Annotated in this window: 53 protein-coding genes and 1 pseudogene (1 of these 54 cut by a window edge); 27 read left to right on the forward strand and 27 right to left on the reverse strand. The window is 66.6% G+C overall.

The features are described from left to right. Window positions 1–99: 99 nt before the first annotated feature. From AC1Q7Q_RS36115 to AC1Q7Q_RS36135, 5 genes are all read right to left on the reverse strand, one after another. Window positions 100–1098: a 2Fe-2S iron-sulfur cluster-binding protein gene (locus AC1Q7Q_RS36115; protein ID WP_492376783.1), complete on the reverse strand. Its 999-nt coding sequence runs from the start codon at window positions 1096–1098 to the stop codon at window positions 100–102. A gap of 259 nt (window positions 1099–1357) precedes the next feature. Then, the gene (locus tag AC1Q7Q_RS36120; protein WP_035867076.1) at window positions 1358–1837 is read right to left on the reverse strand and encodes a GlcG/HbpS family heme-binding protein; all 480 of its coding nucleotides are present in this window, start codon (window positions 1835–1837) and stop codon (window positions 1358–1360) included. 63 nt (window positions 1838–1900) lie between these two features. Continuing rightward, the gene (locus tag AC1Q7Q_RS36125) at window positions 1901–3361 is read right to left on the reverse strand and encodes an aldehyde dehydrogenase family protein (RefSeq protein WP_492376782.1); all 1461 of its coding nucleotides are present in this window, start codon (window positions 3359–3361) and stop codon (window positions 1901–1903) included. Between the two features lie 83 nt (window positions 3362–3444). Further along, window positions 3445–4176 carry an iron-containing redox enzyme family protein gene (locus AC1Q7Q_RS36130; RefSeq protein WP_416052223.1) on the reverse strand — a complete coding sequence of 244 codons (732 nt, stop codon included), beginning with the start codon at window positions 4174–4176 and terminating at the stop codon, window positions 3445–3447. Window positions 4177–4370: 194 nt separating this feature from the next. Beyond that, window positions 4371–5909 (reverse strand): hypothetical protein, encoded by a 1539-nt coding sequence (locus tag AC1Q7Q_RS36135; protein WP_492374650.1) that lies wholly within the window; start codon window positions 5907–5909, stop codon window positions 4371–4373. Window positions 5910–6238: 329 nt separating this feature from the next. Between AC1Q7Q_RS36135 and AC1Q7Q_RS36140 the strand changes: the two genes are divergently transcribed. The 7 genes from AC1Q7Q_RS36140 to AC1Q7Q_RS36170 all read left to right on the forward strand — a co-directional run bounded on the left by AC1Q7Q_RS36140 (window position 6239) and on the right by AC1Q7Q_RS36170 (window position 11800). Next, complete coding sequence (locus tag AC1Q7Q_RS36140; RefSeq protein WP_416052225.1) at window positions 6239–6991, forward strand: sulfite exporter TauE/SafE family protein; 753 nt, start codon at window positions 6239–6241, stop codon at window positions 6989–6991. A gap of 66 nt (window positions 6992–7057) precedes the next feature. Continuing rightward, window positions 7058–7990: an ornithine cyclodeaminase family protein gene (locus AC1Q7Q_RS36145; RefSeq protein WP_492374651.1), complete on the forward strand. Its 933-nt coding sequence runs from the start codon at window positions 7058–7060 to the stop codon at window positions 7988–7990. 180 nt (window positions 7991–8170) lie between these two features. Then, window positions 8171–8902 (forward strand): iron-containing redox enzyme family protein, encoded by a 732-nt coding sequence (locus AC1Q7Q_RS36150; protein ID WP_416052223.1) that lies wholly within the window; start codon window positions 8171–8173, stop codon window positions 8900–8902. A gap of 88 nt (window positions 8903–8990) precedes the next feature. After that, on the forward strand, window positions 8991–9359 hold the full coding sequence (locus tag AC1Q7Q_RS36155) for a 2Fe-2S iron-sulfur cluster-binding protein (RefSeq protein WP_492374649.1): 369 nt from the start codon (window positions 8991–8993) through the stop codon (window positions 9357–9359). 29 nt (window positions 9360–9388) lie between these two features. After that, window positions 9389–9742 (forward strand): ferredoxin, encoded by a 354-nt coding sequence (locus AC1Q7Q_RS36160; RefSeq protein ID WP_492374648.1) that lies wholly within the window; start codon window positions 9389–9391, stop codon window positions 9740–9742. A 60-nt stretch (window positions 9743–9802) separates the two neighbouring features. Next, window positions 9803–10150 (forward strand): 2Fe-2S iron-sulfur cluster-binding protein, encoded by a 348-nt coding sequence (locus AC1Q7Q_RS36165; RefSeq protein WP_492374647.1) that lies wholly within the window; start codon window positions 9803–9805, stop codon window positions 10148–10150. Between the two features lie 156 nt (window positions 10151–10306). Further along, a complete protein-coding gene (locus AC1Q7Q_RS36170; RefSeq protein ID WP_492374646.1) occupies window positions 10307–11800 on the forward strand; it encodes a gamma-glutamyltransferase family protein in 1494 nt (497 codons plus the stop codon). Between the two features lie 23 nt (window positions 11801–11823). On the opposite strand, the gene AC1Q7Q_RS36175 is transcribed toward AC1Q7Q_RS36170, so the two are convergent. Together AC1Q7Q_RS36175 and AC1Q7Q_RS36180 are read right to left on the reverse strand one after the other, a co-directional pair. Continuing rightward, window positions 11824–12510 (reverse strand): GntR family transcriptional regulator, encoded by a 687-nt coding sequence (locus tag AC1Q7Q_RS36175; RefSeq protein ID WP_492374645.1) that lies wholly within the window; start codon window positions 12508–12510, stop codon window positions 11824–11826. Window positions 12511–12591: 81 nt separating this feature from the next. Beyond that, the gene (locus AC1Q7Q_RS36180) at window positions 12592–12801 is read right to left on the reverse strand and encodes a hypothetical protein (protein ID WP_492374644.1); all 210 of its coding nucleotides are present in this window, start codon (window positions 12799–12801) and stop codon (window positions 12592–12594) included. A gap of 51 nt (window positions 12802–12852) precedes the next feature. On the opposite strand from AC1Q7Q_RS36180, the gene pdxA reads away from it, so the two are divergent. From pdxA to AC1Q7Q_RS36205, 5 genes are all read left to right on the forward strand, one after another. Beyond that, entirely contained in the window at window positions 12853–15282 is a 2430-nt protein-coding gene (pdxA, locus tag AC1Q7Q_RS36185; protein ID WP_492374643.1) for a 4-hydroxythreonine-4-phosphate dehydrogenase PdxA, read from the forward strand. 29 nt (window positions 15283–15311) lie between these two features. Next, window positions 15312–16292, forward strand: coding sequence for a Bug family tripartite tricarboxylate transporter substrate binding protein (locus AC1Q7Q_RS36190; RefSeq protein WP_492374642.1), 981 nt, complete (start codon window positions 15312–15314; stop codon window positions 16290–16292). A gap of 72 nt (window positions 16293–16364) precedes the next feature. Next, on the forward strand, window positions 16365–17132 hold the full coding sequence (locus AC1Q7Q_RS36195) for an HpcH/HpaI aldolase family protein (RefSeq protein WP_174428449.1): 768 nt from the start codon (window positions 16365–16367) through the stop codon (window positions 17130–17132). A gap of 67 nt (window positions 17133–17199) precedes the next feature. Beyond that, the gene (locus AC1Q7Q_RS36200) at window positions 17200–18231 is read left to right on the forward strand and encodes an aldo/keto reductase (protein WP_492374641.1); all 1032 of its coding nucleotides are present in this window, start codon (window positions 17200–17202) and stop codon (window positions 18229–18231) included. A gap of 95 nt (window positions 18232–18326) precedes the next feature. Further along, window positions 18327–19316: a Bug family tripartite tricarboxylate transporter substrate binding protein gene (locus AC1Q7Q_RS36205; protein ID WP_492374640.1), complete on the forward strand. Its 990-nt coding sequence runs from the start codon at window positions 18327–18329 to the stop codon at window positions 19314–19316. A gap of 51 nt (window positions 19317–19367) precedes the next feature. Here the strand turns inward: AC1Q7Q_RS36205 and AC1Q7Q_RS36210 are convergent, their stop codons facing one another. The 3 genes from AC1Q7Q_RS36210 to AC1Q7Q_RS36220 all read right to left on the reverse strand — a co-directional run bounded on the left by AC1Q7Q_RS36210 (window position 19368) and on the right by AC1Q7Q_RS36220 (window position 22996). Further along, a complete protein-coding gene (locus AC1Q7Q_RS36210; RefSeq protein WP_492374639.1) occupies window positions 19368–20549 on the reverse strand; it encodes an OpgC domain-containing protein in 1182 nt (393 codons plus the stop codon). Between the two features lie 429 nt (window positions 20550–20978). Continuing rightward, on the reverse strand, window positions 20979–21725 hold the full coding sequence (locus AC1Q7Q_RS36215) for a hypothetical protein (RefSeq protein ID WP_492374638.1): 747 nt from the start codon (window positions 21723–21725) through the stop codon (window positions 20979–20981). Between the two features lie 347 nt (window positions 21726–22072). Beyond that, window positions 22073–22996: a LysR substrate-binding domain-containing protein gene (locus tag AC1Q7Q_RS36220; protein WP_492374637.1), complete on the reverse strand. Its 924-nt coding sequence runs from the start codon at window positions 22994–22996 to the stop codon at window positions 22073–22075. A gap of 107 nt (window positions 22997–23103) precedes the next feature. On the opposite strand from AC1Q7Q_RS36220, the gene AC1Q7Q_RS36225 reads away from it, so the two are divergent. From AC1Q7Q_RS36225 to AC1Q7Q_RS36255, 7 genes are all read left to right on the forward strand, one after another. Further along, window positions 23104–23352: a hypothetical protein gene (locus AC1Q7Q_RS36225; RefSeq protein WP_492374636.1), complete on the forward strand. Its 249-nt coding sequence runs from the start codon at window positions 23104–23106 to the stop codon at window positions 23350–23352. Between the two features lie 66 nt (window positions 23353–23418). Beyond that, window positions 23419–24237, forward strand: a complete 819-nt coding sequence (locus AC1Q7Q_RS36230) for a crotonase/enoyl-CoA hydratase family protein (RefSeq protein ID WP_492374635.1) — start codon at window positions 23419–23421, stop codon at window positions 24235–24237. A gap of 172 nt (window positions 24238–24409) precedes the next feature. Then, complete coding sequence (locus AC1Q7Q_RS36235; protein ID WP_492374634.1) at window positions 24410–25708, forward strand: MFS transporter; 1299 nt, start codon at window positions 24410–24412, stop codon at window positions 25706–25708. A 163-nt stretch (window positions 25709–25871) separates the two neighbouring features. Then, complete coding sequence (locus AC1Q7Q_RS36240; RefSeq protein WP_492374633.1) at window positions 25872–26363, forward strand: hypothetical protein; 492 nt, start codon at window positions 25872–25874, stop codon at window positions 26361–26363. 277 nt (window positions 26364–26640) lie between these two features. Further along, window positions 26641–28194 carry a class I adenylate-forming enzyme family protein gene (locus AC1Q7Q_RS36245; RefSeq protein WP_492374632.1) on the forward strand — a complete coding sequence of 518 codons (1554 nt, stop codon included), beginning with the start codon at window positions 26641–26643 and terminating at the stop codon, window positions 28192–28194. Window positions 28195–28329: 135 nt separating this feature from the next. After that, the gene (locus AC1Q7Q_RS36250) at window positions 28330–29496 is read left to right on the forward strand and encodes a thiolase family protein (protein ID WP_150988223.1); all 1167 of its coding nucleotides are present in this window, start codon (window positions 28330–28332) and stop codon (window positions 29494–29496) included. A 4-nt stretch (window positions 29497–29500) separates the two neighbouring features. Continuing rightward, window positions 29501–29899, forward strand: coding sequence for a Zn-ribbon domain-containing OB-fold protein (locus AC1Q7Q_RS36255; RefSeq protein WP_492374631.1), 399 nt, complete (start codon window positions 29501–29503; stop codon window positions 29897–29899). A gap of 66 nt (window positions 29900–29965) precedes the next feature. On the opposite strand, the gene AC1Q7Q_RS36260 is transcribed toward AC1Q7Q_RS36255, so the two are convergent. The 7 genes from AC1Q7Q_RS36260 to AC1Q7Q_RS36290 form a co-directional block, all read right to left on the reverse strand. Beyond that, window positions 29966–30943: a Bug family tripartite tricarboxylate transporter substrate binding protein gene (locus tag AC1Q7Q_RS36260; RefSeq protein WP_492374630.1), complete on the reverse strand. Its 978-nt coding sequence runs from the start codon at window positions 30941–30943 to the stop codon at window positions 29966–29968. 140 nt (window positions 30944–31083) lie between these two features. After that, entirely contained in the window at window positions 31084–32256 is a 1173-nt protein-coding gene (gene tcuB / locus AC1Q7Q_RS36265) for a tricarballylate utilization 4Fe-4S protein TcuB (RefSeq protein ID WP_492374629.1), read from the reverse strand. Continuing rightward, complete coding sequence (gene tcuA, locus AC1Q7Q_RS36270; protein WP_492374628.1) at window positions 32243–33670, reverse strand: FAD-dependent tricarballylate dehydrogenase TcuA; 1428 nt, start codon at window positions 33668–33670, stop codon at window positions 32243–32245. The genes tcuB and tcuA overlap by 14 nt, the downstream gene beginning before the upstream one ends. A 182-nt stretch (window positions 33671–33852) precedes the next feature. Then, window positions 33853–34803 (reverse strand): LysR family transcriptional regulator, encoded by a 951-nt coding sequence (locus AC1Q7Q_RS36275; RefSeq protein ID WP_492374627.1) that lies wholly within the window; start codon window positions 34801–34803, stop codon window positions 33853–33855. Between the two features lie 93 nt (window positions 34804–34896). Next, a complete protein-coding gene (locus tag AC1Q7Q_RS36280; RefSeq protein ID WP_492374626.1) occupies window positions 34897–35610 on the reverse strand; it encodes a 4-carboxy-4-hydroxy-2-oxoadipate aldolase/oxaloacetate decarboxylase in 714 nt (237 codons plus the stop codon). Further along, window positions 35607–36356, reverse strand: a complete 750-nt coding sequence (locus AC1Q7Q_RS36285; RefSeq protein WP_150988240.1) for a PIG-L deacetylase family protein — start codon at window positions 36354–36356, stop codon at window positions 35607–35609. Before AC1Q7Q_RS36285 ends, AC1Q7Q_RS36280 begins: the two co-directional genes overlap by 4 nt. 84 nt (window positions 36357–36440) lie before the next feature. Beyond that, window positions 36441–37403: a tripartite tricarboxylate transporter substrate binding protein gene (locus tag AC1Q7Q_RS36290; protein WP_492374625.1), complete on the reverse strand. Its 963-nt coding sequence runs from the start codon at window positions 37401–37403 to the stop codon at window positions 36441–36443. Window positions 37404–37526: 123 nt separating this feature from the next. Here AC1Q7Q_RS36290 and AC1Q7Q_RS36295 point away from each other — a divergent pair, with 123 nt between their 5' ends. From AC1Q7Q_RS36295 to AC1Q7Q_RS36305, 3 genes are all read left to right on the forward strand, one after another. Beyond that, on the forward strand, window positions 37527–38426 hold the full coding sequence (locus tag AC1Q7Q_RS36295) for a LysR family transcriptional regulator (RefSeq protein ID WP_492374624.1): 900 nt from the start codon (window positions 37527–37529) through the stop codon (window positions 38424–38426). A gap of 211 nt (window positions 38427–38637) precedes the next feature. Beyond that, window positions 38638–40470 carry a methyl-accepting chemotaxis protein gene (locus AC1Q7Q_RS36300; protein WP_492374623.1) on the forward strand — a complete coding sequence of 611 codons (1833 nt, stop codon included), beginning with the start codon at window positions 38638–38640 and terminating at the stop codon, window positions 40468–40470. 253 nt (window positions 40471–40723) lie between these two features. Next, window positions 40724–41971: a cation:proton antiporter gene (locus AC1Q7Q_RS36305; protein WP_183031132.1), complete on the forward strand. Its 1248-nt coding sequence runs from the start codon at window positions 40724–40726 to the stop codon at window positions 41969–41971. A gap of 54 nt (window positions 41972–42025) precedes the next feature. Here AC1Q7Q_RS36305 and AC1Q7Q_RS36310 read toward each other — a convergent pair whose 3' ends face one another. Both AC1Q7Q_RS36310 and AC1Q7Q_RS36315 read right to left on the reverse strand, forming a co-directional pair. After that, a complete protein-coding gene (locus tag AC1Q7Q_RS36310; RefSeq protein WP_492374622.1) occupies window positions 42026–43030 on the reverse strand; it encodes a sulfate ABC transporter substrate-binding protein in 1005 nt (334 codons plus the stop codon). 174 nt (window positions 43031–43204) lie between these two features. Next, window positions 43205–43741, reverse strand: a complete 537-nt coding sequence (locus AC1Q7Q_RS36315) for a carboxymuconolactone decarboxylase family protein (protein WP_492374621.1) — start codon at window positions 43739–43741, stop codon at window positions 43205–43207. A 195-nt stretch (window positions 43742–43936) separates the two neighbouring features. On the opposite strand from AC1Q7Q_RS36315, the pseudogene AC1Q7Q_RS36320 reads away from it, so the two are divergent. Next, window positions 43937–44443, forward strand: a pseudogene (locus tag AC1Q7Q_RS36320) (cupin domain-containing protein); the annotation flags it as partial. Window positions 44444–44899: 456 nt separating this feature from the next. Here the strand turns inward: AC1Q7Q_RS36320 and AC1Q7Q_RS36325 are convergent. From AC1Q7Q_RS36325 to AC1Q7Q_RS36355, 7 genes are all read right to left on the reverse strand, one after another. Further along, a complete protein-coding gene (locus tag AC1Q7Q_RS36325) occupies window positions 44900–45838 on the reverse strand; it encodes a 2-dehydropantoate 2-reductase (RefSeq protein ID WP_492374620.1) in 939 nt (312 codons plus the stop codon). 76 nt (window positions 45839–45914) lie between these two features. Then, complete coding sequence (locus tag AC1Q7Q_RS36330; protein WP_492374619.1) at window positions 45915–46463, reverse strand: winged helix-turn-helix transcriptional regulator; 549 nt, start codon at window positions 46461–46463, stop codon at window positions 45915–45917. A gap of 85 nt (window positions 46464–46548) precedes the next feature. Beyond that, a complete protein-coding gene (locus AC1Q7Q_RS36335; RefSeq protein ID WP_492374618.1) occupies window positions 46549–47736 on the reverse strand; it encodes a thiolase family protein in 1188 nt (395 codons plus the stop codon). Continuing rightward, window positions 47736–47963, reverse strand: coding sequence for a hypothetical protein (locus AC1Q7Q_RS36340; RefSeq protein ID WP_492374617.1), 228 nt, complete (start codon window positions 47961–47963; stop codon window positions 47736–47738). The genes AC1Q7Q_RS36335 and AC1Q7Q_RS36340 overlap by 1 nt, the downstream gene beginning before the upstream one ends. A 26-nt stretch (window positions 47964–47989) precedes the next feature. Next, window positions 47990–49534 (reverse strand): DHA2 family efflux MFS transporter permease subunit, encoded by a 1545-nt coding sequence (locus AC1Q7Q_RS36345; RefSeq protein ID WP_492374652.1) that lies wholly within the window; start codon window positions 49532–49534, stop codon window positions 47990–47992. Between the two features lie 86 nt (window positions 49535–49620). Next, complete coding sequence (locus AC1Q7Q_RS36350; protein ID WP_492374616.1) at window positions 49621–50733, reverse strand: HlyD family secretion protein; 1113 nt, start codon at window positions 50731–50733, stop codon at window positions 49621–49623. A 59-nt stretch (window positions 50734–50792) separates the two neighbouring features. Beyond that, entirely contained in the window at window positions 50793–51326 is a 534-nt protein-coding gene (locus tag AC1Q7Q_RS36355) for a winged helix-turn-helix transcriptional regulator (protein ID WP_492374615.1), read from the reverse strand. 150 nt (window positions 51327–51476) lie between these two features. Here AC1Q7Q_RS36355 and AC1Q7Q_RS36360 point away from each other — a divergent pair, with 150 nt between their 5' ends. Next, window positions 51477–52982 carry an efflux transporter outer membrane subunit gene (locus AC1Q7Q_RS36360; RefSeq protein WP_492374614.1) on the forward strand — a complete coding sequence of 502 codons (1506 nt, stop codon included), beginning with the start codon at window positions 51477–51479 and terminating at the stop codon, window positions 52980–52982. Window positions 52983–52987: 5 nt separating this feature from the next. Here AC1Q7Q_RS36360 and AC1Q7Q_RS36365 read toward each other — a convergent pair whose 3' ends face one another. Beyond that, window positions 52988–53284, reverse strand: coding sequence for a hypothetical protein (locus AC1Q7Q_RS36365; RefSeq protein ID WP_492374613.1), 297 nt, complete (start codon window positions 53282–53284; stop codon window positions 52988–52990). Between the two features lie 57 nt (window positions 53285–53341). Here AC1Q7Q_RS36365 and AC1Q7Q_RS36370 point away from each other — a divergent pair, with 57 nt between their 5' ends. From AC1Q7Q_RS36370 to AC1Q7Q_RS36380, 3 genes are all read left to right on the forward strand, one after another. After that, window positions 53342–54076 carry a GntR family transcriptional regulator gene (locus AC1Q7Q_RS36370; protein WP_492374612.1) on the forward strand — a complete coding sequence of 245 codons (735 nt, stop codon included), beginning with the start codon at window positions 53342–53344 and terminating at the stop codon, window positions 54074–54076. A 97-nt stretch (window positions 54077–54173) separates the two neighbouring features. After that, window positions 54174–54956 (forward strand): transporter substrate-binding domain-containing protein, encoded by a 783-nt coding sequence (locus tag AC1Q7Q_RS36375; protein ID WP_150988280.1) that lies wholly within the window; start codon window positions 54174–54176, stop codon window positions 54954–54956. Between the two features lie 137 nt (window positions 54957–55093). Continuing rightward, window positions 55094–55105: the 5' end (the start) of an amino acid ABC transporter permease gene (locus AC1Q7Q_RS36380; RefSeq protein ID WP_416052185.1), read on the forward strand. The gene runs 654 nt beyond the window's last position; only the first 12 of its 666 coding nucleotides appear in the window; the start codon lies at window positions 55094–55096; its stop codon lies off the right edge, out of view.

Raw genomic sequence — 55105 nt, forward strand, 5'->3', positions numbered from 1 at the left:
CACCATCTCCCGGGCCACCTGCTCCGACAGGCACGCCACCGACGCGCCCCGGCGCGGCTCGATGCGAACCAGCGCCTTGGCCAGCCCGCGCGCGCTGGTTCAGCTGCGCTGGAATGTAAAGCTGTCGGCGTAGATATGCGCGCCGCTGGCGCCGAGCCCGAGAAAGGTCTCGCGGGCGTCGCGGATCATGTCGGGCGAGCCGCACAGGTAGATGGCATGCTCGGACAGGTCCGGCAGGTCGGCGGCAACGGCGTGCTGCACGTGGCCGCGCCGGCCGCTCCATGCGCCGTCGGCACGCGAGAGCACCGGCACGTACTGGAAATCGTAGAGCCGCGCGCCCCACGCCTGGATCTGTTCGTGCAGGTACAGGTCCGCCTGGGTGCGCATGCCCCAGTACAGCGAGACCGGCGGGCAATCGGGATCGTCCATCAGCGATTCGAGGATGCTCTTGATCGGCGCCAGCCCGGTGCCCGTGGCCACCATCACCAGCGGGCGATAGTCGTCCTTGCGGAAATAGAAGCCGCCCAGCGGCAACTCCACGTCGAGCTGGTCATCGGAGCGCAGTCCCGCCAGCAAGCGCTCGGTGAAGTAGCCGCCAGGAATACGGCGCACGTGCAGGTCCACCGTGCGGTCCTTGGGAACCGACGCCATCGAGAAACTGCGCGCGATGCCGTCACCGGTAAAGATCTTGAGGTACTGGCCGGGACGGTAGTCAAGCGCCTGCGCCTGCGGCAGCTCCAGCGTCAGGTGCACCACGTCGGCGCTGAGCGGCGCGATCTTGCGGATCACCGCGGTGTGGCGCGCGGGCTCGGCGCATGGCTCGCCTGGCCGCGCGGTGCTGATCACCAGGTCGCTGGTGGGCCGCGCCTGGCACGCCAGCGCAAAGCCTTCGGCCTCTTCTTCCGGGGTCAGGCCCATGGGGTACTCGTCATAGGTCACCGCGCCTTCGACCAGCCTGACGCGGCACGTTGCGCAGCCGCCGAAGCGGCAGTCGTGTGCCATCTGCACATTGGCGCGCAGGGCGCCGTCCAGTACCGTTTCGCCGGCGCTGGTTTCGAACGATTGCTGGGATTCGAAGAGATGGATGCGGTAGGACATGGTGGACTCGGAATGCGTGGGGGGATGGGCTTCTAGATCTAAAACCTAAAACCCAAAGCCTAAAGTCAAAGGCCGTTTCACCACCCCTGCGGGGCGGCGACCTACTTTCTTGTCTTGCCAAGAAAGTAGGCAAAGAAGGCGCGCCGGATGGGGCGACACCCCCTCGTCGGCAGGCACCCCATACGGCCTGGTACACCTACGCCGCTCGCTTCGCATCGCTGCTCTTGCGCGGTTTTCGGGGCTGTTGCTAGGTCTGGATTTACTTCTTGATATCGGCCTCTGCCAGCACCTTCAGGTCGTCGCCGGCCAGCAGTTCCTGCAGGGCCTGCAGCGCTGCCACGCCTGCGGCGGTGTCCTGCTCGCCGTTGCCGCCGCTCAGGCCGATGCCGCCGATGACTTCGCCGTTGACCACGATCGGGAAGCCGCCTACGAACACGGCGAACTTGCCTTCGAAGCTCCACTGGATGCCGAAGGCTTCATTACCCGGCAGCGCGGGGCCGTTCGGCGCCTGGTTGAACAGGTGGGTCGAGCGCTTGTGGCCGGCGGCGGTGAAAGCCTTGTTCCAGGCGATCTGCGGGCCGGTGATGCGCGCGCCGTCCATGCGCTCCAGCACCAGCGGGTAGCCGCCGTCGTCGACCACGCAGATCGATTCCAGCACGCCGATTTCCTCGGACTTGCGGATGGCAGCCGCCACCATGTGACGGGCTTCCTTCAGTTCCAGCTTGATGGCTTTTCTCATGTCCTGCTCCTGCTCGATACGTGAATGCTGCGTGAATGCCCGTTGGTTTGCGGGCGCGCTGGTTCAGCAGCCGCGGTAGACGGTCTTGATCTGCGTGTAGAACTCCAGCCCTGCCCGGCCCGACTCGCGGAAGGTGGAAGTGCTGGATTGCTTGAGGCCGCCGAACGGCGCGTTGATCAGGTTGCCCGTGGTGGTGCGGTTGATCTTGACCGTGCCCGACTGGATGTCATGCGCGAAATCATGCGCATAGCGTGGGTTGCTGGTCACGATGGCGGCCGACAAGCCGTACTCGGTGTCATTGGCCTTGGCGATGGCGTCGGCGTAGCTGCTGACCTCGATGATGGCGATCACCGGCCCGAAGATTTCCTCGCGGGCAATGCGCATCTGCTGGGTAACGCCGGTGAAGACGGCCGGCGAGACATAGAAGCCCTTGTCGTATGCCTCGCCGCCCAGGCGGTCGCCACCGCACAGGTGCGTGGCTTCGGCCTTGCCCGCTTCCACATAGCCGAGCACCGTTTCGAGCTGCTTGCGGGTGGCGAGCGGGCCCACGTCCATGCCGGGCGTCATGCCGCTGCCGATCTTCAGGGTCTTGACCTTGGCCAGCAATTTCTCCGTGTAGGCGGCCTTGACCGAAGCCATCACCAGCACGCGGCTGGTGCCGGTGCAGGCCTGGCCGCTGAGCGACAAGCCACCCTTGATGGTGAGGTCCACCGCGCGATCCAGGTCGGCGTCTTCCATCACGATCAGCGGGTTCTTGCCGCCGAGCTCCATCTGCGTGCGCGTGCTCAGCGACACCGAGCGATGGATATGCTGGCCAGCCGCCGTGGAGCCGGTAAAGGAGATCGCACGCACCGCTGGGGCTTCGGTAATGGCCGCACCCACGTCGCCGGCACGGCCGGTGATGAAATTGAGCACGCCCTTGGGGATGCCGGCTTCGACAAACGCCTGCGCCAGCCGGTAGCCGCTCAGCGGCGCGTCCGACGAAGGCTTGAACACCACGGTGTTGCCCGCGATCAGCGCCGGGGCAATCTTGCGCGCCGGGATCGACACCGGAAAATTCCACGGCGAGATCACGGTCACCACGCCCAGTGGCTCGCGCTGGCTGTAGACGATCATGTCGGGATCGTCCTGGGGATAGGTCTCGCCGGAGAAAGACTGTCCTTCCACAGCATAGAAGCGGATGGTCTGCGCCGAGCGCAGCACTTCATCCTTGCTCAGGTTGAGTGCCTTGCCTTCTTCGCGGGTCAGTTCCTCGGCGATCTGTTCGGCGTTGGCTTCCAGGTAATCGGCGGCGCCGTTGAGGATCTTGGCGCGTTTCGAGATGGGGGTTTTCTTCCAGGCGTCGAACGCGGCTGCGGCAGCGGCCACGGCGGCCTGCGCGTCATCCGCGGTCGAGGCCTGGAAACGGCCGACGATATCGCCGGTATCGGCCGGGTTGACGTTGTCGAAGGTGCACCCGCTGGCGCTCTTCGACCATTCGCCGTTGATGTAGTTGTTGAATTCGTCTGTCTTTGCCACTGCCATGATGTCCAAGCCTTTCATCCGGTCAGGCCCCGGGCGGGGCCGTCAATACCAATGCAATGCCGCGATTCCGCCCAGGGGCAGGCTCAGGCAGCCATGTCCAGTTCAGGCAGGGGGATTTCCTGCGCGACATAGTCGTGATAGAGGGCGGTGGTGTAGAGCAGGCGCATCTGGGCACCGATCTCGCAGATCTTGAGGCAGCGCTGCTGCAGCTCCGGGGTGTTGGCGTGTTCCAGCACGATCTGGTAGCCGCGTTCGCCGTGGATTTCATCCGAGACGATATGCAGGTCGAAGAATTCGACTTCTTCGTCGGTGAAGTTGTACTTGTCGCGCAGGGTGGGGGTCTGCTTGCGGTAGATCGACGGCACTTGGGACTCCAGGCCAACGACCAGTCCGGCGACGGCCACGACGGGGTCTTCGCGCATGGCCACGGCGTAGCACCAGCTTTGCAGGCCACGGGTGGTGGGTGACATGTTGTCGGGGTCGACCACGCGCTCGCGGGTGGTGCCGCAGGCTTCGGCAAAGCGGATCAGGAGGTCGGTGTGGCGGTCGCCGCCGATTTCTTCCTCATACATATTGGCCAGCAGGAAGTCCTTGGCTTCGGTGAAGCGGTCGGGGGTGCGGGCGTAGATGTAGGCGAGGTAGTCGGCGAAGGGGCCGACGTAGTGATAGTGGTTCTCGGCCCAGCGGGCGAGGTGGTCGCGGGAGAGCTTGCCGCTGGCCCAGGCCACGCTGAAGGGGGCTTTGTTGGCGCTCTTGCCCTTGATGGCATTTTCAAGGGCGGCGCGGAAATCATCACGGTTCATCAGTTCGGCCATCGGGGGCTCCTGGGGGAACGAGTTCAAGGTTGTGGGGACTGCGTAGCGTGGTCCGGGTGGCTTTAGCCGTGCCATCCGATACCTTTATGTAGATTGTATACTATCTACTGTTTTTGTGAAGAGAGTATTCGCGCTTCAGGAATAAAAAAGCGAGGCACGGATGGCCTCGCTTCTTGCCGCTCAGTGCGACAGGTTCAGCGCCAGAGGAACATGGCGCAAACGGTGGATACGCACAGCCCGATCAGCACCGGCAACAGCAAGGCGCGCACCGCATCGAGCACCGGCACCCGGGCAAATCCGGCCACCGCAATCAGGGAGGACCATGCGATCAGCGTGCCGCCGCCCGTCCACACCGCGCCCATCTGCCCGATTGCCGCCAGCGTGGCGGAATCGAATCCCACCACCGGGCCCAGCGCGCCGGCCAGCGTGCCGGTCAGCGGCAAGCCGGCAAAACCCGAGCCGTCGATGCCAGTGATCATGCCCACCAGCAGCACGCCGAACGCCACCAGCACATGGTTATCCGGAATCATGTGCTGGTAAGCCTGGATCAGCTCGAACAGCAGGCTGGGGGCTTTGTCGGCGCTGACGCCCAGGATCTGCGCCGCGGTCTCGCCGGCGCCGACAAAGAAAAAGCCGGCGATTGGCAGCACCGAGCCCATGGCCTTGAAGGCGAAGACAAAGCCATCGGTGATGTGCTCGGGGCACACATCGAGCATCTTGCGCGGGCCTTCCGCCGCCAGCGTGGCCAGCATCATCAGCAGCGCCGCAACGCCGCCAACCAGCGCGGCCGCATCGCCGCCCTTCAACTCCGGCAGGCCCGAACCCATCTTCGGCAGCACCATCACGGCCACCACCGCCAGGAAGGCCAGCGGCGTCACCACCGCGAAGCACTTCGACCACTTGACGCGGCGCAACGCCACCATGGCCAGGCTGCGCTCGATATTGGCATCGGTGACGAGTGGCTCGTCGTGCTCGGTGCCGCGCGCGATCTCGGCCTTGTCGAAGGTGCCTGCGTGCTCGGCCTTTTCCACGGCGCCGCCCGCGCGCGCTTGCCAATGGGTCAGCAAGGCGCCGCTGGCAGGCACGATGTGCTTGCGCATCGACAGATAGGCCAGGGTCAGCGCGATGGCGCCGGTAATGATCGACAGCACCAGCGCGCGATCAGCGACCACCACCGCGCTGACCGCGGCGCCGGCTGCCTTGGCGCTGATCCCCGGCGCCACGCCAATCACATAGTCGGACGACAACGCCATGCCCTGCCCCGCAATCGCGATGGCCATGGCGCCCGCCAGCGGCGGCAGGCCGGCCGCGATCGCTGCCGGCAGCAGGATGGCCGAGACCAGCGGCACCGCCGGCGTGGGCCAGAAGAACAGCGAAATCACGTAGGTAATGCCGGCCAGGATGAAGAACGCGGAATGGCCGTTTTTCATCACCACCCGGAACGGCTCCACCATGCGGATATCCGAGCGCAGCGTCTTCAGCGAGTTGAGCAGCGCCGTCATGAAAGCGATGACCAGGAAGATGTTGAACAACTCCTTGGCCGCCACCAGGCTTGCCGAAAAAATGCCTCCCAGCGCCGAGACCGGGCTACCGGTCAGCGCGAACACCACCAGAAACGTACCCAGAATCGACGGCACGACCACATTGGCTCGCAGGATCATGGTCAGGACGATCACCGCCACGCCTGCCAGGTAGATCCAGTGTGCTGCGCCAATCACCGCTTCGTGTTGCATGTATTCCCCTTGGATCTTTATCTGTAGAGACCATCGTTTTTGTCTTGCGGGGCTATGGCTGCCCCATTAACGTATACTATATTCTTGATCTGCATCAAAACAAGCGAAATCTACCGGGACTAGGGAATCCACCCAATCTGGTGCAAACCCTTATTTTTCGCGCTAAAACGGGGATGTCAGGCACCTTTTGCGAGCCAGCGGCGTCCATTCTGCCTATTCAAGATGTCTTCCACTTGAATTTTATGTAGACTGTATACCAAATCATCGCACCATCAAGATGCCATCGCCGATGGCGCAGCGTGCGATCCCTGACTTCAATCCAAGCCGCCATGACACTTTCCACCCTTCTTCCCGCCGGCACCACCGCCTGGCAATTCGGCCTGATGGGTGCGCTGATCCTGTGCGGCGCCTGCCTGCAAGGCGTGGGCGGGATCGGCTTCTCGATGGTGTCGGCGCCGGTGGCCGTGCTGTTTTTCCCGCAACTGGCCCCGGGCCCCTTGCTAGCCATGGGCGGGCTGGTCTCGTTGCTGGGTGCGATACGCGAGTTCCGTGCCATTGCCTGGCGCACGGCGGGCAATGCGCTGGCTGGCCGTGCGGCGGGCACGGTGGTGGCGGTGGCGGCGATGACGCAACTGCCGGCCGAAGTGCTGGCGCTGGTGTTCGCGCTGTCGATCCTGGCTGCAGTGGCGCTGAGCCTGCTGGGCTGGCGGGTGCAGGCATCCGGCCTGAACATGGCGGTGGCGGGTGCCGCCTCCGGCTTCATGGGCACGGTCACCTCGGCGGGCGCGCCGCCCTTTGCCATCGTCATGCAGCACCTGCCGCCGCCGCAATTGCGCGCCACCATCGGCTGCATCCTGTGCGCCGGTGCGGCGTTTTCGCTAGCCATGCTGGCTGCCGCCGGCCGTTTCGGGCTGGTGGACCTGTGGCTCAGCCTGAGCCTGTCGCCCATGCTGCTGATCGGCTTTGCGGTGTCCAATCACCTCAAGAACCGCTTTTCGGCCAAGGCCGTGCGCAAGCTGCTGCTGGCGCTGTGCACGGCCGGCGCCATTGGCGTGCTGGTCAAGCTCGCCCTGCCCGCCTGACGCCTCTTCCCGCCTCACCTTAGACCCTACGCTCCCCTCCATTCCCGCTACGCCAGGAAACAGACCATGCTGCATATCACCGATGAGATGATCGACCGCCACGTCAGCCCCGCTGACGCCCAGCAAGTGATGCTGGACGCTTTCCGCAGCTTCGGCCAAGGCAAGGCCGCCATGCAGGAGCGTATCCGTACCGAGGCCGGCGGCGTCAAGCTGTCCACGCTGGGCGCGGTGATTCCCGAGCAGCAGGTGGCCGGCGCCAAGGTCTACACCACCATCAAGGGACAGTTTTCCTTTGTCATCCTGATCTTCTCCACCGAGGACGGCCGGCCGCTGGCATCGTTCGATGCGGGCGCGATCACCCGGCTGCGCACCGCTGCCTGCTCGGTGCTGGCCGCCCGGCACCTGGCGCGGCCGGGAGCCGAAGTGCTGGCGCTGTTCGGCGCCGGCACGCAAGGCGTGCAGCATGCCCGGCAGCTCGCCGCCGCCCTGCCGCTCAAGCGCATCCTGCTGTCCGACCCGTATGCCGATGCCGCCATGCCCGAGCGCCTGGCGCGGCACTGCGGCATCCCGGTCGACCTTGCCGAGCCGGACCAGGCCGTGGCCCAGGCCGATATCGTGGTCACCGCCTCGCGCTCTACCACGCCGTTGTTCTCCGGCCATTCCCTCAAGCCCGGCGCCTTCGTCGCGGCCATCGGGTCCAGCCTGCCGCACACCCGCGAGCTGGACGACGTGGCGCTCTCCCGCGCGGCCCGGCTGGTGGTGGAGTGGCGCCCCCAATCCATGCGCGAGGCCGGGGACATCGTGCTGGCGGATCCCGCCGTGCTGCCGGCCGACAAGGTCGTCGAGCTAGCCGATGTGGTGACCGGCAGCGTGAAGCCGCGCGGCAATGACACGGACATCCTGATCTACAAGTCCGTGGGCGTGGGACTGGAAGACGTGGCGCTGGCGGGCTTCGCCTACCGGCAGATCGAGGCCGCGGGTGAAGCCAGAGCCTCTTGATTCACGTTACGCGGGCCTGCCGGCATGCGGCCTGCATATTGTCATCATCGACCACTACCCCCTTTCTTCTAATTGTAGATAGTATACAATTATCAAAACGATGACCGGTCAAGCAGATCGCTTCCGGACGATGCTACGCAGTCCCCCACAACCCTGAACTCGTTCCCCCAGGAGCCCCCGATGGCCGAACTGATGAACCGTGATGATTTCCGCGCCGCCCTTGAAAATGCCATCAAGGGCAAGAGCGCCAACAAAGCCCCCTTCAGCGTGGCCTGGGCCAGCGGCAAGCTCTCCCGCGACCACCTCGCCCGCTGGGCCGAGAACCACTATCACTACGTCGGCCCCTTCGCCGACTACCTCGCCTACATCTACGCCCGCACCCCCGACCGCTTCACCGAAGCCAAGGACTTCCTGCTGGCCAATATGTATGAGGAAGAAATCGGTGGCGACCGCCACACCGACCTCCTGATCCGCTTTGCCGAAGCCTGCGGCACCACCCGCGAGCGCGTGGTCGACCCCGACAACATGTCACCCACCACCCGTGGCCTGCAAAGCTGGTGCTACGCCGTGGCCATGCGCGAAGACCCCGTCGTGGCCGTCGCCGGACTGGTCGTTGGCCTGGAATCCCAAGTGCCGTCGATCTACCGCAAGCAGACCCCCACCCTGCGCGACAAGTACAACTTCACCGACGAAGAAGTCGAATTCTTCGACCTGCATATCGTCTCGGATGAAATCCACGGCGAACGTGGCTACCAGATCGTGCTGGAACACGCCAACACCCCGGAGCTGCAGCAGCGCTGCCTCAAGATCTGCGAGATCGGTGCCCAGATGCGCCTGCTCTACACCACCGCCCTCTATCACGACTATGTCGCGCAGGAAATCCCCCTGCCTGAACTGGATATGGCTGCCTGAAGCAGCCGCCAGATCGTGCGATGACGCGCGGCCGGTGCGCATCCGCCCGGCCGCCCCTGACAGACCAGACCGCTTGCGGAAACGTTGTATGCCTAAAGTCGTATTTCACAAGAACGGCCAGACCTTCGAGGATGAGGTCAAGCCCAGCACCAACCTGGTGGTGCGCGCCGGGATCAAGCAGTTTCCGTATCCGAACCTGCGCTACGAGTGCGGCATGGGCAAGTGCTCCAAATGCGCGTGCCGCGTGATCGCCGGCGCCGAGCACCTGCCGCCGCCGAACTGGAAGGAAAAGAAGCAGCTCGGAGAACGGCTGGAGCAAGGCTATCGCCTGACCTGCCAGATCTGGCTGGAGCATGACATCGAGCTGATCCAGGACGAACTGCCAGTGCAAAGCGCAGCCACCGCCAGCGGCGGGGCCAATGTCCTGCAAGCCAGCGTCCCGGGCAACGCGCAGTAATCCATCAGCACCCACCAGGCAGCGCAGTCATGTACGTAATACTCAGCAGCAAGCCGGGGCAGTTTCGCACCGAACTGGTAGAGGGGCTGGTGGCCGTCGAGGCTTACGACTATCTCTTCTACGGCCGCAGGACGGCGCACTTCGTCATCGCCGAAATAGCGCACCCGGTAAAGGTGAAGGTTGTGGAGGAGTTCGGCGAAGACGTCGATGCCGCGAGCCGCCCGGCCCCCACCATCAACTACGTGCCCTCCAAGTTTCTCGAGCAGTTCGAGACGCTGCAGGGCGCACGCGACGAGCTCACGCGCCTGGCCACCTTCGGCAGCATGGACATCACGCTGGTCAAGCGTGATGTCCATGCGCGTGACTGGCGAGCGACCGACTGAATCCACCGAGTATGACCGGCACAGCGCCGGGCAGCCCCCTCATGCCATCGGACCGTTTCCATGATTGAAATCACCTTTGTCAGCAACGACGGCAAGGTCGTCAGCGCCCCCGAGAACAGCAACCTGCTGCGCGTTTCCCTGCGCGAGAAAGGCGGCATCCCCTTCAAGTGCGGCGGCGGCCTGTGCGGCACCTGCAAGTGCAAGATCGAGCGCGGGCTCGAGTTCACCGACGCCATCAAGCCAAAAGAGCGCAAGCACCTGTCGGAGGCGCAATTTGGCGAGGGCTACCGCATGGCCTGCCAGACCTTCGTCACCGGCGACATCGCCGTGTCCTGGGAAGCCCAGGCGAGCCCGGCCAAGGCTGCCGTTCCGGTCACCGGGACGGTGGCCGGAGCTGCGGCCGAATAGGTCCGCGGCGCCAGGCCTGCTACGGCGCTGCTACGGCGCGGACCGGCAGGCCTGGCGGCATCGACGGCGTGCGCGGTGGCCTTGAGGCGCTGCGTTGCCGCTCACGCACGCCATTGTGTCAAACCCGATTGATCTGATCCTCCTGGAGCGCCACGCATGACAACCACAGCTTGCGCCAGCCGTGCCAACACCACCGAGGGCGTGCGCGCGCCGCACTGCATGGTCGCCACCGGCCACCCGCTCGCTGCCGAGGCCGCGCTGCAGGTGCTGCGTGAAGGTGGCAGCGCCATTGACGCGGCGCTCGCGGCCGATGCCATCCTGGGCGTGGTGGAGCCGATGGCAACGGGCATCGGCGGCGACATGCTGGCGATGATCGTCGAGCCCGACGGCCACGCGGTCAGCTACAACGGCACCGGGCGCACGCCGGCCGCGTTCCCCATGCATGCGCTGGCGGCCCTGCCCGGCCAGCGCATCCCCGAGCGCCACGCCCTATCGCTGACCACGCCCGGCGCGGTGCGTGGCTGGGAGGACCTGCACCGCCGCTACGGCCGGCTGGAATGGAAACGGCTGTTCGCGCCCGCCATTGCGCTAGCGCGCGACGGCTTTGCGCTCGCGCCGGTAGCCGCGCGGGAATGGGCGCTGTTCGACCGCGTGCTGCACCATGACCCGGTCTGCGCCGCGCTCTATCGCGCCGGCCGCCCACCTGCGTCCGGCGAGACCTTCAGCAATCCGGAGCTGGCCGCCACGCTGGCCGCCATCGCCGCCGAGGGTGCCGATGCGTACTACCTCGGCCAGCCCGCCCAGGCCGCCGAAATGGCGAGCCGCATCGCCGGCGGCGCGCTGGCTGCCGCCGACTTCGCCGCCCACCGGGGCGATTTCTGCACGCCCGTATCCACGGATTTCCGCGGACTGACGGTGCTGGAATGCCCGCCCAATACGCACGGCGTGGCCATCCTGCACGCGCTGGACGAACTCGGCGAACTCGATCCTGCCATGCTGGCCGAGGACGATCCCGCAGCCGTGCTGCGCACGGTGCGGGCCATGGGCCGCGCCATGCAGTACGCCAAGGAAACCGTGGCAGACCCGGCCGGCAACACCGTATGCACCGTGGTGGTGGACCGCGACGGCCTGGCGGTCACGCTGATGACCAGCATCTTCAAGCGCTTCGGCTCGGGCATCGCCGTGCCCGGCTGCGGCTTCGTGCTGCAGAACCGCGGCTTCGGCTTTGCCGGGCCGGGCCATATCAACAGCCCTGCTCCGGCCAAGCGCCCGTATCACACAGTAGTGCCCGGCGCGGCCCTGCGCGGCGGGCGCTTCCACGCGGGCTTCGGCGTGGTGGGCGGGCTGATGCAGCCGCAAGGCCAGTTGCAGTTGCTGGTAAGGCTGGCGGCCTGGCAGCAACCCCTGCAAGCCGCGCTGGATGCCCCTCGCTGGCGGCTGGAATCCGACACCGCCCTGGCCATCGAAGCCGGCATGCCGCCGGCCATCGTGCAAGCCCTGCGCGATGCAGGCTACAGCGATCCCGCCGGCCTTGGCGAACTGGGCGGGCGCAGCGACTTCGGCGGCGCCCAGATCGTCATGCGCAGTGCATGCGGCGACCTGCTCGGCGCATCGGACAAACGCAAGGATGGCATTGCGCTGGGGGAGTAAGCCCTGCCGGCGTTGCCCAAGCCCTACAGCGGAAACCTCTGCATGTAATACGCCTGCCACTCATGCAGGTGCTCCTGCATGGCGCGGCTGGCGGCGTCGCCATCGCGCGCGGCCAGTGCGTCGAGGATCTTGCGGTGCTCGGCCAGCGCCTGTGGAATCAGCTCGGCACGCATGCGCAGCTGGTTGAGGCCGTGGTGCAGCAGGCGGTAGCGCAGGATGTCCTCGCGCAGGCGCTTGCTGCCGCAAGCGTCTGCGATAGCCAGGTGGAAGTTGTCGTCGAAATCGGCCCAGCGCACCAGTGCCTCGGCATCGTCCACGCTGGTGGCGGCGCCGGCATCCATGGCGTCGGCCGCGTCGGACAGCGCCTTGAGCGTGACGCGGTCCAGCTGCGCGGCGGCGATGCGAGCCGCCTCGCTCTCCAGCAGCTTGCGCATATCGAACACCTCGCGGATATCTTCGCGCGAGAAGCGCGCCACCACCGGGCGCCGGTTCGCCTCCTGGGTGATGAGCCCATCCTTGACCAGTTCGCGAATCGCCGTGTGTACCGGCGTGCGGCTGACGCCGAGCTCCTGCGCGAGCCGGATTTCGTTGACCACCTCCCCCGGCTTTAGCTGCCCGCTGATGATGGCCGACAACATGGCCTGGTAGACCCGTTGCGAAAGCGGCTGGTCGTCCTGGTCCGGCGGGAGCGCGGGCAATTCCTGTGACATCTCTGCGATCGACATTTCTGGTGGGAAGAAGGCCCGGCATCGCTGCCCTTTGCGGGCGGTTGGACCGGACTGGCGAAAGCATTATGCAGCAAAGGCCAATGGCTGCGCATTTTTCGCCAGTTGAATGCCAAACCAAATAATTGCATGCATTTTTTTGATTTGGCGTGTAATATCGACTGAATGCTGAGGTTTGCCGCACGGAAACAGCACGACAGAGTGCTCAAAAAACCATATTTCACCGGGATACGGCAAACCAGCAAGTGAGACAGGCAGGGGCGCAGGAGACACCATCCCCCATGCCTTCCCCCTTGATTCATCAAGCTCAGACCCATGCCAACAGCCGTGCCCCCACCAAGGTTCGCCGCCGTGCGCATCGTTGCCGACGATCTTTCCGGCGCGTGCGACAGCGTGGCGGCGTTCGCCGGCAATGGCAGCGGCGAAGTGCGGATGCGCGCGCACGGTGCGGCGGCCGGTGCGGCTTGCGCGGCATGGGACGGGCGGATCCAGGCGCTCGATGCCCACTCGCGGGCACGCCCCGCCGCCGAGGCCGCGCAGGTGTTCGCCCAGGCCTTTGCCGATGGCTTCGGCCCGCTCAGGCCGGATAGCGCAGCGGCCATGGACTGCCTGCATTTCCACAAGCTCGATTCCACGCTGCGCGGCCATATCGGCGCCGAGCTGGTAGCGGCGCGCAACGCCGTTGGGGCCGCTGGCCCGATCTGGGTCTGTCCGGCGTTTCCGGCGCAGGGCCGCACGCTGCGCGAAGGCCGGGCCTACCTGGATGGCAGGCCGCTGTCGGGCACCAGGCTGTGGTCCACGCTGGGCCTTGCCAGCGATCACCTGCCGACGCTGCTCCGCACGGCCGGCCTGCGGGTCAGCGTGCTGACGCTGCCGGCTTTGCGGGCACTAGGCAACGCCGGTGCCGCACCACTTGGCCTGGATCACGCATGCGACGCACTCGTGTGCGATGCGCAAACCGACGACGATCTCGCGTTGCTGGCCACGCTGATCGCGTCCCGGCCCGGGCCCGTGCTGGCCGCTGGCTCCGCCGGGCTCGCGCGGCAACTGGCCGCGCATGTGGCGATGCCGCCCGCGGAAACAAACCCCGACAGCACACGCGTGGCCGGCGCGACGGCGCCGGCTACCACTGGCCGGCTCGCTGTCATCGGCAGCATGTCGGCGCTTGCCGCCGAACAGGTCCAGGCGCTGTGCGCCACCTGCCTGCCGGTGCCCTGCTCGCCGCGCCTGCTGGTTGACGGCGCGGCATCCAACGCCTGGCTCGCGCAGCGCCAGCAAGCCGCTAACGCGCTGGCGCTGGGCCGCGATGTGGTGATCCACGTCGAAGGCCCGGCCGACCCGGCATTGGACGGCAGCACCTTGTGCGCCGCGCTGGCCCGCTTTGCCGCCCCGCTGGCGCAGGTGGCGACGGGGCTGGTGCTGTCTGGCGGGGAAAGCGCGCGCGCCGTGCTGGAGATGCTGGGCGTGAGCCAGCTCACCAACGTGCGCGCACTGGTGCCCGGCGTGACCAGCGCCCGCGCGCAGCTGCGCGACGCAACGGGCACGGCAGGCGCGGCAGGCCTCGATCACGACAACAACACGGTGCCGGTCTGCATCAAGGCCGGCGCCTTTGGCCAGCGCGACACGCTGCTGGCCTGCATGGCGCACCTGCGCCAGACCACCGCGCCGGCGTCTCCTGCCGATGCCATGCGCGCCAGCCCCACGCATCCGGAGCAGGCCGGCCCTGCCAACACCCGCCTCAGCGAGCCCTCCATGTATCGACCGAGAATTGCCATCACCATGGGTGACGCCGCCGGCGTTGGCCCCGAGATCATCGTCAAGTGCCTGGCCGACGGCACGCTCTATGCGCAATGCCGGCCTTTCGTGGTGGGCGACGCCGCGCGCCTGGAAGACGCCTGCCGCCGCACCGGCACCGCGCTGCGCATCGCGCGGGTGACGGACCCCGACGAAGCCACGTTCGAGCCCGGCACCCTCGCCTGCATCGACCTGGCGCTGATCCCCGCCGACACGCCTTACGGCAAGGTCTCGGCCATCTGCGGCGATGCCGCCTACCGCTATATCGCGCGCGCCGTCGAGTTCGTGCAGGCCGGCATGGTCGATGCGATCTGCACCGCGCCGCTCAACAAGGAGGCCCTGCACCTGGGCGGCCACCGCTACCCCGGCCACACGGAGATGCTGGCCGCGCTCACGGGCACCGAAGAGGTCTCGATGATGCTGCTGGCGCCGAACCTGCGGGTGATCCATGTCACCACGCACATCGGCATCCTGGATGCGGTGGAGAAGATCAACGCTGGCCTGGTCGAGCGCACCATCGCGCGCGGCGTGCAGGCCTTGCAAAAGAGCGGCATCGCCCAGCCGCGCGTGGCGGTGTGCGGCATCAACCCGCACGCCGGCGAGAACGGCTTGTTCGGGCGCGGCGAGGAAGCCGGGAAAATCGCCCCTGCCGTGGCAGCCTGCCGTGCACGCGGCTGGCTGGTGGATGGCCCGCTGCCGGCCGACACGCTCTTCTACCGCGCCACCCGCGGCGACTTCGACCTGGTCGTGGCGATGTATCACGACCAGGGCCACGGGCCGGTCAAGGTGCTGGGGCTGGAAGCCGGCGTCAACGTCACTATCGGCCTGCCGGCGGTGCGCACCTCGGTGGACCACGGCACCGCGTTCGACATTGCCGGCAAGGGCGTGGCCGATCCGCGCAGCATGACCGAAGCCATGCTGCAGGCGATCGCGATGGCGCCAAAGCCGCAGCAAACAGCCTGAAAAAAACCAAAAGAACAAAGGAGACAACCATGCTGCGCAAATGGATCACCCTGCTGGCGGCCGCATCGCTCACCGCGCTGGCGCTGCCGGCCAGCGCCGATGGCCCCGCGCCCTGGCCGCAGCGCCCGGTGCGCGTGGTGGTGCCCTATGCGCCGGGCGGTGCCTCCGACGTGCTGGCCCGCCTGCTCGGCAGCAAGCTGCAGGAGACCTGGAAACAGCCCGTGGTGGTGGAGAACCGCACCGGCGCCGGCGGCAATATCGGCACGGACAACGTCGCCAAAAGCGCGCCCGATGGCTACACCCTGCTGCTGGGCGACCTGTCCAACTTCGTGATCGCGCCGGTGGCCTACAAGAACCTGCCGTACGACGTGATCAAGGATTTCAGCGCGGTGGTCACGCTGACCTACTCGCCCTACATGCTGCTGGTCTCGCCGCAGACCAAGGCGAGCTCGCTCAAGGAGCTCGTGGACTACGCCCGCGCGCATCCGGGCAAGCTCAACTGGGCCACCACCGGCATCGGCAGCGGCCCGCACCTGGCCGGCCTGCAGTTCGCCCGCAAGCTCGGCATCGACTGGCTCTACCTGCCCAACAAGGGCGGCGCGCAGGCCAATCTGGACGTGATGGGCGGGCAGGCCGACCTGATGTTCAACAGCATGGTGGCCAGCGCGTCCTACGTGCGCGGCGGCAAGCTGCGCGTGCTGGCCTTCACCAGCCGCGAGCGTAATCCCGAATGGCCTAACGTGCCGACCGTGGCGGAGGCCGTGCCGGGCTTTACCGCCGGCGGCTGGCAGGGCATGCTCGCGCCCGCTGGCACCCCGCCGGAGGTGATCCGCAAGATCAACGCCGATGTGGTGCGCATCCTGCAGCAGCCCGAGATCCGCCAGCGCCTGGCGCAGCTCGGCGCGGAGCCGGTCGGCAATACGCCCGAAGCCACGCAGGCGTTTGTCCGCGAAGAGAAAACACGCTGGGCCGACCTGATCCGCGAGAGCGGCCTGAAGCTGGACATGTAGGCGCGCACGCCAGCACGCCAGCACGCCAGTACAGGGCCGCACCTTCAACAACCGACCCCCCGGAGACTTTCCATGCAACTTCCCGTCAACGCCTTCAAGCAAGCCATTCTCGCCGACCAGCCGCAGATTGGCCTGTGGTGCTCGCTGTCTTCCTATCAGGTGGTGGAACTGGTGGCGCGCTCGCAGTTCGACTGGCTGCTGCTCGACATGGAGCATGCTCCCAATGACATCTCCACCCTGCACACGCAATTGATGGCCACCGAAGGGACCAAGAGCCATCCCGTGGTGCGCCCGCCCTGGAACGACATGCTGTGGATCAAGCGCTGCCTGGATATCGGCGCGCAATCGCTGCTGCTGCCCTATGTGCAAAACGCCGAGGAAGCCGCCAATGCCGTGGCGTGGAGCCGCTTTCCCAAGGGCGGCATGCGCGGTGTGGCCAGCGGCACGCGCGCCGGCGGCTTTGGCCGCATCAAGGATTTCCTGCATAACGTGCAGGAGCAGACCTGCGTGCTGGTGCAGCTCGAATCGATGGAAGCCATCCGCAACGTCGACGCGATCTGCGCGCTGGACGGCGTGGACGGCGTGTTCATCGGCCCGAGCGATCTCTCCGCCGACATGAACCACCTCGGCGACATCCAGCACCCCGAGGTGCAGGAAACCATCGCCGCCGCGATCCGCCGCATCCGCGCCAACGGCAAGGCCGCTGGCATTCTCACCACCGAAGCGCAGGGCCAGCAGTACATCGACATGGGCGCGCGCTTTGTCGCGGTGGGGACCGACATGACCCTGCTGCGCCTGGCCACCGACGCGCTGGCGGCGCGCTTCAAGCAGGCGCAATAAGCCGGATAAGCCAGAACCGGCCACAACAGGCCCGCACCGCATTTATTTCTCTCCTGGAAGATTCGAGATGTCTGACTTCAAGATGCAATACCGGCGCCTGGGCGCCAGCAACCTGCAGGTGTCCGCCCTGTGCCTGGGCACCATGATGTTTGGCGACCAGACCGACGAGGCCGAGGCCGGCCGCATCGTCGACAGCGCCCGCGCGCATGGCGTCAATTTCATCGATACCGCCGACATGTACAGCCTGGGCGGGTCGGAAACGATGGTGGGCAAGCTGCTGGCGGGCGATCGCCAGGACTGGGTCCTGGCCAGCAAGCTGGGCAACCCGATGCAGGCCGCCCCCAACCACTCGCACTACTCGCGCGTCTGGATCATGCGCGCCGTGGAAGACAGCCTGCGCCGCCTGGCCACGGACTATCTCGACATCCTCTACCTGCACCGCGACTACGCCGGCGAGAACCTCGAAGAAGCCGTGCGTGCCATGGGCGACCTGATCCGCGCCGGCAAGATCCGCTACTGGGCCGTGTCGAACTTCCGCGGCTGGCGCATCGCTGAGATCGCGCGCCTGTGCGACATGCTCAACGTGCCCCGCCCTGCGGTCTGCCAGCCTTACTACAACCTGCTCAACCGCATGCCCGAAGTGGAGATCCTGCCGGCCTGCGAGCATTTCGGGCTGGGCGTGGTGTCCTACAGCCCGATCGCGCGTGGCGTGCTGACGGGCAAGTACCTGCCCGGCCAGCAACCGCCGCGGGACTCGCGCGCCGGCCGGGCGGACCGCCGCATGATGGAGACCGAGTTCCGCGAGGAGTCGCTGGTGATTGCGCAGACGCTGAAGCAGCATGCGCAGGCGCGCGACCTCAAGCTGGGCCAGTTCGCCACCGCCTGGGTGCTCGCCAACCCCATCATCAGCTCGGTGATCGCCGGGCCGCGCACGCTGGCCCAGTTCGAGGACTACTTCGGCGCCGTGGGCGTGGCGATCTCACCGCAAGAGGAAGCCATGGTCGACGCCCTGGTGCGCCCCGGCCATGCGTCCACGCCGGGCTACAGCGACCCCAGCTATCCGCTCACGGGGCGGCCGGTGGCGGTATCGGAAGGCTGATCCCCTTGGGCACTGGCTAAAGCAAAAAGTGCAAAAAGCGCAAAAAGAGCAAAAAGACAGACCTGACCCACCCTGGCAACGGGGGAGGAGACAAGATGACTGCAAGACGATTTCCCGCATTGGCGGCAGCGGCGCTGGCCACGGCCGTCACCGCCCTCGCTTTGGTGCCGGCCGCCGCCCGCGCCGATGACTACCCCAACCGCCCGATCAAGCTGATCGTGCCCTTCCCGCCCGGCGGCGGCAACGACAATGTGGCGCGCCCGATCGCCCAGAAACTGTCCGACGCGCTCGGCCAGCAGGTGATCATCGACAACCGCCCCGGCGCCGGCACCATGATCGGCGCGGAAGCCGCGGCCCATGCCGCGCCGGACGGCTACACGCTGTTCCTCGGCTCGATTGCCTCGCACGCCATCAGCCCCAACCTGTATGCGCGGGTGCCCTACGATCCGATCAAGGATTTCGAGCCGGTATCGCTGCTGGCGTCGGCGCCGACGCTGCTGGTGGTCAACACGCATACGCCCTACAAGACCTTGAAGGATGTGCTGGTGGCCGCCAAGGCCAGCCCCGGCAAGCTGACTTACGGCTCCGCCGGCAGCGGCACGCCGCCGCACCTGTCCGGCGAGATCTTTCGCGGCCAGGCCGGGATCGACCTGCTGCATGTGCCCTACAAGGGAGGATCGGGGCTGCTGCCTGATGTGATCGCGGGCCGGGTCGACATGATCTTCGATACCGCGGCATCCGCCATGCCCCACGTGCGCAGCGGCAACCTGCGCGCCATCGCCATTGCCCGCGCCACGCGCCAGCCGGACCTGCCGGATGTGCCCACCTTCGCCGAACAAGGGTTTCCCAAGTTCCAGACCTCAGGCTGGTACGGCATCCTGGCGCCCGCGAAGACGCCCAAGCCGGTGATCGACAAGCTCTACGCCGCGTTGCAGAAAGCCATGGTGCAGCCGGAGGTGACAAGCCGGCTGAAGACGCTCGGGGTGGATCCCATCGTCAGTACCCCGCAGGAGTTCGGCACCTTTATCCGCGCGGAGCTGGACAAGTACAAGCAGGTGATCCGCCAGGCGGATATCAAGGAATGACGGCGTAATCGCACACAATCACAATCACAATCACAAGCCAGCGAAGGCTGCCTAAGCGGCGGCCTTTTGCACTTCCTTACTTTCTTCCCTTCTCTCTTCCCTGCTCTCCTCCTTGCGCGCTTCCTTGCGCCCCTCCTTGCGCCGCCCATACCAGCCACCAATCACCAGCAACAGCGCCACGGCCACGATATCGCCACCCAGCGCGATCGGCCGCGACGGCCGGCCGCCGGCAATGCCATAGGTAAAGCCCTCGATCACCACCGACACCACCGCGCCAAAGACAAAGCAGAACAAGCTGTGGCGGCCAATCTGCACCACCGGCCCCATCACCGACGCCAGCCGCGCTACCCAGCCCGCGCGGACAGCCAGATAGCACAGCCAGGCCAGCCCGAGGAAACTCACGATGCGCAGCGCCGCCAGGCTCTTCTTGGGCAGCGGGAAAACCATGGCCGGCAGCCACGTGGGCAACCATGGCTCGTACACATGCGGACGCATCCACAGGTAAGCCAGCAGCACGCCGGCCAGCGTCACCGCCACGGCGAGCACCGTCACCACCCAGCGCACCAGCGCCTGGCGCGGCAGGATCACATCGGGGCGCAGGCGCGCCATCAGGCCCAGGCCAAACAGCAGTTGCCACGCGAAGGGGTTGAAGCTCCAGCCGTTGCCATCGCTGCTAGGCAGCAGCGGCGTGAGCATCGGCGCCATCAGCCACAGCAACCCGCTGGCGCCGACAAACGTCAGTGGCACCGCGCGCGCCATGCGGATCGCCAGCGGCGCAAACAGGATGAAGACTGCGTACATCGGCAGCACGTCCGACACAAAAGGCTGCCGCGCCACGCTGAACACCTCAATCAGCGTGCTGAACGGATGCGCCATGAAGATCGGCGCCTCCGTGGACCGGATCGCGGGCGCCGGCACCTTGGCCAGCGCCAGCAACAGGCCGAACACCAGCATCAGCACGCCGGTCAGTACGAACGCCTTGTAGATCTCCCAGCTACGGCGGATCAGGCGGTTCTGCGCGGCGGAGGCACCGTGCCGCGCCTCCATGGCGACGTAGGCCGCCCCTGCCGAATAGCCGGCCAGGAAGACAAAGATCTCCGCCGCATCGAAGAACGCGAAATTGCGGATGGTGTAATCGGCCAGCACGCTGCCGTTCACATGGTCAACCACGATGAAAATCAGCGCGATGCCGCGAATCAGGTCAACCTCAGTTCTACGCTGGGTTTCGTTCATGGACAAAAGCAACTCCTGCAATACCTGGCAATCCGGGCGCCCCGACAAAGCGTCCGGATGTCTCCGAGGCCACTTATCAGTGGCCTCTGTTTATTCAATGTGAGCAAAACCGCACCCAGGGGAGGCGATCTGGCGCCCGGCAGGCTGCCGGCGCACCTTGGCTTTGTCCCGGATTTCCTGAAAAAGTGCGATGGGGCACGCTCGCAGCCCAAAGACGGCAAAACGCCCGGCAGCGCGACGCCCGGGCGTGATGATACGGTATATTGGGGATTACCCTAGGAAGAGGTCGCCAGGGATTGGAAAGGAAAAAGCAAGCGGGCCTTGTTGCGGCCCCGGTCAGCGAATTCCTGGCTCCCGTTCGATGATGGGCGCCAGCGCGCCAGCACCCTGCCGCGGCGCTCGCGCGCGGCAGGATGGCATTGCCAATGCCTATTGCGCCGTGGCACCCGAAGACACAGCGGCGCTTGTGGCCGTTGTCATCTGCTCCATAAACAACGCCGCGCGCAGTTTCGAGGTTGCAGCCCGCGTGCTCGCGTCCACCGACTTCATCAGGTTGCTATATTCCGGCGCGTCATCCCATTCGCCGGTCACGGGCGTGTTGACTGTCACCGGCTCGTACCATTGCAGCCGATTGGTATGCAGATCGATCAACTGCCCCACCAGCGATACATAGCCCTCCGGCGCTCCCAGCGGCATGAAACCATAGTAGCTGCGCGAAGTGCCCAGCCAGCGCGACGCCACCAGCAGCAACCGATCCGCGCCATACTGCTTAGCCAAAGGCCGGTAGTCCATCTCCGCAATACCGTCACCGGAACCTTCCGTGAACTTCTTCAACTGCTCCGTATCCACGGGAGCCGCCACCAGCACGACCTTGACCTGGCGGGACTCCAGCCCCTTCGCCAGTTCCTGCGGCAGCCCCTTTACCAGCGAGAAGTCTTGCCGCTGCAAACGCTCCACGATTGCCTGTGCATTGGCCTTGTTGATGGCGTAGTCAAGGATCCCCTGCGCCCCGATCATGTTCTGGTTAGGTTCTGGCAGCTTTTGCACTGCCACCGCGACCGTGCTCGTCCGATCATCAAAGAGCTTCGCGGAAGCAGGAATTGGCTTCTGCACGACCGCACAACCAGCCAACGAACACAACGCCAGGAACAGCCCGGCAAGACGGATACGACCCATGATTCTCCTGTTTTATCTAAGCCACAACTTACGGGGGCGATAAGCACGCCGCTGCCCCGCTTGGATAACGGCGGGAAACCAACTGCCCAATACCCCACCGAAGTCTGGCTTGACGGCTACCGCGCTCACTCGATGGCCCTTGCGGCTAGCTTGGGGAGCGCTGCGCTGGTTTTCCCCGGCATTCGCAAAACAGAAATTAATTCAATTACCAATAAATAATAATTTAATTATATTAAATTATTATTTTTGAAAATTCATTTAATAAATAGACACCCAGACCTACAACGCCAAATGTCTCGGTCGTTTACGAATGACTGTCGTTGCTTAGTTTTCCCCTACGGCCGCCCTCACCCAATCACCTCCCCCGCCAACTCCGTCTCCAGCCAGGCCCGGAACCGCTCCACCCCGGGCCGCACCACGCTGGACGTCACGATCTGATAGGTCGGCCCGTCAGCCACATGCTTTGGCAGCACCACCTGCAACTGCCCGCTCTTGAGCATCGGCAACACCATCGGCGTACGCCCTATCGCAATGCCCGCCTGTTGCGCGGCGGCATTCAGCACGTGCGCGTACTGCGAGAAGTACAGGCATGCCTGCTTGGACGAGCGCATCAGCCCGAGGCGCTGATACCACTGCGTCCATGACATCCAGTCAAAGCGGGCGCCGGGGTCATGGAACACCAGCAGCGGCGTATCGAGTATCTGCCGGGCGTCGGCAATGCGCGCGGCCACGGCAGGCGCGGCGACCAGCATCAGGCGCTCCTGCAGCAGCGGGCGCGGACCGTCGGGGTCCAGGGGCTGTGTGTTGAGACGGATGGCGAGGTCGATGCCCTCGCGCTCCAGGTTGAGCATGGGCTCGGAAGCATCGATGCGCACGTCGATGCCGGGCTCGGCGGCCTGGAAGCGGGCGAGCTTGGGCACCAGCCAGAGCGACGCGAAGGACGGCGTGGTGGTGACGGCGATGGATATGCGGTCAACGGCGAGCAGGCGGTCGATGGCCGCGCCGAGCTGGCCGATGGACAGGCGCGCCGCCTCGTAAAGCTGGCGGCCTTCCGGGGTCAGGCTCAGGCCTTTGCCGCCGCGCAGGAAGAGCGCGGTGCCGAGCACGTCTTCGAGGCTCTTGACCTGTTTGCTGACGGCGGACTGGGTGATGAAGAGTTCTTCGGCGGCGGCGGTGAAGCTGAGGTGGCGTGCGGCGGATTCGAAGCCGCGCAGGGCTTCAAGCGACATGGCGCGCAGCGCATTGGTGGAGGCTCGGCTCAGGATTGACATGACAGCCAGGCATACCCTTCATGAAAAGGCTTCCGGGCAGCGTTGGCTGTTCCCCGCAAGAATGCAAGCACCGTTGCAGAAATTGGCGGGCTAGCCAGGAGGCGATCGTGAGCACAAGACAAGGCAATTGGATCCTCGGCCCGGATGCGCTGCGGATCCCGCTCGGGTTGGGATCTTACCTGATCTGCGTGGAGGGCATCGTGTGGCTCACGCAGCAGTCGGCCATGCTGGAGGCGGCTTGCCGCGACACGGTACTGGTGAGCGGCGAGCGCTTTTGCGCCAGGCAGGAGGCCATTGTCTTTGTCTCCGGCTTTCGCGGCCACCCGGCGCGCATCGCCGTTCGGACAATCGACTAACCGCACCGGCAAGCCTTGCAAACAATCAGGACAACAAAACAACAAGACAACCAGGACCTACCGAAGATGAACAGCCTATCCGACATGACCAACGCAAACGACTTGGTGTGCTATGAACGATCCGGCCAGCATGCACTGCTGGTGCTGAACCGCCCCGACAAGCTCAATGCCCTGAGCTACGCGCTGATCGACGCGCTGATGGTCCGGCTCGATGCGATTGAGGCAGATCCCGCGGTGCGCTGCGTGATCCTGACCGGCCGCGGCTCGCGGGCCTTCAGCGCGGGGGCCGACATTGCCGGCTTCGCGCCTGACATCGCGGCCTCCCCCGAGCAGGCGCAGCGCCGCTTCCTGCTGCGGGGACAAGCCATGACGCGGCGCATCGAAATGTTTCCGAAGCCGGTCATCGCTGCGGTCAATGGCCTGGCCTTCGGCGGTGGCTGCGAGATCGTGGAGGCTTGCAGCCTGGCCATCGCGGCCGGGCATGCCACCTTTGCCAAGCCTGAGATCAAGCTGGGCTTCCCGCCCACGTTTGGCGGCACACAGCGCCTGCCGCGTCACGTGGGCCGCAAGCGGGCAAACGAAATGATCCTTGCCGGCGAGGCAATCGATGCCGACAGCGCATTGCGGTTCGGCCTGCTCAACGACGTTGTGAGCGCCGCCGACCTGCTGCCCGCCTGCCTGCGGCTGGCCGAACGGATCGCTCGGCATTCCGCGATTGCGGTCACCGCGTCGCTGCGCGCGGTCACGCGCGGCATCAACCTGCCCATCGATGAGGGGCTGGCGGTGGAGGCGATGCAGTTCATGATCGCCGCGGCGTCGCAAGACGCGCGGGAAGGCACCAGCGCTTTCGTGGAGAAGCGCCCGGCCATGTTTCGCGGCGCCTGAGTATCGGGCGAGGCGCCGGGGGGTGCCTGGCGGCTCGCGCCTCACACATGCGGGACTGGCGCTGGCGGCTTGCAAGGCATATATTGACCAGCACAAGCGCGCCCGCACAGGCTAGCCGACCTTTCGCGAAAGGCGGCGGATAGCCGGGACGTCGTGGCGAAGGAGACTGGCGATGCAAGCGGAAATGGCAGGCGCGGCAGTGCCTGGATCCTCAAAGCTGGGCGCGGTCCTGCGGGTTACCAGCGGTAACTTCCTCGAACAGTTCGACTTCTTCCTGTTCGGTTTCTACGCCACCTACATCGCTCACACCTTCTTTCCGGCAAACAGCGAGTTCGCCTCGCTGATGCTGACTTTCGCCGTGTTTGGCGCAGGCTTCCTGATGCGCCCGCTCGGCGCCATCCTGCTGGGTGCCTATATCGACAAGGTGGGACGCCGCAGGGGCCTGATCGTGACGCTGTCGCTCATGGCCTGCGGGACCATCCTGATCGCGCTCGTGCCGGGCTATGCCAGCATCGGCGTGCTGGCGCCGCTGCTGGTGCTGATCGGGCGACTGCTGCAGGGCTTCTCGGCGGGCGCCGAGCTGGGCGGCGTATCGGTCTACCTGGCCGAAATGGCCACACCCGGCCATAAGGGCTTTTATACCGCCTGGCAGTCGGCCAGCCAGCAGATCGCCATCGTGGTCGCGGCCGGGCTTGGCTTTGGGCTGAACCACTGGCTGACGACCGATGAACTGGGCGCATGGGGCTGGCGTATTCCGTTCTTTATCGGCTGCCTGATCGTGCCGTTCCTCTTCGTGTTGCGCCGCTCGCTGCAGGAGACCGAAGAGTTCCGTACGCGCCGGCACCATCCGAGCACGCGCGAAGTATTCGACTCCATGCTGCGCAACTGGCGCACGGTGCTGGCCGGCATGCTGCTGGTGGCAATGACCACGACCACCTTCTACCTGATCACTGTCTATACGCCCACGTTCGGCAAGACGGTGCTCAAGCTCAGCACGGCCGACAGCCTGGCCGTCACGCTCTGCGTAGGCATTTCCAACTTTATCTGGCTGCCCATCGGCGGTGCCCTGTCCGACCGCATTGGCCGCCGCCCTATCCTGCTGACCATTTCGGCCATCGCGCTGGTCACCGCCTATCCCGCGTTGTCGTGGCTGGCGGGCGCGCCGAGCTTCGAGCGCATGCTGATCGTGCTGCTGTGGCTGTCCTTCCTCTTTGGCATGTACAACGGCGCCATGGTGGTGGCCCTGACCGAGGTGATGCCGGTGGAGGTGCGCGTGGCCGGCTTCTCGCTGGCTTACAGCCTTGCCACGGCGGTGTTTGGCGGCTTTACGCCGGCGGTCTCGACCTACCTGATCGAGGTGACCGGCGACAAGGCCGCGCCGGGCTACTGGATGAGTTTTGCCGCGGCATGCGGGCTGCTGGCCACCCTCATCCTTTATCGCAAGGCGCGTCCCGTAGCATCGGCTTTTTGAGCTCCATCATCAACTTATTGCTGTATTTGGCGCCGCCAGCATCACAAAATTACCTGTATTGCCCTACAGATCCGCTTCACGAGTTCGTTAATTCCGGGTACCCAGGTGCGCCGCGCGCGGCCGCCTCCCGTGCGTTCGCGCACTACCTGAAGGAATCAACCCGATGAGCACGATCGATCCGGCGTCCTCCACCGGCGGCCAGTTTGCCGCCACCACGGCCCTGGCCGGCGCAGCCAGCCTTGCCACCGCCAGCCACGCAACGCCCGCCAGCCAGTCGGGCGGCGGCAAGCCGTCCGATGGCATCCATGTCGATCTTTCTTCGGCTGGCCGCACGCTGGCGTCAGGCAAGCCGGCCGGCTCCAGCGGCCGCAACAGTGATATCGACAACAGCAACCTGCCGGATACGGCCAAGGACCTGCTCAAGCGAATCCGTGAATTGCGCGACGAACTGGCGCGCAAGCAGCAGGAACTGCAAGCCGTGGCCTCGGCCCAGAACCTCTCTGCCGACCAGAAGCAGGTCCGCCTGGCAGCGCTGAACCAGGCCATGAGTTCGCTTACCGGTGCCATATCCAGCGCCAGTGGCGCGCTGGCCAAGTCCATGGAAAAGACCTCGCCCGAGCAGCAGATGAGCGCGGCGGCCTTGGCCATGGGCTGATTCCGCCATAGGGTGGCTCCATCGAGGGCCACCCCGCACGTTGGTTTTCACTCCGTCTCCCCGCGCAGCGCCCCTCCCCTAGCTTGTCCCCTAGCTTGTCCCCTGGCTTGCCCCTTCCGCGCCATTTTGTGCGCCGCAACAACGATTCCCGGCAAGCCCCTCTTCCAAAAAGCCAAATTGTCGAACCCGGCACAAGGCGCGACACTCTTTCACAGCCGCGGCAGGCCGGCCATGAATGAGACACCCAAGCACACCCCAAGAGCCCAACGGCAGCCCTATGTCACCGACAAGCACTGACTTCACCCCTCTCGCCGCCCTCGTCGACGCCCAAGCCGCGCTGCGGCCGCGGCATCCGGCCGTGGTGCTGGATGAACGCAGCGTGGATTTCGCCAGCCTCAACCGGCTTGCCGACCGCGTTGCCGCCGCGCTGCAGCGAGACGGTGTGCCGGCGCAAGGCGCCGTCGCCATCTGCGCCGCGACGTCGATCGAATACGTTGCCGCCTTCCTCGGCTGCCTGCGGGCAGGCGTAGCGGTGGCACCACTGTCGCCCTCGCTCAACCCGCAGACGCTGCGCGGCATGGTGCAGGACTCGGGGGCGCGCCGGCTGTTGATCGATGCCAGCACGCGCCAGGCCCTGCACGGGCTGGAGGCCGAGCTCGGCATTCCCTGCATCGCACTGGACGACAGCCACGCGGGCCTTGCCTTTGGCCAGTGGCTGGCCCCCGAAGATGCCCGGCCGGCTCCGGTCAACGTTCAGCCCGACTGGGCTTTCAACCTGATCTATTCATCCGGCACCACCGGCGTGCCCAAGGGCATCATCCAGCCGTTCGGCATGCGCTCGTCGCATGTGCAGCGCGCCACCCAGGGCGGCTATGGCCCGGACACCGTGGCGCTGCTATCCACGCCGCTGTACTCCAACACCACACTGGTCAGCCTGTTCCCCACCTTGTCGCTGGGTGGCACCGTGGTGCTGATGCGCAAGTTCGATGCCGGCCAGTACCTGGCGCTGGCCGCACAATACCGCGTCACCCATACCATGCTGGTGCCGGTGCAATACCAGCGCATCCTGGCCCACCCCGACTTCGCCAGCACCGATCTGTCATCGTTCCGCTATAAGTTCTGCACCAGCGCGCCCTTTGCCGCCGCGCTCAAGGCGCAGGTGCTGGCACGCTGGCCCGGCGCGCTGATCGAGTACTACGGCATGACCGAGGGCGGCGGGCGCTGCGAGCTGCGCGCGCATGAGCACCCGGACAAGCTGCATACGGTCGGGCGCCCCTCGCCGGACACCGATATGCGGCTGCTGGACGATCAAGGCCGCGAGCTCCCCGCCGATGCGCCGCGCGACACCCCAGGCGAGATCGTCGGGCATTCCCCCGCGATGATGTCCGGCTACCACAATCATCCAGCGAAGACCGCCGAGGCCGAGTGGTTCGACGCCACCGGCAAGCGCTTCATCCGCACCGGCGACGTTGGCTACTTCGATGCCGACGGCTTCCTCATCCTGATGGACCGCAAGAAGGACATGGTCATCTCGGGCGGCTTCAACATCTATCCGAGCGACATCGAAGCGGTGCTGCTCGGGCATCCCGACATCGCGGACGCGGCGGTGGTCGGCGTGCCCTCGGAACGCTGGGGCGAGACGCCCGTCGCCTTCGTGGTGCTGCGGCCCGGCGCCATCGCCCAAGCCGCCGCGCTGCTGGACTGGGTGAATGGCCGGCTGGAGAAAATGCAGCGCCTGGCCGCGCTGGAGCTGTCGCAGGAACTACCGCGCAACGCCATCGGCAAGGTGCTCAAGCGCGATCTGCGCGAGCAATACGGGCGCGCACCTTGACACTCGCGGCACCAAACAAGAACACAGGACTTCGGTTATAGCCATAGTTCATAGGCCATAGTTCATAGGCCATAGTCCATAGTCCATAGTCATCACCGCACACCAACTTACCCGGGACAACAACTAGGGAGACCCATGAGCATCAACGGCAAGGCTTATATCGTCGGGGCCTACGAGCACCCGACCCGCAAGGCACCGGACAAATCCGTCGCGCAACTGCACGCCGAATCCGCCAAGGGCGCGCTGGAGGACGCCGGCCTCACCCTGCAGGACGTGGACGGCTACTTTTGCGCGGGTGACGCGCCTGGCCTTGGCGCGCTCAATATGGTCGATTACCTCGGCCTGAAGGTGCGCCACGTCGACTCCACCGATACCGGCGGCTCGGCGTATATCGTCCATGTCTCGCACGCCGCGCAGGCCATCGCCGCCGGCAAGTGCAATGTGGCGCTGATCACGCTGGCAGGCCGCCCACGCTCGGAAGGCTCGAGCGGCACGCAGGCGCGCAACTGGGGCGCGAACCTGCCCGACCAGCCGTTCGAGGCGCCGTTCAGCCCGGTGACCGTGAACCTGTACGCGATGGTGGCGATGCGCCATATGTTCCAGTACGGCACCACCGCCGAACAGCTTGCCTGGATCAAGGTAGCGGCCTCGCACCACGCGCAGCACAATCCCCACGCCATGTTGCGCGATGTGGTGACGGTGGAGGACGTATTGAATTCGCCGATGATCTCGGATCCGCTGCGCAAGCTCGACTGCTGCGTGGTGTCCGATGGCGGCGGCGCGCTGATCGTCGCCCGCCCGGAAATCGCGGCCAAGCTCAAGCGCCCCATGGTGAAGATCCGCGGCGCCGGCGAAGCCGTCAAAGGCCAGCTCGGCGGCATGGTCGACCTGAGCTGGTCGGGCGCCGCCATCTCCGGCCCGATCGCGTTTGAAGAGGCCGGCATCCGCCCGTCCGACATCAAGTACGCCTCGATCTACGACAGCTTCACCATCACCGTGCTGATGCAGCTGGAAGACCTGGGCTTCTGCAAGAAGGGCGAAGGCGGCAAGTTCGTGGCCGACGGCAACCTGATCTCCGGCGTGGGCAAGCTGCCCTTCAACACCGACGGCGGTGGCCTGTGCAACAACCACCCGGCCAACCGCGGCGGCATCACCAAGGTGATCGAAGCGGTGCGCCAGCTGCGCGGCGAAGCCCATCCCGCCGTGCAGGTCAAGAACTGCGACCTGGCCCTGGCCCAAGGCACCGGCGGCTACCTCGGCTCGCGCCACGGCAGCGCCACCGTCATCCTGGAACGGGAGTAATAAGATGAGCACACCTTACACCGCCACTCCCCTCAAAGCACCGCAGGTCGCCCCGGACAACACCGAGTTCTGGGAAGCCGCCCGCGCGGGCCGCCTGCTGGTCAAGCACTGCAAATCCTGCGGCAAGCCCCACTGGTACCCGCGCACGCTGTGCCCGTTCTGCATGGGCGAGACCGAATGGAAGCAGGCCTCGGGACGCGGCACCATCTACTCGTTCAGCGTCACCCGCCGTGCCGGCCCCACGCCCTTCTGCATTGCCTATGTGACGCTGGAAGAAGGCGTGACCATGATGACCAACATCGTGGATTGCGACCTGGATACCGTGCGCATCGGGCAGGAAGTGACGCTGACGTTCACGCCGACGGACGACGGGCCGCCGGTGCCTACCTTCACGCCGCGCTGAGCGGCATCAACGCAAGAAGGCCCGCGGCCAAGCCGCGGCGCCATTCACATGGGGTGTCAGTCCCCATCAGTCCACGCTGGCTCCGGACGACCTGACCGCGCTGCCCCAGGTGCCGATCTGCGCGACGATGAACTTGCCGAAGTCCGCCCGGGTAAGCGTGCCGGCTTCGGCTCCCTCCTGCGCCAGCCGCTTCCTGACCTCGGGCACGACCAGAGTTGCGGCAATCGCCTTGCTCAGCTTGTCCAGCACCGGCGGTGGCGTACCGGCAGGCGCCACCACGCCATGCCACGACACGGCCTGGAAACCCGGCAGTCCCGATTCCGCCATGGTCGGCACCGCGGGCAGCGCCGCACTGCGCGCCGGCGAGGTCACGGCCAGTGCCCGCACCGCACCCGCCTTGATATGCGGCAGCACAGCCGGCACCGTGGTGAACATGAAATCTATCTGGCCGCCAACCAGATCCGTAATGGCTGGCGCGCCGCCCTTGTAGGGCACATGCAGGAATGACAATGCCGCCTCATCCTTGTACATCTCACCCGCCAGATGCCCCGGCGTGCCGGCGCCGGCCGAACCCATATTGGCCCCTCCCGCCTTCGATTTGATGTAGCGGGTCAACTCAGGCAGGTTCCGGACCGGAACGCGCTTGCCCACCACCAGCACGTTCGGCACGGTGGCCAGCAGCGCGACGGGTGCGAAGTCCTTCGCCGCATCGTAGGAAATCTTCCGGTACAGCGTGGGATTGATGCCGTGCGTGCTGGCGGTGGCCAGCAACAAGGTGTAGCCGTCTGGCGCGGCCTGCGCAACCTGCTTGGCGGCAATGGTGCCGTTGGCCCCACCCCGGTTTTCCACCAGCACGGTCTGCCCGAGGGTCTTGCCGATCTCAGCGGCAACGGTGCGGGCAAGAATGTCGGATGTCCCGCCAGCGGGGTGCGGCACAACCAGGGTGATCGGCCTGGCCGGATACTCCTGGGCGCCGGCTGGCAGGGCCAGCATGGCCGCGGCCAGCGCGCAGGCCGCGATGCCAAAGGTGCAGATTCGCTTCATGGATGTCTCCTGTGTATTTCGTGTATTCGAATGGGTATCGGGAGGGGATGGCAGTCGCTACGACAATGCGGGTGGCCGGCGGCGCTGTTGCCTCCTATGCAGGCGGCTCCGGCCCGCTGATCCGGCCGTGGCCGCGGATTTCAGTCCGAGCCAAGCGCCAGGTTGCTGGGCCGGCGTTTTTCGATATTCCATTTGAGCAGCGCCGCGCTGCGGTAGATGCCGTGCGCGAACTTGCCGTAAGGCAACGTCAGGAACAACGCCATCACCACGCCCAGGTGCACCGCCAGCAGCAGCGCCATGGCCTCGGTGTCGCGCCAGGCCAGCAGCGCCAGCCCCGTCAGGCTGGTGAAAAACAGCAGCGCGATAAAGCCGCGGTCCATCGGCTTCTGAGCGGCATCGCCGGTGCGCGGGTCGCGCTTCAGGTTGAGCCAGAGCAGGCCCGCCGGGCCGATCAGCAAGCCGATGCCGCCGGCCGTGCCCAGCAACACCGGCAGGCTGGTGGGCGCATACGGTGCATGCAGGCCCAGCAGGTAGTGGTACAGGGTGGCGACCGCCGTGGCGGCAAAGCACAGCATGAAGCCATAGAACGTGAAATGGTGGAAGCGCCGGCGCCACAGCGTGAACGTGTCGTCCGCGTTGTTGCAGCCCTGGCCGTGGCCGCCGTCCAGATAGCGCAGCCGCAATGCATCGTGCGCGGCGCCGCCGATGGCCGGGCCGCGCGCCTCGCCTTGCAGCTCGCCGGGCGAGACCCTGCGCCAGAAGCGCGTCACGCCCACGCCCAGCGCCAGCACCGCGCAGCCGAACACCAGGCCGAACATCGCCGCCAGCAGGTTGTGCGGGAAGATGGCGTAGAAGTTGCCGGCCAGCGGTGCGTGCAGCAGGCTGCCACGCATGGCAAGCACCATCGCCAGGAACAACGCCAGCCCGGCTGCCAGCGCCAGCGCGGTGGCCAGGCCAGCGCGGCGGTACAGGCTACCGAGCGCGGCGGGCCAGGCGTAGTCGGAATACGTCTGGACCCGCACCTTGGCCATGGCCTGCGGCACGTTGACCGCGAACTCGTGCGGTGGCGCGTACTGGCAGGCGTGATAGCAAGCGCCGCAGTTGTGGCACAGGTTGGACAAGTAGTGGATATCGGCCTTGCCGAACTCCAGCCGGCGCGTCATGGCGGGAAACACCGCGCAAAAACCTTCGCAATAACGGCAGGCATTGCAGATCTGCATGACGCGGCCCACCTCGGCCTCGTCCCTGCTGAGCGGCAGCGCGCCCTGGGCCAGTGCCGCCGCTTCGCGCGTCAGCGCTTCAAGATGTTGCATGCTGCTCTTCCTGGAATGCGTTGTGGTTTGGCCGCCCGAGCGCGGCGGCGGCGGCCTGGGTGCCGGCGATGCGCCCGAAGGCGGTGCCGATGGCCATGCCGACACCTGCCGTATAGCCCTTGCCGAGCACGTTGCCGGCCATCATCTCGCCGGCAACGAACAGGTTGGCGCTGGGCTTGCCGCCGAAGTGCACGGCGGCGTGCTCGTTCACCTTGAGGCCGAGGTAGGTAAAGGTGATGCCGGGGCGCAGGGCGTAGCCGAAGAACGGCGCGGTATCGATCGGCCGCGCCCAGTGGGTCTTGGCCGGGGCGATGCCCTCGGTGTGGCAGTCGTCCAGCACGGTGTGGTCGAATGTGCCGACACGGCACGCCGCGTTGTAAGCCTCGATGGTGCGCATGAAGGTGGCCTCGTCCAGCCCGAGCTGGCGCGCCAGTTCCGGCAGCGTGTTGGCGCGCACCCCCGGAAACACGGGCGGCATGAAGCGGCCCACGGCCTTGGCGTCGATGATCGAATAGCCGATCTGTCCGGGCTGCTGCGCGACCAGCCGCCCCCAGATGGCGTAGCGCTTGGGCCAGAAATCCTCGCCTTCGTCGTAGAAGCGCTCGGCATTGCGGTTGAGCATCACGCCCAGCGAGACGCAGTCCACCCGCGTGCAGATGCCGCCGTCGTACAGCGGCGCGCGCGCGTCGATGGCCACGCAGTGCGATTGGGAAGGGTCGCCGATGGCGTCGGCGCCGGCTTCGATCATGAACTTGAGCAGCACGCCCATGTTGAAGCGCGTGCCGCGAATCAGGAAGTTGTCGGCCGGCCAGTCACCATCGGCGTTCTGGCCCCAGGCCTCGCGCAGCCATGCGCGGTTGGACTCGAAGCCGCCGGCGGCCAGCACGCAGCTGCGCGCCTCGATGCGCTCGCTGCCGATGCGAGCGGCTTTGAAGCGCCCGCCGTCCAGCTCGATGGCGTCCACCGGGGCGTTGTAGCGCACCTTGACGCCAAGGGCTTCGGCGCTGCGGAAGTACGCGTTGACCAGCGCCTTGCCGCCGCCCATGAAGAAGGCATTGGTGCGCGCCACATGCAGCGCGCCTGACAGCGGCGGCTGGAAGTGCACGCCGTGGCTGCGCATCCAGTCGCGGCAGGTCGACGAGGCGCGGATGGCCAGGCGGGCCAGGCGCTCGTCGGTCAGGCCGCCGGTGACCTTAAGCAGGTCTTGCCAGTATTCCTCTTCGGGATAGGCCTCGATCAGGACGTCTTGCGGCGCGTCGTGCATGCAGCGCAGATTGCGGGTGTGCTGGGAGTTGCCGCCGCGCCACTCGCGGGGCGCGGCTTCCAGCAGCAGCACGCTGGCGCCGGCTTCGCGCGCCATCAGGGCCGCGCACAAGGCGGCATTGCCGCCGCCGATGACCAGGACGTCGATCATGGGTGCGCGCCTCCGGCAAGGCTCGGGAGAGCCGGCAGGGGCGGCTCCAGGATTTGAATGATGGACAGCACGATGAGGGTTCCGGTGGGGATGCCCGCACTGTAGCGGCCCGCTAGCGTCCTGCTAAGCCCCCGGATCGCATGGGGGCATCACGAATCGTGATACCCCCCGGGGCACGTGCATCATCCCTCCGGCCCAAGCAGCCGAGCCCCCCGCCAGGCGCCGGAGCGCACCAGTTCGCGGGCGCAGTCGGCCAGTACCACGCGCAAGGCCAGCGCGGCGGGCGATAGTTCGTCGTCGGAGAGGCTGCACAGCACGTTCTGGCGCCGCACCTTGGGGTCCGCGATCTCGGCCAGGTGGAAACGCGCTTGCGCATCGGCATAGCGCCCCACCGCGGCCCAGGGCTGCAGGGTGGCGCCAAACCCGAGGTCCACGGCGTCCATCAGCATGGCCAGCGAATCCACCTCCTGCACCACCTGCGGCACGATCTTCACGCGGGCGAAGGCGGCATCGAGCGTGCTGCGCAGCCCATGCAGGCCGGTGGGCATGATCAGCGGCACGTCCCGCAACTGCGCCATGCGCAGCCGAAGCGGCGCCTCGGCGTCAACCTCGGCCGGCAGCGCGCGGCGCGAGCGGATCAGGAACAGGGTTTCCTCAAGCAGCGGCGTCACGCTCCAGCGGCGCGCTACAACGGTGTCGAACAGCACGGCCAGGTCGAGCTGGCGGGCGTTGAGCATGGCGCCGAGGTGGCCGGACAGGCTCTCCACCATATGCAGGCGCACATCCGGATAGCGCTCACGCATGGCGCGCATCAGCGGCACTCCGATGACCGAAGCCGTGGTGGGCGCCAGCCCCACGCTGACCGTGCCGGACAGCCGCGCATGGTGGGCGGCGCGCTTGGCCTGCTCGGCATGGCGCAGCGCCAATTGAGCCTCGCGGAAGAAGGCCAGCCCGGCCTCGGTGGGCGTCACGCCGCGCGTGGTCCGGCGCAGCAGCCGGGTGGCCAGCTCGCTCTCCAGACGGCTGATCTGCTGGCTCATGGCGGATTGCACCATATCGAGGTCGAGCGCCGCGCGGCTCATGCTGCCAAGCTCCACCACGCGGACGAAATACTGAAGCTGGCGCAGTTCCATCGGGTTCCCCGGCCTGGATTCGTGTCTGGAATCGTGTCTGGATTTGTGTCTGCGACGCTTATACCAGATAGCGAACCGGCTGCGGCCGCCCGGTCAGGCCTCGTCGAAACCGCTGTACCAGTCCACGGTCTGGTCGGCGTACACCAGGCCCTTGGCCGCCAGCGCCTCGCGCATCTGGTACATGTCCAGCCCCAGCACGCCGGAGGCCAGCGTAGTGCGCTTACCCTCCTCCATGGCACCGCGCTCGGCGGCACGGAGCGCGGTCTCGGCAGCGAGCGGGCGCGGCACCACCACCACGCCGTCGTCGTCGGCCACGATCACGTCGCCGGGCCGCACGTGGGCGCCGGCGCAGACCACCGGCACATTGACCGCGCCCACGGTTTCCTTGACCGCGCCCTGCGCCGAAACCGCCCGCGACCAGACCGGGAAGCCCATGGCATTGAGCGTGGCCACATCGCGCACGCCGCCGTCGATCACCAGGCCGCGCGCGCCGCGCGCCTTGAGCGAGGTGGCCAGCAGGTCGCCGAACAAGCCATCGGTGCAGTCGCTGACCAGCGCCACCACCAGGACGTCGCCGGGCTGCACCAGTTCCACCGCGACGTGGATCATCCAGTTGTCACCGGGATGCATCAGCACCGTCACGGCGCTGCCGGCAATGGCGGCGCGGGCCTGGATTGGCCGCATGTATGGCTTCATCAGCCCGGTGCGGCGCTGCGCCTCGTGCACCGTGGCGACACCGGCGGTGCCCAGTGCGTCGATGTCCGCGGCGGCCGCGCGCAGGATGTTGCGATAGGCGATGGTCTTCATGACAGGCTCTGTGCTACCTGCGGGAACACGCGCGCATAGCCTTCTCCGTACTTCACCTTGCGATCGGAGTTGCGCGCGGCCTGCGCGCCGCGCTGCAGCGCCACGCGGGTGTAGTACTCCCACAGGTGCTCCTGCGCCGCCATGGTGGCGAAGGCGCGCTGCTTCTTTTCCCACACCGAGGAGATATCGAGCAGCACGTCGGGCTTCCAGTTGCATTGCTCAGGCTGATGCGGCTCGAACAGGAACACAGGCGGCGCGCCGATCACCGGCACCTCGGGCTTATAGCCATGCGCCTGGGCGATGACCCGCGCTTCCTGCGCGACGTGCGTGGCGAGCGGATGGTCAAAGTTGTAGATGTCCTCGCGCGAGTGGCTCAACACCAGTTCGGGCCGCAGCGCGCGGTAGAGATCGGCCAGGCGTAGCAGCGCTGCGTCGGTCACGCGCATGGGGTAGTCGCCCAGGTCGAAGCACTCCAGCGTCGCGCCCAGGATGTCGGCGGCCTGCTGCGCTTCTTCATGCCGAGCCGCCTTGACGCGCTCGATGGTCATGCCCGGCTGGCGCCACATCTTGGCGGACTCGCCGCGCTCGCCAAAGGACAGGCAGACGATTTTGACGTTGTAGCCGCGCTCGGCGTACAGGGCGATGGCGCCGCCGGCACGCCAGACAAAATCGGCGGCGTGCGCGCTGACCACCAGGATCGAGGGACGCTGCGCGTCCGGCTGGGCTTGGGCTTGGATGTCGGACATGGGGACTCTCTTGGATCTTGTTAGGTCGTATTGGATCGTATTGGGTCGTGTCGGATCGTAGGATCGTCGGATGCGCGTGAGGCCTCAGTCGGCCGTGATGCCCGCCTTGCGGATGACGCCGTTCCAGGTGGCGGTTTCGCCGCGCACGAACTGGCCGAAAGCTTCAGGCGTGCCCGGCAGGATGGTTACGCCCAGTTGCGCGAGCTGTTTGCGCACATCGGGGTCGGCCAGCGCAGCATTGGCGGCGGTATTGAGCTCATGGATCACGGCCGGCGGCGTCTTGGCCGGCGCCACCAGCCCCCACCAGACCGAGGCGGTGAAGCCCGGCAAGCCTTGCTCGCGCGAGGTCGGCACGTCCGGCAGCAGCAGCGTGCGCTGGTCGCTTGCCACCGCGATGGCGCGCAGCGTGCCGGCGCGGATATGGGTGATGACTTCGAGCGGGTTGATCGGCATGAACGAAATGCGCTCGCCTAGCAGGTCGGTGATCGCGGGCGCGCCGCCCTTGTAAGGCACATGCAGCACGTCGATGTGTGCCGCTTCCTTGAACAGCTCGCCGGCGAGATGGCCCGAGCTGCCGTTGCCGGCCGAGGCATAGCTGAACTTGCCCGGCTGGGCCTGCGCCTGGGAAACCAGGCCCTTGAGCGACGTCACGCTGGATTTTGCCGGCACCACCAGCACCAGCGAGGCCTGTCCCACGCGCGCCACCGGCGTGAAATCCCGTGCGGGGTCGAACGGCAGCTTGGCGAACAGCGCCGCATTGGTGGCCAGGCTATTGGACGCCATCATGATGGTGTAGCCGTCCGGCGCGGCCTTGGCCACGGCCTCCATGCCGATATTGGTGCTGGCGCCCGGGCGGTTGTCGACGATGATGGGCTGCTTGAGCAGCACGCTCATCTTTTGCCCGACCGAGCGCGCCACGATGTCCACCGCGCCACCGGCGGCATAAGGCACGACCAGCCGGATGGGCTTGGCCGGGTAGGTCTGGGCGCTGGCGGCCAGCGAGAGCGCGGCGGCCAGGAAGCCGGCAAGGTAGGGGCGGCGCAGCATGGTTGTCTCCTGATGGTGCAATTTGTCGTTCGGCTCAAGGCCGCTTGCGTGCATTCTGGGCAGCTGCCGTGATACTGTCCAATACGTTTTCAAACCCCTTGTTATTTCACTTCGATATAAGCAATGGATTTCCGCCAGCTCCGCTATTTCGTCGCCGTGGCCGAAGCGCTGAGCTTCAGCGAGGCCGCGCGCAAGCTCCATATCAGCCAGCCGCCGCTGAGCACCCAGATCAAGGCGCTGGAGGACGAACTCGGCAGCCCGCTGCTGGACCGGTCCCGCCACCATGTGGCGCTCACGCCGGCGGGAACGCTGTTCCTGGACAAGGCCAGGGCGGCGCTCGCCAACCTGGAGCAGGCCCGCGAGGTGGTCAGGCAGGTTGCCGCCGGCGAGGCGGGCGAGATCCGCGTGGCCTTTACCGCCTCGGTGCCGATGCAGGACGCGTTTCCGCGCGCGGTGCAGCAGTTCCGCGTGGACCACCCGCGCGCCATGCTGGAGCTGGTGCATATGTCCACCGGCCAGCAGTTGCAAGGACTGGAGAAAGGTGAGATCGACATTGGCTTCCTGCGACCGTCGCCCCAGTTCTACCCGCCCGCCAGCGTCACCGTGCACGAAGTGCTGGCCGACCGCCTGGTCGCCGTGCTGCCTGCCTCGCACGCACTGGCAAACCCGGTGGACGACGCCGGGATCGATATCGGCGCGCTGTCCGCACAGCCTTTCCTGCTGTTCCCCCGCGGGCTGGGCTGCGGGCTGTTCGACCACGTCACCACGCTTTGCAACCGGGCGGGTTTTGCCCCGCGCATCGGCCAGGAGGCGCGCGAGGCGACCACCATCATTGGTCTGGTAGCGAGCGGCGCCGGCGTATCGGTGCTGCCGGAGATCTACGCGCGCACCGGCATCCCCGGCGTGACGTATCGGCCACTGGCTGGCCAGGATGCCGCCAGCCGTGTGCTGGTGGCGCATCGCACCGGGGCGCTGTCACCCATCATGCGTCGGTTCCTGGCATTTTTTGAGGTTGGCGGCTGAGGTAAGGCCGGTGCGGAAACTGAGTCCCGTTGCGCAATAGCGGCGTATTCACCACGCCGCGGGGCGCCGCCATGCACTAGTACGGCGAAATGTCTGCACATTGCCGTTTCACCCCTACAGTTCCCCTCCAGCCTTCCGTTAGCCGGGGCATGCTGGCCGACAACAAAATTGTCGGAGGCCTTTTTTAACCACCGCCCCCTACCCAACGCGCATGCTTCTCTCGCTCCGTACACGCATTACGGCGACCTGTGTCGCCATCGTTGTCACCGCCTTGTCGGCATCCACCGGCATCACCTACGTAGTCACGAAGCACAGCGACGAACGCACGCTGCGGCAAAACCTCGCTACCATCACCCAAGGCAACGCGCAAGCCATCACCGAGTGGCTGACCGCGCGGGCCGACATGGTGCAAGCCGTATCCCCGGAGAGCCTTTCCACCGATCCCATGTCCGCGGTCACGCAGCTGGAAAGATCCGGCGGCTTTGTCGTGGCCTATGCGGGCTACCCGGACAAGCATGCGGTGTTTTCCCGCGACCTCGGCATCCCGGCCGACTACGATCCCACGGGCCGCCCGTGGTACCAGGCCGCCGTCAGCGCCGGCAAGCTGGTCATCACGCAGCCGTATGAAGATGTCGCGAGCAAGAAGCTTGTGGTGACACTGGCCCTGCCTGTGCTGGCCAATGGCCAGTTGAAGGCCGTGGTGGCTGCCGATGTGAACCTGGACGCCGTGACCTCCACCGTGAACGGCATCCACCCCACCCCGGCCAGCTTTGCCTTCCTGGCCGACAAGAGCGGGCGCATCGTGGCGCATCCGGACGCCAAGCTCAACCTCAAGCCGGCCACCGATCTGTCCGCCGACCTGACGGCGAACGCCCTGGCCAGCCTGTCGGATCCCGAGCAGCCCCTCGCAGTCAAGATCGCGGGCGCCACCAAGCTGCTGCATGCAGAGCCGGTCAAGAACTCCGACTGGGAAGTGGTGGTTGCCATGGATGAGGACGAAGCCCTGGCCGGCCTGCGCAATGTGCTGCAAGCCATGTTCATGACCCTGGTGGCGGTGGCCTTCCTCGCCGCGGGAGTCGGCTCGGTCATGACTGCCTCTGCGTTCCGGCGGCTGTCCCAGGTGCGCGAGGCGATGGACGAAATCGGCTCCGGACACGGCGACCTGACCAAGCGCCTGCCGGCCGACGGCAACGATGAGGTCACGCAGATCGCCCGCGCGTTCAACCAGTTTGCCGACAAGCTCGCCACGGTGCTGATCGATATCCGGGACAGCAGCGAATCGGTTCGCACGGCAACCGCCGAAATCTCGCAGGGTAATATCGACCTGTCCTCGCGTACCGAGCAAGCCGCGGCCAGCCTGGAGCAGACAGCGGCTGCCATGGACGAGCTCACCGGCACCGTGCAAAACTCGGCCGAGGCCGCCGTGCGCGCCGGCGAGCTGGCGGCCGCGGCCTCCCAGGTCGCCAACCGGGGGGGCGATGCCGTCTCTCGCGTGGTGACCACCATGCAGGAAATCTCGACCGCCTCCGCCAAGATCCACGACATTATCGGGGTCATCGACGGCATCGCCTTCCAGACCAACATCCTGGCGCTCAACGCTGCCGTGGAAGCCGCCCGCGCCGGCGAACAGGGACGCGGATTCGCCGTGGTGGCTGGCGAAGTCCGCACGCTGGCCCAGCGCAGCGCGCAGGCCGCCAAGGAAATCAAAGGACTGATCAGCCAATCGGTGGCCAAGGTGGACTCGGGCGCGGAACTGGTGCGGGACGCCGGCGAGACCATGAACAGCATCGTGGCCAGCGTGAAGCAGGTCGAGCAGGTGCTGCGCGAAATCTCGAATGCCGGCAGCGAGCAAAGCGTGGGCATCACGCAGGTCAACCAGGCCGTGAGCCAGCTCGACGGGGCAACGCAGCAGAATGCGGCGCTGGTCGAGCAAGCCTCGGCGGCCGCCGGTTTCCTGCATGAGCAAGCCAACAAGCTGGCCGATGCGGTAGGCCAGTTCCGCCTGGCCAGGGCGCATGGCGGCGTGATGGGGTCCGGGGCTTGAACCGCTGACGCAGCGGCGAGCCAGGTAAGCAAGGGGGTTCAGCGGCGGCTGAACCTCTTTTTTTTGTCAGGCGGGCGCCACTTGAAGAAATTTCCCAATTGCTGATATGGTTGATGTGGCACAAAATCCACATAGCGTCGCACCCGACGCGGACTGCCAGTAGTGCCGCTAGTGCCGCTAGTGCCGCTAGTGCTTGTAACGCTTGTAATGCTTGAAACACCCGCATCACCCATCTGCAAGGAGAACTCCCCGCATGACTGTATTCCAAGGGACTGGCGCCCTTTTCACCCTCATCGCCATTTTCGGCGTCATCAACCACCGCTTCATCAAGCTGCCCGACACCCTGGGCATCACCGCCGTCGGGCTGGTGACCTGCCTGAGCGTGTCCATCCTCGGCTTCAACCACCCCGAAATGGTCGCGCAGGCCCGCAAGCTCGTGGCCCAGATCGATTTCTCCGACGTGGTCTTCCACGGCCTGCTCAGCCTGCTGCTGTTCGCCGGCGCCCTGCACGTCGACCTCTCACGCATGCGCCGCCAGCGCCGGGCCGTGGTCATGCTGGCCACGGTCGGCGTGGTGATCTCGACCGCCGCGGTCGGGTTCGGCTTCTTCTATGTCGCACAGTGGCTGGGCCACCCGGTCAGCCTGCTGTGGTGCCTGGTGTTCGGCGCGCTGATTTCCCCTACCGACCCGATCGCCGTGCTCAGCGTGCTCAAGAACGCGGGCGCATCGGAAAGCCTGGAAACCAAGATTGCGGGCGAATCGCTGTTCAACGACGGCACCGCGGTGGTGGCATTCCTGACCCTGGTGGGGCTAGCTACCGGCGCCACCGAATTCTCTGCTTCGCACGTGGCGCTCGCGCTGGTGCGCGAAGTGCTGGGCGCCGTGGTGCTGGGCATTGTGGTGGGCTATGTGGCGTCGGTGCTGCTGCGCGGGATCGACAGCTATCCGGTCGAGATACTGATCACGCTGGCGCTCGCCACCGGCGGCTACAGCCTGGCTGAAGCGGTGCACGTGTCCGCGCCGCTGTCGGTGGTCATCATGGGCCTGGTGATCGGCAACCATAGCACCAGCAAGTCGATGTCGGAGAAGACCCGCGAACACTTGTTCAATTTCTGGGGCCTGCTGGACGAGTTGCTCAACCTGGTGCTGTTTGGCCTGATCGGGCTGGAGATCATCGCGCTGTCGCTGCAGCTGCATATCGTCTGGCTGGGGCTGGCGGCGATTCCCGTGGTGCTGATTGCGCGCGGCATCAGCGTGGCCATCCCGCTGCTGGCGCTGCAGAATTTCCGCCGGCTCAATCCGCACTCGGCCACCATCATGACCTGGGGCGGCCTGCGCGGCGGCATCTCGATTGCGCTGGCGCTATCGCTGCCGGAGTTCCCCGGCCGCGAGATGCTGATCGGCGTGACTTACCTGGTAGTGGTGTTCAGCCTGCTGATCCAGGCCACCACGCTGGGCAAGCTGGTCAAGCACCTGAATGGGCTGAGCCCGAAGCCGTAGCGGATACGCCATCCGCAAGCGGGCGGCGGGACTCACCCGCCGCCTGCGCCTGGCTTACAGGCGGCTCTGGTAGATCTTGTCGAACTCGCCGCCATCGGCAAAATGCCGGCTCTGGGCCTGCGCCCAGCTGCCAAACACGTCGCTGACGGAAAACAGCTGGATCGGCCGGAACAGCGCCGCGTGAGTCTTGAGCACCGCGGCCGAGCGCGGCCGGTAGAACTGGCGGGCGATCACGTCCTGGCCGGCATCGGACCACAGGTATTGCAGATAGGCCGTGGCCACCTTGCGCGTGCCGCGCTTGTCCACCACCTTGTCGACCACAGCCACCGGCGCTTCCGCGATGATCGACTGGCTCGGATACACCACCTCGAAGCTGTCTCCCAGCTCCTTGCGGATCTGGTGCACCTCGCTCTCGAAGGTGGCCAGCACATCGCCAAGCTGGCGCTGCGTGAAGCTGGTGGTCGCGCCCCGGCCGCCGGTATCGAGCACCGGCACATTGCGGAACAGGCGGCCCACCGCATCGCGCGCCTGGGCCTCGCTGCCGCCCTTGCGGATAGCCGCGCCCCACGCCGCCAGGTACGTGTAGCGCCCGTTGCCCGAAGTCTTGGGGTTCGGCACGATCACCTGCACGCCAGCGCGGCCCAGGTCCTCCCAGTCCAGGATGCGCTTGGGATTGCCCTTGCGCACCAGGAACACGATGGTGGAGTAGTACGGCGCCGCGTTGTCCGGCAGGCGCTTCTTCCAGTCCTGCGCCACCACGCCCCGCTGCACCAGGATATCGATGTCGGTCTCCTGGTTCATGGTCACAACGTCGGCCTCCAGGCCATCGGCTACCGAACGCGCCTGCTTGCTCGAGCCGCCATGCGACTGGTTGATGACCAGCGTCTCGCCACTCGCCTGCCTCCAGTTAGCGACAAAGCCGGGGTTGATCTCACGGTACAGCTCGCGGGTGACGTCGTAGCCGGCGTTGAGAATGGCGGTGTCGGCCAGCGCGGAGAACGTGGCGCCGAGCAGCAGGCCAGTGGCAAGAATGCGGAGTAGGGATCGGGGTCGGGACATGAATGGACGCTGGTTGGATCGATCGGATTAATGTCTTGCCGAAAAGACAGGCATGACGCTCGTGATCCTCATTGTCCACAGCAGGGGCATCGCAGCGGAACGAAAGATTCCGCATGTCGATAGACGCGAGCCAAACGGAAGGCGGGTCACGATCTCCTCGCCTTCCGCCGCCTCTCACGCCACCTTCGGGAAATCGATCACCGTATCGTTGACGCGGTTGATCATATTGGTGAACAGGATCGCGCTGATGGCCTGGATGCTCTCGACGATCTGCCGATCGGTGTAGCCGGCTTCGCGCACATTGGCGACGACGCCGGCAGGCACCGTGCCGGAAGTCGTGGCCACGGCCAGTGCGAAGCGGACCAGCGCGTCGATCTTGCTGTCTTGCGGGTACTCGCCGGCGCGCAGCTCACGCGTTTGTTCGACGGTATAGCCGGCCATCTTGCCGGTCATGGTGTGCGCGGCCACGCAATAGTCACAACCCGACGCTTCGCTGACGGCAAGGTTGATCGCTTCGAGCTCGCGGGCGCTGAGCGTAGCATTCTTGAGCAGCGCGCCGGTTTGCAGCGCGTGGGCCAGCACCTCGGGGGCATTGCTGCCAATCACCGCGTAAGCGTTGGGCACCTTGCCCACGGCGCCCTTGATGGCGGCGAACAGTTGGGCGGCCTGGCCGGTGGCTTCGGCGGGGTTGATGGTGTGAAGACGGGACATGACGGCACTCCTTTCCGGTTGGTTGATGGACCCGCGCTGTGTTTGTTGCGCTGCTTCCATGGACTGAAGTCTAGGCGCGCCATATGCGATTTACCGCATATAATCGTCGCATTATCTTGCCCTATCGTCTCAACACGCCGTATCCGTCTTGATGCCACCGTTCCCGCCATGGATAGCTTGACCGAACTTGTGCGCATGCTTTCGCCCGCCGGCACCGTCGACCTGCACTGCCATTTCGCCGGCAACTGGCGGGTGGACAACGCGGCGGCGCCCGCCGGCCACCTGCCGTATCACATCATCCTGAAGGGGCAGGCGCGCGCGCTGGTGGCGCAGGAGGCCATCTCGCTCGATACTGGCGACGTGCTGCTGTTCCCGCACGGCAGCGCGCATACGCTGCGCAGCCTGCCCGACGGGACCGAGGGGGCCGAGGGGGCCGAAGGTGCCGCCGGCGCGCACCGCGCCATGCCGGCCCAGACGACGCGCTTCAATGGCTTGCTGACCGAGGTGACGATGCCCGGCGACGCGCATCCGCTGGACATGCTGTGCGGCACGTTCGTGCTGGGCTTGCCGGGCACGGTGCTGTTGCGCAACCTGCCGCCGGTGCTGCGTGTGGCCACCGCGCGGCGCGCCGATTGCGCCTGGCTGCATGCGCTGATCGACATGATGCGCAACGAGGCGCAGGCGCCCGAGCCAGGTGGCGCGGCGGTCATCGGGCAGCTCTCCACCGCGTTGCTGACCCTGCTGTTGCGCGCGCTGATCGCGCAGGGCGGCGTCACGCATAGCCTGCTGGCGCTGATGGCCGATGCGCGGCTGTCCAAGGCGATCGATGCGGTGCTGCGCGCGCCGGCCGAGCCGTGGTCGGTGGCGTCGCTGGCGGCGGTGTGCAATGTGTCGCGCGCCACGTTCGCGCGGCGCTTCGCCCAGCTCAGCGGCGAGACGCCGCTGCAGTTCGTGACCACCTTGCGCATGGAAATGGCCGCCCGCCTGCTGACGCTGGACCGCGGCTCCGCGGCCAGCATCGGCGATGCATTGCGGCTATGCCTCCGAGGCCGCCTTCGGGCGCACCTTCAAAGCGTACTTTGGCGTGGGGCCGGGCATGTTCCGGCGTGCGGCGCGGGAGCGCCGCGCGGCCGCCGCCGCGCAGGCGGCCTCGGCGCGTTAGGCCGCGGCGCGCTGCGCTTCGTAGACCTGCAGGTGGCTATAGGCGATGCGCACCAGCGGCACCGCATGCCCCAGCCGCGCGGCACGCTGCGCCATGTCGCCGACGATGTCGTACGCCTCCAGGCGGGGCGCGCCCTGCGCGATATCGCGCATCATGGAGGCGGCCCAGGCCGAGTTCTCGTCCAGCAGGCGCGCGGCCATGGCTTGGGCCACCGGCTCGGGCAAGGCGTGCCCGGACAAACGCGCCACCGCCGCGCATTCGTCCATGGCCTGCTGCATCAGCGCCCGGCCGTCCACCGTCCTGACGATCTCGCCGACGGTGCCGCGCATCAGGCAGGTCATCAGCGCACCAGCCGAGATCATCACCCACTTGTTCCATAGCGCCTGGTCGATGGCCGGTGACAACTCACGCGTGCCGGGCGTGCTGGCCGCAAGCGCATGGAAGGCGCTGGCCAGGCCCTGTGCCGACTCGGCACGCGCGCCCACGATGAGCCTGTCGACCGCGCCTTGATGCACCACCGCGCCAGCGGCGTCCAGCGTGGTGGCAATGTACGACACGCCGCCAAGCACCCTGTCGCGGCCGTAGCGCGCGTCCAGCGTCTCATACGCGCGCAACCCGTTGACCAGCGGCAGGATCGCCGCGCGCTTGCCCCCGCTGGCAGAAAGCACCGGGCCCAGCGCGGCCATCGCGCTGTCCAGGTCATAGGTCTTGCATGCCAGCAGAACCAGGTCGTAGTCTGCCTTGGCGTGCTCGGCCAGCACCGTCTTCACGGCGGCGCGGATATCGCCAAGCTCGCTGCGCACGGTCAGGCCGTCTCTCGCCAGCGCTTCGGCGCGCCGTGGCCGCACCAGGAACGTGACATCCGCCCCCGCCTGCATCAGGCGAGCGCCATAGTAGCCACCCATGGCGCCAGCGCCCAGGACCAGAATCTTCATGACGTTCCCCGCTTCAATGTCCGACTTGCTTAACCGTGGTTAACTGCGGCCAACAGTGGCTAACAGTGCAAAGCGCCTACGGCAAGTCGCCGGTGAGCACCGCGTCGCCCGCCTCCCCGGCTTGCTCGGCGCCCCCGAGGAAGCCGGCGGCGGATGCCAGGCGCCGGCGCATGCCGTCCGCGGCGGCCGGGCCGGCCACCAGGGCATGCCGCTTGAAACTCAGCCGCTCGCCCGTGCCGGCATCCACCAGCACGGGATCGACTACCTTGCCGGTTTCCTTGTCGCGCAATTCCACGCTGGGGCCTTCCGGCGCGAAGTGCTTGTTGCCCCAGGCCAGCATGGCCAGCAGCACGGGCAGGAAATCCCGCCCGCATTGCGTCAGCACATACTCGTAGCGCGGTGGCTTCTCCGAGTACTGCTGGCGCTCCAGCAGCCCCTCCTCCACCAGCGCGGTGAGGCGGCGCGTGAGCATATTGGGCGCGATGTCCAGGTTCTTCTGGAAGTCGTCGAAACGCCGCGCGCCATAGAACGCCTCGCGCATCAGCAGCATGCTCCACCACTCGCCAACCCGCTCCAGCCCGCGGGCGATGGGGCATTGCATGTTCCTGAAGGTTTTTCTTTGCATGGTTGAGGACTCCGCTTCGGCATCTTGATACTTTCAACATGATAGCTGGATTGAAACGCCGCAATGCCGTCCCCGCCGGTGCCGTCTAGTCCAGGGCTTCGAGCGCCAGCGCAATGCCCTGCCCGCCCCCGATGCACAGAGTCACGATGCCCCGGCGTAGCCCATGCGCACGCATCGCGTACAGCAGGCGTGTGGTGAGCACCGCCCCGGTTGCGCCGATGGGATGGCCATGCGCGATCGCGCCGCCCTCCACGTTGATGATGTCGAGCGGCAATCCGAGCTCCCCAGCCACTGCCAGGGGCACCGCAGCGAAGGCCTCATTGATCTCGAGCCACTCGACATCGCCCAGCGCCCATTGCGCGCGCTGCAGCGCCTGGCGCACAGCCGGAACGGGCCCAAGGCCGAACAAGCCCGGCTCGACGGCGCCTACGCCATAGGCCACCAGCCGGGCCATCGGCGCCAGCCCGAGGCTCTCGGCCAGCGATCGTTCGGCGACCAGCATGGCGGCCGCGCCGCTATTGAGCCCCGGTGCATTGCCCGCGGTGATGGTGCCGTCCTTGCGAAACGCCGGACGCAGCTTGCTGAGAATCTCGAAGGTGGTATCCGGCCGGTTCGCTTCATCCACGTTGAACGTGGACGTGCCGCCCTTTGCCTTCACGGGCACACCGATGATCTGCTCCACGAAACGGCCTTGCTCCTGCGCGCGGGCAAAGCGGCTTTGCGAGCGTTCGGCCCAGCGGTCCTGTTCGTCGCGGCTGATCTTGTTGCGCGCCACCAGGTCCTCGGTATGCCAGCCGGAGTGCTCACCCGAGAATGCATCCACCAGGCCATCGCGCAGCATGCTGTCCTGCAGTGCCGCGTCGCCCATGCGGCTGCCCCAGCGGGCGGCGGGCATCAGGTAAGGCGCCTGGTCCATATTCTCCATGCCACCGGCAATCGCCACGTCGACATGGCCGAGCCAGATTTCATCGGCGGCACTGGCGATGGCCTGCGCGCCGGAACCGCACACGCGGTTGACCGTCATCGCCGGCAGCGAAACCGGCAGGCCCGCGCCGATGGCCGCCTGCCGGGCGGGATTCATCCTGTTGCCCGCCTGGATCACATTGCCGAAGACCACGCTGCCGATCCGCTCTGGATCGACGCCAGCGCGGCGCACCGTCTCGCGGATGACCGCCGCGCCCAGTTCGGTCGCCGGCGTGGCCTTGAGCGAACCGTTATAGGCGCCGATGGCGGTGCGAACGGGATGGCATAACACAACTTCCCTGGTTTTCATCACAAGCTCCTTGGGGTGGTGGACGAAGCCGGCCGCGCGGCGGCCGGCCATTGCGCTTGTGCATCGCCAGCCGCCGCACCCTGCGGCGCCTTGCAATAGCGGTTGTCGGCGCGGGCGCATCCCACGCCGGCGTCGCGCGGGCGCTCCGTGCCGGCGTGGATGGTTTGGGCCGCCATGGCGGCAAACAGCGCGGCACAGGCCAGCGCGCTAGCTAAACGGGTGTTCATGATCCATCTCCGGGGTGTGGAAGGCCTCAATGCGCATCGGCCGATGGCGCCATGGGCGGCCCCGCCTTGCGCAGCAGCGGCACCATGGCGGTGGCGATGGCAAAGCACACCATGATGACCAGGAAGGCATCGCCAAACGTCTGCGTCTGCGCCTCGCGCCAGGTCAGTGCCCACAGTTGCCTGAGCGCGGCGGACTGCGCATCGGCGACGTCGTGGCCCAGCGCGGCCATATTGCTGCCCACCGCCTGCAGCAGCGCGCCCATGGCCTCGTTGCTGTAGTTCAGGTGCTCAGCCAGGCGCTGGAAATGCAGGTTGGTGCGGTCGTTCAGGATGGTCGCGCAACTGGCAATGCCGATCGCGCCGCCCAGGTTGCGCATCAGGTTGAACAGCCCGGACGCCAGCTTGAGCCGCTCCGGCGCTAGCGACCCCAGCGTGAGCGTGACCGCCGGCGCCACCGAGAACTGCTGCGCCATGCCGCGGAACGCCTGCGGCAGCAACAGTTCCTGCGCGCCCCAGTCATGCGTAATCGGCGCGAACTGCCACATCGAGAAGGCAAAGCAGCCCAGCCCGAACATCATCAGCCAGCGCAGGTCCACACGATTGGCGAAGAAGGCATAGACAGGGATCGACATGACCTGGAACACACCGGTCGAGAACACCGCCAGCCCGATCTGCAGCGCGCTGAAACCACGCACGTGGCCCAGGAACAGCGGCGTGAGATAAATGGTGGCGAAGATGCCCACGCCGGTGATGAACGAGAAGAAGCAGCCGAGTGCGAAGTTGCGGTCCTTGAGCGCGCGCAGGTCCACCACCGGATGGGCGTAGGTCAGGCTGCGCCAGACAAAGCCGACGCCCGCCATGCCCGAGATCCAGGCCGTGGTGAGAATCACATCGTCGCCAAACCAGTCCCAGCGCGGGCCTTCTTCCAGCGTGTACTGCAGGCAGCCGAGGAACAGCGCCATCAGCGTCATGCCGAGATAGTCGGCGCCACGCACCAGCGACCAGTTGGGCTGGTCCACGCGCACCAGCAGCGGCACCGCCACCGTGATGAAGATGCCCGGCACCAGGTTGATGAAGAACAGCCAGTGCCAGGAGTAGTTGTCGGTGATCCAGCCGCCCACGGTGGGCCCGAGCGTGGGCGCCAGCGAGGCCAGGGCACCGATGGTGGCTGCGGCAATCACGCGCTGCTTGCCGCCGAAAAAGGCGAAGGCGGTGGTGAACACCAGCGGAATCATCGAGCCGCCGAGGAAGCCCTGCATGGCGCGAAAGGCGATCATGCTCTGGATGTTCCAGGCGAGGCCGCACAGCAGGCTGGTCAGCGTAAAGCCCGCCGCCGAAACGGCAAACAGCCAGCGTGTGGACATCACGCGCGACAGCCAGCCCGACAGCGGAATCACGATGATCTCGGCGATCAGGTAGCTGGTCTGCACCCACACGGTTTCATCGGTACCCGCCGACAACCCGCCGCCGATGTCGCGCAGCGAGGCCGAGACGATCTGGATATCCAGCAAGGCGATGAACATGCCCACGCACATGGTGGCAAAGGCCAGCACCTTGGCAGCCGTGCTCATGGAGGCCGCGGAATACGCCGGCGCAGACGGCTGCGCGGGCTCGGCTGGCTGCGTGGCCTGCCCGGGCCCGGCCAGGACGCTGCTGCTCATGGTTGCACCTGCGCGTCGGCGCGGGAATCGACTTGCGCCAGCACCGACAAGCCGGGCCGCAGCATGGCCAGCGCGGCCTCGTTGTCATCCAGCATGATGCGCACCGGCACGCGCTGGACGATCTTGGTGAAGTTGCCGGTGGCGTTCTCCGGCGGCAGCACGCTGAACTGTGCCCCCGTGGCCGGCGCCAGGCTGAGTACGCGGCCGTGGAACACGCGGCCGGGCAACACGTCGGCCTCCACGGTGGCACGCATGCCCGGGCGCAGATGCGCAAGCTGCCCTTCCTTGAAATTCGCATCGACCCACAGGCCGCGTGCCGGCACCACCGACAGCAGTTGCGCGCCGCCCGCGGCGTAGGCGCCCACGCGGGCGCGGCGGTTGCCGATGGTGCCGTCGATGGGCGCGCGCAACTCCGTGTAGCCCAGGTTCAATTTGGCGATGTCGCGCTCGGCAACGGCTTGCGCGAGCGCCGCCTGCGCTTGCAGCTTCTGCGTGGCAATCACGTCGACCTGGCGCTGCGCCGCGAGCAGGCTGGCCTGCGCCTTCTGCGTGTTGGCGAGAGCTTGCTTGTAGTCCGAGTCAGCCTTCTGCGAGCTCTGGACCGATACGGCCGATTTGGCAACCAGGCTCTGGTAACGAACCTGGTCGTCGCGCGAGCGCAGGGTGTCGGCATTCACCGCGGTGACCGCCGCCCGGGCCTGGCCGATCACGGCTTCCTGCAAGGAGCGGGTGGCGTCCAGGTTGGCCAGCAGCGCCTGCTGGGCGGCCACCGCCCCTTCCGCCTTGGCCAGCGCGGCGCGGTAGTCGCGGTCATCGATGCGGGCCAGCAAGTCGCCGGCGTGCACCTGCTGGTTGTCGGTCACCAGCACTTGCGCCAGGTAGCCCGGCACCTTCGGCGCAATCACCGTGACTTCACCGCCGACATAAGCATCGTCGGTGCTTTGCAGGAAGCGGCCGTGCGTCCACCAGTGCTGGCCATAGGCGGCGGCGCCAAGGCCGGCGGCGATGAGCACGCCGGTCATGATCAGCCGCTTGCGGCTGATGCGGGGCTTGCTGGTAACGGGGATGGGCGCCGGGCCTGCGCGCTCGGCGGTGATATCGCTTGTCATGACGCTTCCTCTGGTTTTCGCTCTAACTTTTGCTTCAACACGCTAACGCTGCAGCGCTTTCACATATGGACAGTTGCCTGCGGGACATCGGGGATGGTGGCCGCGCGTGCCCGCGCCGACTTTTCGAGCTTGCCGCGGACGCCCTCGCTGGCGGCCGGGCCGGCCACGACCACGTGATCGGCATCGGTAATCGGATGCCCGGTCTGCGCATCCACCAGGATCGGGATAACGGTGGCGCCGGTCTGGCGGTCCACCAGCAGCACGCTCTCGCCCTCGGGCGAGAAGTGGCGGTTGCCCCAGGCCAGCAGCGCCAGCATCACCGGGCGGAATTCGCGGCCCCGGTCAGTCAGCAGGTATTCGAAACGCGGCGGCCGCTCGCAGTACTGGCGCCGCGCAAGCAGGCCCTCGCGCACCAGGGTTTCGAGGCGGCGCGCCAGCATGTTGGGCGCAATGCCCAGCTGCTTCTGGAATTCGTCGAAGCGGCTGTTGCCATAGAACGCCTCGCGCAAGATCAGGATGCTCCACGGCTCACCCACCCGCGCCAGGCTGCGGGCAATGGGGCAAGGCGCGTTGTCGAGCGGCTTTTTCTGCATGTTCGCCACCTCCGGGAAATCAGGTTGCTATCAAGATGAAAGTTAGTATAGAGTTGTAAATATCATCATGCAAGTAACTTGTTGAACAAAACCGCTGGGGCGGCGATCAAGCCGCTTCCTGGTTTCCCTGAATCCCTGAAGGAGATGGACATGAGCCGTACCCCGCCCCGCCCCGGAATCGCGCCTGAACAGCCGCAGCCGCACCAGCACCTGCGCCGGCATGCGGCGCGGGCCACCGCGCTCTGCGCGGCAGCGCTGACGGCGCTGGGCCTGGCGGCTTGCGCCGCGGTAGGCCCGGACTACAAGACGCCCGCAGCCGACACCGCAGCCAGCTACCCGCATGCCGATGCGCTGGCTGCACGCGCCACGCGCCAGCCTGCGCCGCCGCTGGATACCTGGTGGACGGGATTCGACGATCCCGCGCTCACGCGCATCGTCCAGCGCGCGCTGGACCAGAACCTGGACCTGGCCGCCGCGTTTGCCCGCGTGCAGCAGGCGCGGGCCGCTGCCGCCGAGGCCGGTGCGCAGTTGCTGCCCCAAGGCAGTTTGTCGGCGCAGGCGGCCAAGATGCATCAGTCGCTGGAAAGCCCGCTAGGCAAGATCGCGAGCAAGTTCCCCGGCTACGACCGCAATGCCGCGCTCTACGATGTGGGCGCGGGCGCGAGCTGGGAGATCGACCTGTTCGGCGGCCTGCGGCGCGGCGCAGAGGCGGCCGACGCCGAGGCGCAGGCCGCGCAGGCCGACCAGCTCGGCGCGCGCATCTCGGTGGCGGCCGAGGCCGCCGATGCCTACTTCCGCGTGCGCGGCGCGCAGCAGCGCATTGCCATTGCGCAGGAGCAGGTGACGAACAACGGCAAGCTGCTGGACCTGGTGCAATTGCGCTTGCACGACGGGCTTGCGTCCAGCCGCGAGGTAGCCCAGGCGCAAGCGCTGGTGGCGCAGGCGCGCGTCACCATCCCCCCCTTGCGGATCGAGCTGCAAACCCAGTTGAACCGGCTCGATGTGCTGATGGGCGCGCAGCCGGGCACCTACGCAGCCGAGCTTGGCCCCCTGCCGAACGGCGTGGCCGTGCCGGCCATCTCCGTGGCCCAGGGTCCCGCCGACCTGCTGCGCCGCCGCCCCGACGTGATCGCGGCGGAGCGCAGGCTGGCCGCCAGCAGCGCGCGCATCGGCGCGGCCACCGCCGAGTACTACCCCAAGCTATCCCTATCCGCGCTGCTCGGCTTTGAGAGCCTGAGCGGCGGCAAGCTGTTTTCCGCTGCCGCGTTCCAGCCGGTGGCGGCAGCGGGCTTGCGCTGGCGCCTGTTCGACTTCGGCCGTGTGGATGCCGAGGTGGCGCAAGCCAAGGGCGCCAACGCCGAGGCGCTGGTCAACTACCGCAAGGCCATGCTGCGCGCCACCGAAGACGTCGAGAACGCCATCGTCACGCTGACAGAGCTCGAATCGCAGGGCAAGGAGCTGAGCACCGAGATCGACGCCCACGAACGCGCGCGCGGCGCTTCCGAAGATGCGTACAAGGGCGGGGCCGTGAGCCTGTTCGAGGTGTTGGATGAGGAGCGCCAGTTGCTGGCCGCGCGCGACCAGCAGGCCCGCGTGCACGCCGACAACGCGCGTGCCGCGGTGGCGACGTTCCGCGCGCTGGGCGGTGGGTGGTGATCGGGTCAGGCCGGGCTTGGCGCGGGAACCCGTTCTCTTGGCAAGGTGGAAACGTCCTCCGAAGCGAGCGGCCCGGAGAACAAGTAGCCCGCGCCGAAATCGTCGATGCTGATGCACATGCTCAGGCCGCGCAGCCCTTTCTCGGCAAGGGCCTCGGCCTCCACGCGCGCCTTGCACACGCAGCCTGAGCACTTTGCCGGCAGCGCTCGCCGCACCACTGCCGTGCACTTGCACTCGCCAGCGGCATAAGCCGCGCCCAACTGGTGCGCGCCCAGCCCGGGCCAAGGCCGTTTTGCGTACAAAAACTGCACATCACGCTTGTATATCAGTCTGGCATACCTCTTGCGTCTGAGGCTGGCATGACTTTCGCCGCTCCCTCCATGCCAGCCTTCAGCGATACCGCCGGCCACGCCCGCGGCAGCACTTCCGCCGAGATTGCCGAACGCATCACGCAATCGATCCTGGCCCAGCGCCTGGCGCCCGGCACGCGGCTGGGCGAGCAGGCGCTGGCCGGGCTGTTCAGCGTCAGCCGCACGCTGGTGCGCGAAGCCCTGACCCGGCTGGCGGCGCGCGGCATTGTCACGGTGTCCGCCCGGCGCGGCTGGTTTGTGATCGAGCCGTCGCGGCAGGAAGCCCGCCAGGCATTTGCCGCCCGGCGCGCGATCGAGCTTGGCTTGCTGCGCTATGCGGCGCCGGTCTCCGCCGCTGCCATCGGCCGGTTGCAGGAGCACGTGGCGCAGGAGCAGCGCGCGCTGAGCGCCGACGACACCGCCCTGCGCAGCTACCTGCTGGGCGACTTCCATGTGTGCCTGGGCGAATGCGTGGGCAATGTGCTGCTGGCCGACACGCTGCGCGACCTGACGGCGCGCACCACGCTGATTGCCATGCGTTACCAGTCCAGCCACCAGGCCAACGAGTCCTGCGCCGAGCATGTGCTGATCGTGGCAGCGCTGGCCGCGGGCGATACCGAGCGCGCCATCGCGCTGATGGACGCCCACCTGTGCCACGTCGAGGCCGGCCTGAGCGCCGCCACGCCGGCGGACCCGCCCGATCCGCTGCGCCAGGCGCTGAGCCCGCTGGGGCATGCGGCCTGAGCACGCGGGCAACCGCTAGATAGCAACGACCTGCTTCTTCGATTTCGATTTCGATTCTTTGAATTTCCACCCCAACGGCAAGCTAGCAAGGACCCCTATGAAGCTCTCCAAACTCCTCCTCGGCCTCGGTGCCGCTGCCCTCGCCTTCTCGATGCAAACCGCCGGCGCCGAAGCGCTGGACGATGTGGTCAAGGCCGGCGTGCTCAAGGTCGCGGTGCCGCAGGACTTTCCGCCGTTCGGCTCGGTCAACGCCGAGATGAAGCCCCAGGGCCTGGACATCGACGTGGCGGCGCTGATCGCCAAGAAGATGGGCGTGAAGCTGGAACTGGTGCCCGTGACCAGCACCAACCGCGTGCCCTACCTGCAGACCAGGAAGGTGGACCTGGTGATCTCCAGCATGGGCAAGAACGCCGAGCGCGAGAAGGCCATCGATTTCAGCGAGGCTTACGCACCGTTTTATAACGGCGTGTTTGGCCCGGCCGACCAGAAAGTGACCGGTGCCGCCGAACTGGCCGGCAAGACCATCGGCGTGACGCGCGGCGCGGTGGAGGACCTGGAACTGACCAAGATCGCCCCGGCGACGGCCACCATCAAGCGCTACGAAGACAACAACGGCACCATCAGCGCGTTCCTGTCCGGCCAGGTGCAACTGGTGGCGACGGGCAACGTGGTGGCAGCCGCCATCCTCGCCAAGAACCCGCCCAAGAAGCCAGAGCCGAAGTTCCTGATCAAGAACTCGCCCTGCTTCATCGGCCTGAACAAGGGCGAGCCCAAGCTGCAAGCCAAGGTCAACGCCATCCTGGCGGAAGTGAAAAAGGACGGCGAGCTCAATGCGATCACGGTGAAGTGGCTGGGCATGCCGCTGCCGGCCACGCTTTGATGCGTTGATGCATTGATGCACTGACGGCCCAAGCCACGCGAAGCCGTGCCCGGCGGGCAGCCGCTGCGGCATGGCGTACTGCGCCAGCTCCGCGCTCATGAGCGCCCCAACCGGGCGCCTCCACCGATCGCTACCGCATGTCCTACCAA

The organism is Cupriavidus sp. GW823-FHT07A04 (assembly GCF_058794615.1).

Bases quoted from the DNA above. Each gene is read 5' to 3' on its own strand.
- AC1Q7Q_RS36195 (WP_174428449.1), top strand. From the start codon at position 16,365: ATGCAACTTCCCGTCAACGCCTTCAAGCAAGCCATTCTCGCCGACCAG.
- AC1Q7Q_RS36325 (WP_492374620.1), bottom strand. From the start codon at position 45,838: ATGAAGATTCTGGTCCTGGGCGCTGGCGCCATGGGTGGCTACTATGGC.
- AC1Q7Q_RS36245 (WP_492374632.1), top strand. From the start codon at position 26,641: ATGTCACCGACAAGCACTGACTTCACCCCTCTCGCCGCCCTCGTCGAC.
- AC1Q7Q_RS36350 (WP_492374616.1), bottom strand. From the start codon at position 50,733: ATGACAAGCGATATCACCGCCGAGCGCGCAGGCCCGGCGCCCATCCCC.
- AC1Q7Q_RS36180 (WP_492374644.1), bottom strand. From the start codon at position 12,801: ATGGTGTCTCCTGCGCCCCTGCCTGTCTCACTTGCTGGTTTGCCGTAT.
- AC1Q7Q_RS36300 (WP_492374623.1), top strand. From the start codon at position 38,638: ATGCTTCTCTCGCTCCGTACACGCATTACGGCGACCTGTGTCGCCATC.
- AC1Q7Q_RS36220 (WP_492374637.1), bottom strand. From the start codon at position 22,996: ATGTCAATCCTGAGCCGAGCCTCCACCAATGCGCTGCGCGCCATGTCG.
- AC1Q7Q_RS36285 (WP_150988240.1), bottom strand. From the start codon at position 36,356: ATGTCCGACATCCAAGCCCAAGCCCAGCCGGACGCGCAGCGTCCCTCG.
- tcuB (WP_492374629.1), bottom strand. From the start codon at position 32,256: ATGCAACATCTTGAAGCGCTGACGCGCGAAGCGGCGGCACTGGCCCAG.
- AC1Q7Q_RS36335 (WP_492374618.1), bottom strand. From the start codon at position 47,736: ATGAAAACCAGGGAAGTTGTGTTATGCCATCCCGTTCGCACCGCCATC.
- AC1Q7Q_RS36275 (WP_492374627.1), bottom strand. From the start codon at position 34,803: ATGGAACTGCGCCAGCTTCAGTATTTCGTCCGCGTGGTGGAGCTTGGC.
- AC1Q7Q_RS36230 (WP_492374635.1), top strand. From the start codon at position 23,419: ATGAACAGCCTATCCGACATGACCAACGCAAACGACTTGGTGTGCTAT.
- AC1Q7Q_RS36135 (WP_492374650.1), bottom strand. From the start codon at position 5,909: ATGCAACACGAAGCGGTGATTGGCGCAGCACACTGGATCTACCTGGCA.
- AC1Q7Q_RS36200 (WP_492374641.1), top strand. From the start codon at position 17,200: ATGTCTGACTTCAAGATGCAATACCGGCGCCTGGGCGCCAGCAACCTG.
- AC1Q7Q_RS36115 (WP_492376783.1), bottom strand. From the start codon at position 1,098: ATGTCCTACCGCATCCATCTCTTCGAATCCCAGCAATCGTTCGAAACC.
- AC1Q7Q_RS36215 (WP_492374638.1), bottom strand. From the start codon at position 21,725: ATGGGTCGTATCCGTCTTGCCGGGCTGTTCCTGGCGTTGTGTTCGTTG.
- AC1Q7Q_RS36175 (WP_492374645.1), bottom strand. From the start codon at position 12,510: ATGTCACAGGAATTGCCCGCGCTCCCGCCGGACCAGGACGACCAGCCG.
- AC1Q7Q_RS36170 (WP_492374646.1), top strand. From the start codon at position 10,307: ATGACAACCACAGCTTGCGCCAGCCGTGCCAACACCACCGAGGGCGTG.
- AC1Q7Q_RS36255 (WP_492374631.1), top strand. From the start codon at position 29,501: ATGAGCACACCTTACACCGCCACTCCCCTCAAAGCACCGCAGGTCGCC.
- AC1Q7Q_RS36145 (WP_492374651.1), top strand. From the start codon at position 7,058: ATGCTGCATATCACCGATGAGATGATCGACCGCCACGTCAGCCCCGCT.
- AC1Q7Q_RS36155 (WP_492374649.1), top strand. From the start codon at position 8,991: ATGCCTAAAGTCGTATTTCACAAGAACGGCCAGACCTTCGAGGATGAG.
- AC1Q7Q_RS36205 (WP_492374640.1), top strand. From the start codon at position 18,327: ATGACTGCAAGACGATTTCCCGCATTGGCGGCAGCGGCGCTGGCCACG.
- AC1Q7Q_RS36250 (WP_150988223.1), top strand. From the start codon at position 28,330: ATGAGCATCAACGGCAAGGCTTATATCGTCGGGGCCTACGAGCACCCG.
- tcuA (WP_492374628.1), bottom strand. From the start codon at position 33,670: ATGATCGACGTCCTGGTCATCGGCGGCGGCAATGCCGCCTTGTGCGCG.
- AC1Q7Q_RS36315 (WP_492374621.1), bottom strand. From the start codon at position 43,741: ATGTCCCGTCTTCACACCATCAACCCCGCCGAAGCCACCGGCCAGGCC.
- AC1Q7Q_RS36340 (WP_492374617.1), bottom strand. From the start codon at position 47,963: ATGAACACCCGTTTAGCTAGCGCGCTGGCCTGTGCCGCGCTGTTTGCC.
- AC1Q7Q_RS36295 (WP_492374624.1), top strand. From the start codon at position 37,527: ATGGATTTCCGCCAGCTCCGCTATTTCGTCGCCGTGGCCGAAGCGCTG.
- AC1Q7Q_RS36290 (WP_492374625.1), bottom strand. From the start codon at position 37,403: ATGCTGCGCCGCCCCTACCTTGCCGGCTTCCTGGCCGCCGCGCTCTCG.
- AC1Q7Q_RS36280 (WP_492374626.1), bottom strand. From the start codon at position 35,610: ATGAAGACCATCGCCTATCGCAACATCCTGCGCGCGGCCGCCGCGGAC.
- AC1Q7Q_RS36190 (WP_492374642.1), top strand. From the start codon at position 15,312: ATGCTGCGCAAATGGATCACCCTGCTGGCGGCCGCATCGCTCACCGCG.
- AC1Q7Q_RS36330 (WP_492374619.1), bottom strand. From the start codon at position 46,463: ATGCAAAGAAAAACCTTCAGGAACATGCAATGCCCCATCGCCCGCGGG.
- AC1Q7Q_RS36355 (WP_492374615.1), bottom strand. From the start codon at position 51,326: ATGCAGAAAAAGCCGCTCGACAACGCGCCTTGCCCCATTGCCCGCAGC.
- AC1Q7Q_RS36305 (WP_183031132.1), top strand. From the start codon at position 40,724: ATGACTGTATTCCAAGGGACTGGCGCCCTTTTCACCCTCATCGCCATT.
- AC1Q7Q_RS36370 (WP_492374612.1), top strand. From the start codon at position 53,342: ATGACTTTCGCCGCTCCCTCCATGCCAGCCTTCAGCGATACCGCCGGC.
- AC1Q7Q_RS36235 (WP_492374634.1), top strand. From the start codon at position 24,410: ATGCAAGCGGAAATGGCAGGCGCGGCAGTGCCTGGATCCTCAAAGCTG.
- AC1Q7Q_RS36140 (WP_416052225.1), top strand. From the start codon at position 6,239: ATGACACTTTCCACCCTTCTTCCCGCCGGCACCACCGCCTGGCAATTC.
- AC1Q7Q_RS36160 (WP_492374648.1), top strand. From the start codon at position 9,389: ATGTACGTAATACTCAGCAGCAAGCCGGGGCAGTTTCGCACCGAACTG.
- AC1Q7Q_RS36345 (WP_492374652.1), bottom strand. From the start codon at position 49,534: ATGAGCACGGCTGCCAAGGTGCTGGCCTTTGCCACCATGTGCGTGGGC.
- AC1Q7Q_RS36165 (WP_492374647.1), top strand. From the start codon at position 9,803: ATGATTGAAATCACCTTTGTCAGCAACGACGGCAAGGTCGTCAGCGCC.
- AC1Q7Q_RS36120 (WP_035867076.1), bottom strand. From the start codon at position 1,837: ATGAGAAAAGCCATCAAGCTGGAACTGAAGGAAGCCCGTCACATGGTG.
- AC1Q7Q_RS36310 (WP_492374622.1), bottom strand. From the start codon at position 43,030: ATGTCCCGACCCCGATCCCTACTCCGCATTCTTGCCACTGGCCTGCTG.
- AC1Q7Q_RS36150 (WP_416052223.1), top strand. From the start codon at position 8,171: ATGGCCGAACTGATGAACCGTGATGATTTCCGCGCCGCCCTTGAAAAT.
- AC1Q7Q_RS36360 (WP_492374614.1), top strand. From the start codon at position 51,477: ATGAGCCGTACCCCGCCCCGCCCCGGAATCGCGCCTGAACAGCCGCAG.
- AC1Q7Q_RS36130 (WP_416052223.1), bottom strand. From the start codon at position 4,176: ATGGCCGAACTGATGAACCGTGATGATTTCCGCGCCGCCCTTGAAAAT.
- AC1Q7Q_RS36240 (WP_492374633.1), top strand. From the start codon at position 25,872: ATGAGCACGATCGATCCGGCGTCCTCCACCGGCGGCCAGTTTGCCGCC.
- AC1Q7Q_RS36375 (WP_150988280.1), top strand. From the start codon at position 54,174: ATGAAGCTCTCCAAACTCCTCCTCGGCCTCGGTGCCGCTGCCCTCGCC.
- AC1Q7Q_RS36125 (WP_492376782.1), bottom strand. From the start codon at position 3,361: ATGGCAGTGGCAAAGACAGACGAATTCAACAACTACATCAACGGCGAA.
- AC1Q7Q_RS36210 (WP_492374639.1), bottom strand. From the start codon at position 20,549: ATGAACGAAACCCAGCGTAGAACTGAGGTTGACCTGATTCGCGGCATC.
- AC1Q7Q_RS36260 (WP_492374630.1), bottom strand. From the start codon at position 30,943: ATGAAGCGAATCTGCACCTTTGGCATCGCGGCCTGCGCGCTGGCCGCG.